At 72.7% G+C, this 56,407-nt stretch carries 50 protein-coding genes and 4 pseudogenes (2 of these 54 running past the window's edge); 29 read left to right on the top strand and 25 right to left on the bottom strand.

Going from position 1 to position 56,407, the window contains the following annotated elements:
- Both ABT154_RS21950 and ABT154_RS21945 read right to left on the bottom strand, forming a co-directional pair.
- A protein-coding gene (locus ABT154_RS21950) for an ABC transporter substrate-binding protein (protein ID WP_351858513.1) crosses the window boundary here: on the bottom strand, positions 1 to 1,116 show its 5' portion. The gene continues 168 nt to the left of window position 1, outside the view; 1,116 of the gene's 1,284 nt are visible here — the first part of the coding sequence; its start codon is at positions 1,114 to 1,116; the stop codon falls past the left edge of the window.
- A gap of 121 nt (positions 1,117 to 1,237) precedes the next feature.
- Positions 1,238 to 2,428, bottom strand: coding sequence for an ROK family protein (locus tag ABT154_RS21945; protein ID WP_351858512.1), 1,191 nt, complete (start codon positions 2,426 to 2,428; stop codon positions 1,238 to 1,240).
- A gap of 177 nt (positions 2,429 to 2,605) precedes the next feature.
- Here ABT154_RS21945 and ABT154_RS21940 point away from each other — a divergent pair, with 177 nt between their 5' ends.
- Together ABT154_RS21940 and ABT154_RS21935 are read left to right on the top strand one after the other, a co-directional pair.
- Positions 2,606 to 4,732 (top strand): alpha-galactosidase, encoded by a 2,127-nt coding sequence (locus tag ABT154_RS21940; RefSeq protein ID WP_351858511.1) that lies wholly within the window; start codon positions 2,606 to 2,608, stop codon positions 4,730 to 4,732.
- Positions 4,733 to 4,846: 114 nt separating this feature from the next.
- A complete protein-coding gene (locus ABT154_RS21935) occupies positions 4,847 to 5,701 on the top strand; it encodes an alkaline phosphatase family protein (protein WP_351858510.1) in 855 nt (284 codons plus the stop codon).
- A 257-nt stretch (positions 5,702 to 5,958) separates the two neighbouring features.
- Here ABT154_RS21935 and ABT154_RS21930 read toward each other — a convergent pair whose 3' ends face one another.
- Both ABT154_RS21930 and ABT154_RS21925 read right to left on the bottom strand, forming a co-directional pair.
- Positions 5,959 to 6,723 (bottom strand): alpha/beta fold hydrolase, encoded by a 765-nt coding sequence (locus tag ABT154_RS21930; RefSeq protein ID WP_351858509.1) that lies wholly within the window; start codon positions 6,721 to 6,723, stop codon positions 5,959 to 5,961.
- Between the two features lie 92 nt (positions 6,724 to 6,815).
- On the bottom strand, positions 6,816 to 8,549 hold the full coding sequence (locus ABT154_RS21925; protein WP_351858544.1) for a GAF domain-containing sensor histidine kinase: 1,734 nt from the start codon (positions 8,547 to 8,549) through the stop codon (positions 6,816 to 6,818).
- Positions 8,550 to 8,770: 221 nt separating this feature from the next.
- Here ABT154_RS21925 and ABT154_RS21920 point away from each other — a divergent pair, with 221 nt between their 5' ends.
- Positions 8,771 to 9,076: a hypothetical protein gene (locus ABT154_RS21920; protein WP_502969559.1), complete on the top strand. Its 306-nt coding sequence runs from the start codon at positions 8,771 to 8,773 to the stop codon at positions 9,074 to 9,076.
- A 136-nt stretch (positions 9,077 to 9,212) separates the two neighbouring features.
- On the opposite strand, the gene ABT154_RS21915 is transcribed toward ABT154_RS21920, so the two are convergent.
- Complete coding sequence (locus ABT154_RS21915; protein WP_351858508.1) at positions 9,213 to 9,782, bottom strand: HutD/Ves family protein; 570 nt, start codon at positions 9,780 to 9,782, stop codon at positions 9,213 to 9,215.
- A gap of 133 nt (positions 9,783 to 9,915) precedes the next feature.
- Positions 9,916 to 10,462, bottom strand: a pseudogene (locus ABT154_RS21910) (GNAT family N-acetyltransferase).
- 88 nt (positions 10,463 to 10,550) lie between these two features.
- Between ABT154_RS21910 and ABT154_RS21905 the strand changes: the two are divergent.
- A complete protein-coding gene (locus ABT154_RS21905) occupies positions 10,551 to 11,009 on the top strand; it encodes a GNAT family N-acetyltransferase (RefSeq protein ID WP_351858543.1) in 459 nt (152 codons plus the stop codon).
- 9 nt (positions 11,010 to 11,018) lie between these two features.
- Here the strand turns inward: ABT154_RS21905 and ABT154_RS21900 are convergent.
- A pseudogene (locus ABT154_RS21900) lies at positions 11,019 to 11,254 on the bottom strand (IS5 family transposase); the annotation flags it as partial.
- Between the two features lie 812 nt (positions 11,255 to 12,066).
- Here ABT154_RS21900 and ABT154_RS21895 point away from each other — a divergent pair.
- From ABT154_RS21895 to ABT154_RS21850, 10 genes are all read left to right on the top strand, one after another.
- Positions 12,067 to 13,413 (top strand): esterase/lipase family protein, encoded by a 1,347-nt coding sequence (locus tag ABT154_RS21895; protein WP_351858507.1) that lies wholly within the window; start codon positions 12,067 to 12,069, stop codon positions 13,411 to 13,413.
- Between the two features lie 10 nt (positions 13,414 to 13,423).
- Positions 13,424 to 14,449, top strand: coding sequence for an alpha/beta fold hydrolase (locus ABT154_RS21890; RefSeq protein ID WP_351858506.1), 1,026 nt, complete (start codon positions 13,424 to 13,426; stop codon positions 14,447 to 14,449).
- On the top strand, positions 14,446 to 15,900 hold the full coding sequence (locus tag ABT154_RS21885) for a carboxylesterase/lipase family protein (RefSeq protein WP_351858505.1): 1,455 nt from the start codon (positions 14,446 to 14,448) through the stop codon (positions 15,898 to 15,900). The genes ABT154_RS21890 and ABT154_RS21885 overlap by 4 nt, the downstream gene beginning before the upstream one ends.
- A 180-nt stretch (positions 15,901 to 16,080) precedes the next feature.
- Positions 16,081 to 18,819: a class IV lanthionine synthetase LanL gene (gene lanL / locus ABT154_RS21880; protein WP_351858504.1), complete on the top strand. Its 2,739-nt coding sequence runs from the start codon at positions 16,081 to 16,083 to the stop codon at positions 18,817 to 18,819.
- A 49-nt stretch (positions 18,820 to 18,868) separates the two neighbouring features.
- Complete coding sequence (locus ABT154_RS21875; RefSeq protein ID WP_165962041.1) at positions 18,869 to 19,024, top strand: VenA family class IV lanthipeptide; 156 nt, start codon at positions 18,869 to 18,871, stop codon at positions 19,022 to 19,024.
- 115 nt (positions 19,025 to 19,139) lie between these two features.
- Positions 19,140 to 20,228 carry an ABC transporter ATP-binding protein gene (locus tag ABT154_RS21870; RefSeq protein ID WP_351858503.1) on the top strand — a complete coding sequence of 363 codons (1,089 nt, stop codon included), beginning with the start codon at positions 19,140 to 19,142 and terminating at the stop codon, positions 20,226 to 20,228.
- Positions 20,225 to 21,079 (top strand): ABC transporter permease, encoded by an 855-nt coding sequence (locus tag ABT154_RS21865; RefSeq protein ID WP_351858502.1) that lies wholly within the window; start codon positions 20,225 to 20,227, stop codon positions 21,077 to 21,079. Before ABT154_RS21870 ends, ABT154_RS21865 begins: the two co-directional genes overlap by 4 nt.
- 332 nt (positions 21,080 to 21,411) lie before the next feature.
- On the top strand, positions 21,412 to 22,809 hold the full coding sequence (locus tag ABT154_RS21860; RefSeq protein WP_351858501.1) for an APC family permease: 1,398 nt from the start codon (positions 21,412 to 21,414) through the stop codon (positions 22,807 to 22,809).
- Between the two features lie 49 nt (positions 22,810 to 22,858).
- Positions 22,859 to 23,098, top strand: coding sequence for an AraC family ligand binding domain-containing protein (locus tag ABT154_RS21855; RefSeq protein WP_351858500.1), 240 nt, complete (start codon positions 22,859 to 22,861; stop codon positions 23,096 to 23,098).
- A gap of 126 nt (positions 23,099 to 23,224) precedes the next feature.
- On the top strand, positions 23,225 to 24,079 hold the full coding sequence (locus ABT154_RS21850) for a S1 family peptidase (RefSeq protein ID WP_351858499.1): 855 nt from the start codon (positions 23,225 to 23,227) through the stop codon (positions 24,077 to 24,079).
- Positions 24,080 to 24,269: 190 nt separating this feature from the next.
- On the opposite strand, the gene ABT154_RS21845 is transcribed toward ABT154_RS21850, so the two are convergent.
- Positions 24,270 to 25,235 (bottom strand): pirin family protein, encoded by a 966-nt coding sequence (locus ABT154_RS21845; RefSeq protein ID WP_351858498.1) that lies wholly within the window; start codon positions 25,233 to 25,235, stop codon positions 24,270 to 24,272.
- 76 nt (positions 25,236 to 25,311) lie between these two features.
- On the opposite strand from ABT154_RS21845, the gene ABT154_RS21840 reads away from it, so the two are divergent.
- From ABT154_RS21840 to ABT154_RS21825, 4 genes are all read left to right on the top strand, one after another.
- Positions 25,312 to 25,686, top strand: coding sequence for a tetratricopeptide repeat protein (locus ABT154_RS21840; protein ID WP_502969558.1), 375 nt, complete (start codon positions 25,312 to 25,314; stop codon positions 25,684 to 25,686).
- 51 nt (positions 25,687 to 25,737) lie between these two features.
- Positions 25,738 to 26,262 (top strand): hypothetical protein, encoded by a 525-nt coding sequence (locus ABT154_RS21835; protein WP_351858496.1) that lies wholly within the window; start codon positions 25,738 to 25,740, stop codon positions 26,260 to 26,262.
- 93 nt (positions 26,263 to 26,355) lie between these two features.
- Positions 26,356 to 27,012, top strand: coding sequence for a DUF305 domain-containing protein (locus ABT154_RS21830; RefSeq protein WP_351858495.1), 657 nt, complete (start codon positions 26,356 to 26,358; stop codon positions 27,010 to 27,012).
- Between the two features lie 108 nt (positions 27,013 to 27,120).
- A complete protein-coding gene (locus ABT154_RS21825) occupies positions 27,121 to 28,014 on the top strand; it encodes a F510_1955 family glycosylhydrolase (RefSeq protein WP_351858494.1) in 894 nt (297 codons plus the stop codon).
- A gap of 9 nt (positions 28,015 to 28,023) precedes the next feature.
- Here ABT154_RS21825 and ABT154_RS21820 read toward each other — a convergent pair.
- Positions 28,024 to 29,235, bottom strand: a pseudogene (locus ABT154_RS21820) (amidohydrolase).
- Here ABT154_RS21820 and ABT154_RS21815 point away from each other — a divergent pair.
- Complete coding sequence (locus ABT154_RS21815; protein ID WP_351858493.1) at positions 29,140 to 29,469, top strand: hypothetical protein; 330 nt, start codon at positions 29,140 to 29,142, stop codon at positions 29,467 to 29,469. The pseudogene ABT154_RS21820 and the gene ABT154_RS21815 sit on opposite strands and share 96 nt — an antisense overlap.
- A gap of 7 nt (positions 29,470 to 29,476) precedes the next feature.
- Here ABT154_RS21815 and ABT154_RS21810 read toward each other — a convergent pair whose 3' ends face one another.
- On the bottom strand, positions 29,477 to 30,925 hold the full coding sequence (locus ABT154_RS21810; RefSeq protein ID WP_351858492.1) for a dihydrolipoyl dehydrogenase family protein: 1,449 nt from the start codon (positions 30,923 to 30,925) through the stop codon (positions 29,477 to 29,479).
- A 115-nt stretch (positions 30,926 to 31,040) separates the two neighbouring features.
- On the opposite strand from ABT154_RS21810, the gene trxA reads away from it, so the two are divergent.
- Positions 31,041 to 31,412 (top strand): thioredoxin, encoded by a 372-nt coding sequence (gene trxA, locus ABT154_RS21805; protein WP_317875066.1) that lies wholly within the window; start codon positions 31,041 to 31,043, stop codon positions 31,410 to 31,412.
- A 60-nt stretch (positions 31,413 to 31,472) separates the two neighbouring features.
- Here trxA and ABT154_RS21800 read toward each other — a convergent pair whose 3' ends face one another.
- The 3 genes from ABT154_RS21800 to ABT154_RS21790 all read right to left on the bottom strand — a co-directional run bounded on the left by ABT154_RS21800 (position 31,473) and on the right by ABT154_RS21790 (position 34,157).
- Positions 31,473 to 32,660 carry a thiolase family protein gene (locus ABT154_RS21800; RefSeq protein ID WP_351858491.1) on the bottom strand — a complete coding sequence of 396 codons (1,188 nt, stop codon included), beginning with the start codon at positions 32,658 to 32,660 and terminating at the stop codon, positions 31,473 to 31,475.
- Between the two features lie 175 nt (positions 32,661 to 32,835).
- Complete coding sequence (locus ABT154_RS21795; protein ID WP_351858490.1) at positions 32,836 to 33,105, bottom strand: hypothetical protein; 270 nt, start codon at positions 33,103 to 33,105, stop codon at positions 32,836 to 32,838.
- 17 nt (positions 33,106 to 33,122) lie between these two features.
- The gene (locus ABT154_RS21790) at positions 33,123 to 34,157 is read right to left on the bottom strand and encodes a LacI family DNA-binding transcriptional regulator (protein ID WP_351858489.1); all 1,035 of its coding nucleotides are present in this window, start codon (positions 34,155 to 34,157) and stop codon (positions 33,123 to 33,125) included.
- A gap of 156 nt (positions 34,158 to 34,313) precedes the next feature.
- On the opposite strand from ABT154_RS21790, the gene ABT154_RS21785 reads away from it, so the two are divergent.
- From ABT154_RS21785 to ABT154_RS21770, 4 genes are all read left to right on the top strand, one after another.
- Positions 34,314 to 35,552 (top strand): MFS transporter, encoded by a 1,239-nt coding sequence (locus ABT154_RS21785; RefSeq protein WP_351858488.1) that lies wholly within the window; start codon positions 34,314 to 34,316, stop codon positions 35,550 to 35,552.
- Positions 35,553 to 35,594: 42 nt separating this feature from the next.
- Positions 35,595 to 36,290 carry an alpha/beta fold hydrolase gene (locus ABT154_RS21780; RefSeq protein WP_351858487.1) on the top strand — a complete coding sequence of 232 codons (696 nt, stop codon included), beginning with the start codon at positions 35,595 to 35,597 and terminating at the stop codon, positions 36,288 to 36,290.
- A 14-nt stretch (positions 36,291 to 36,304) separates the two neighbouring features.
- Positions 36,305 to 36,535 (top strand): NfeD C-terminal domain-containing protein, encoded by a 231-nt coding sequence (locus ABT154_RS21775; protein WP_056561854.1) that lies wholly within the window; start codon positions 36,305 to 36,307, stop codon positions 36,533 to 36,535.
- A gap of 83 nt (positions 36,536 to 36,618) precedes the next feature.
- On the top strand, positions 36,619 to 38,034 hold the full coding sequence (locus ABT154_RS21770) for a flotillin family protein (protein ID WP_351858486.1): 1,416 nt from the start codon (positions 36,619 to 36,621) through the stop codon (positions 38,032 to 38,034).
- Between the two features lie 269 nt (positions 38,035 to 38,303).
- Here ABT154_RS21770 and ABT154_RS21765 read toward each other — a convergent pair whose 3' ends face one another.
- Together ABT154_RS21765 and ABT154_RS21760 are read right to left on the bottom strand one after the other, a co-directional pair.
- A complete protein-coding gene (locus tag ABT154_RS21765) occupies positions 38,304 to 38,474 on the bottom strand; it encodes a hypothetical protein (RefSeq protein WP_199863556.1) in 171 nt (56 codons plus the stop codon).
- Between the two features lie 77 nt (positions 38,475 to 38,551).
- Entirely contained in the window at positions 38,552 to 39,382 is an 831-nt protein-coding gene (locus ABT154_RS21760; RefSeq protein WP_351858485.1) for a TIGR02452 family protein, read from the bottom strand.
- A gap of 216 nt (positions 39,383 to 39,598) precedes the next feature.
- On the opposite strand from ABT154_RS21760, the gene egtA reads away from it, so the two are divergent.
- Genes egtA through egtD form a run of 4 tightly spaced genes read left to right on the top strand, consistent with a single transcriptional unit; the run spans position 39,599 to position 43,894 of the window.
- Complete coding sequence (egtA, locus tag ABT154_RS21755) at positions 39,599 to 40,858, top strand: ergothioneine biosynthesis glutamate--cysteine ligase EgtA (RefSeq protein WP_351858484.1); 1,260 nt, start codon at positions 39,599 to 39,601, stop codon at positions 40,856 to 40,858.
- Complete coding sequence (gene egtB / locus ABT154_RS21750; RefSeq protein WP_351858483.1) at positions 40,855 to 42,180, top strand: ergothioneine biosynthesis protein EgtB; 1,326 nt, start codon at positions 40,855 to 40,857, stop codon at positions 42,178 to 42,180. The genes egtA and egtB overlap by 4 nt, the downstream gene beginning before the upstream one ends.
- Entirely contained in the window at positions 42,180 to 42,932 is a 753-nt protein-coding gene (egtC, locus tag ABT154_RS21745; protein ID WP_351858482.1) for an ergothioneine biosynthesis protein EgtC, read from the top strand. Before egtB ends, egtC begins: the two co-directional genes overlap by 1 nt.
- Positions 42,929 to 43,894, top strand: coding sequence for an L-histidine N(alpha)-methyltransferase (egtD, locus tag ABT154_RS21740; RefSeq protein WP_351858481.1), 966 nt, complete (start codon positions 42,929 to 42,931; stop codon positions 43,892 to 43,894). Before egtC ends, egtD begins: the two co-directional genes overlap by 4 nt.
- Here egtD and ABT154_RS21735 read toward each other — a convergent pair.
- The 3 genes from ABT154_RS21735 to ABT154_RS21725 form a co-directional block, all read right to left on the bottom strand.
- Positions 43,789 to 44,712, bottom strand: a complete 924-nt coding sequence (locus tag ABT154_RS21735) for a lysophospholipid acyltransferase family protein (protein ID WP_351858480.1) — start codon at positions 44,710 to 44,712, stop codon at positions 43,789 to 43,791. The genes egtD and ABT154_RS21735 overlap by 106 nt on opposite strands.
- A complete protein-coding gene (locus ABT154_RS21730; protein WP_351858479.1) occupies positions 44,709 to 45,605 on the bottom strand; it encodes a GNAT family N-acetyltransferase in 897 nt (298 codons plus the stop codon). Before ABT154_RS21730 ends, ABT154_RS21735 begins: the two co-directional genes overlap by 4 nt.
- 137 nt (positions 45,606 to 45,742) lie before the next feature.
- Entirely contained in the window at positions 45,743 to 46,993 is a 1,251-nt protein-coding gene (locus ABT154_RS21725; protein WP_351858478.1) for an extracellular solute-binding protein, read from the bottom strand.
- A gap of 304 nt (positions 46,994 to 47,297) precedes the next feature.
- Here ABT154_RS21725 and ABT154_RS21720 point away from each other — a divergent pair, with 304 nt between their 5' ends.
- On the top strand, positions 47,298 to 47,513 hold the full coding sequence (locus ABT154_RS21720; RefSeq protein ID WP_351858477.1) for a dodecin: 216 nt from the start codon (positions 47,298 to 47,300) through the stop codon (positions 47,511 to 47,513).
- A 196-nt stretch (positions 47,514 to 47,709) separates the two neighbouring features.
- Here ABT154_RS21720 and ABT154_RS21715 read toward each other — a convergent pair whose 3' ends face one another.
- The 7 genes and pseudogenes from ABT154_RS21715 to ABT154_RS21685 all read right to left on the bottom strand — a co-directional run.
- A complete protein-coding gene (locus tag ABT154_RS21715) occupies positions 47,710 to 48,198 on the bottom strand; it encodes a phosphatase domain-containing protein (protein WP_351858476.1) in 489 nt (162 codons plus the stop codon).
- 123 nt (positions 48,199 to 48,321) lie between these two features.
- Positions 48,322 to 50,391 carry a M48 family metalloprotease gene (locus ABT154_RS21710; RefSeq protein WP_351858475.1) on the bottom strand — a complete coding sequence of 690 codons (2,070 nt, stop codon included), beginning with the start codon at positions 50,389 to 50,391 and terminating at the stop codon, positions 48,322 to 48,324.
- Positions 50,392 to 50,459: 68 nt separating this feature from the next.
- The gene (locus tag ABT154_RS21705) at positions 50,460 to 51,098 is read right to left on the bottom strand and encodes a hypothetical protein (protein WP_351858474.1); all 639 of its coding nucleotides are present in this window, start codon (positions 51,096 to 51,098) and stop codon (positions 50,460 to 50,462) included.
- 93 nt (positions 51,099 to 51,191) lie between these two features.
- Positions 51,192 to 51,959 (bottom strand): ABC transporter ATP-binding protein, encoded by a 768-nt coding sequence (locus ABT154_RS21700; protein WP_351858473.1) that lies wholly within the window; start codon positions 51,957 to 51,959, stop codon positions 51,192 to 51,194.
- Positions 51,956 to 54,709, bottom strand: coding sequence for an ABC transporter permease subunit (locus tag ABT154_RS21695; RefSeq protein WP_351858472.1), 2,754 nt, complete (start codon positions 54,707 to 54,709; stop codon positions 51,956 to 51,958). Before ABT154_RS21695 ends, ABT154_RS21700 begins: the two co-directional genes overlap by 4 nt.
- Before the next feature lie 13 nt (positions 54,710 to 54,722).
- Positions 54,723 to 54,983: pseudogene (locus tag ABT154_RS21690) on the bottom strand (ABC transporter substrate-binding protein); the annotation flags it as partial.
- Between the two features lie 90 nt (positions 54,984 to 55,073).
- Positions 55,074 to 56,407: the 3' portion of a phage integrase SAM-like domain-containing protein gene (locus tag ABT154_RS21685; protein ID WP_351858471.1), read on the bottom strand. It continues 121 nt past the right edge of the window; 1,334 of the gene's 1,455 nt are visible here — the last part of the coding sequence; its start codon lies beyond the right edge, outside the window — the gene reads right to left on this strand; the stop codon is at positions 55,074 to 55,076.

The raw sequence follows: 56,407 nt of genomic DNA, 5'->3' as shown, positions 1-56,407 counted from the left end.
GAGCACCACGGACTCCTTGGCCGCGCCGGAGGAGAGCTTCTTCGCGGTGGCCGCCACGGAGGCGCGCGGCGGGACGTGGAAGCCGTAGCTCTCGGCGAAGTCCTTCTGCAGGTCGGACTGCTGGACCCAGAGCCACTGGACGAACTTCTTGGCCGCCTCCATGTTCTTGCCCTTGGCGTTGACGCAGCTGGTCCAGCCGCCGACGCGGACGACGGGGGACGCGCCGGTCTTGAAGGCGGGCCAGGGCACCACACCGAAGTCGTCGCCGAGGGCCTCGCTGATGGCGGGCATCGCCCAGAGGCCGCACCACTGCATCGGGACGACGCCCTGGGTGAAGGCGGAGGGGTCACCCCAGTCCGTGGTGAAGCCGAGCAGCAGCGACTTGTCGTCGTGCAGGCGCTTCAGGCCGGTCAGCGCTTCGAGCGCCTGGGCCGAGCCGAACGCGACCTTGCCGTCGGGGGTCACGAGGTCGCCGCCGTTGGAGAAGACGGCGAGGGTCCCGGTGTCGCCGAGGCCGTCGTTGCCGACGAAGAGGCCCTTGCTCTTCTTGGTGCTCAGGGCCTTCGCCGCGGCGACGAGCTCGTCGAAGGTGGTGGGCGGCTTGATCCCGGCCTTCGACAGGACGCTCTTGCGGTAGTAGAGCATCATGACGTCGTCGATCATCTTGACGCCGTAGAGCTTGCCGTTGACGCCGACCGATTCGACGGCGTTCTTGTTGAAGTCGCTCTTGGCGCTGCCGTACACGTCGTCGATCGCGGCGATCTGGCCCCGGCGGGCGAGGTTCTCGTTGAAGTCGCCGATCTCGAAGACGTCGGGGGCGGCCGCGGTGAGCAGGGTCGCGTTGAGCTTGCTCGAGTAGTCGCCGGGGACCCAGGTCACCTTGACGGCGATGTCGGGGTTGGCCTTGGTGAAGGCGGTGGCGTAGCGGAGCACGGCCTGCTGGGTGCCGGCCTCGCCGTAGGCGTGGTACCAGACGTTGAGGGTGGTCTTCGCCCCGGAGCCGGAGCCGCCGTTGGGGTCGGTGCTGCAGGCGGTGCTCAGGACGCTTCCGGCGGCGACGAGCAGAGATCCCGTGAGGAATCCTCGTCGGCTAAGCTCGGTTCTGCGTGCGCTCATGTCCCGTCCTTCTGTGAGGGTGTGTGCTGGGCGGATGTGCTACCTGGCCGGGCGCCTTCGTCAGTGCTTGCCGGCAGAGGAGGGCGACGGCCAGGGAGTCGTACGTGACGGCTGCGGGGATTCAGCCGGCGCCGACCGTGGGAGTGGCCGCGTACTGCGGGAAGAGTGCCTGGATGGCCACGGCCGCGCCGCCGCGGGCCCACTCCTCCCAGGGGAGCGGTCGGAGCGACAGCGGGCAGCGGGCCGCGGTGCCGAAGACCTGTGCGGCGTAAGCGTCCTGGATGTGACGGCCGACCAGGTCGTAGGCGTCGACCCCTTCACCGCTGACGACGACCCGTTCGGGGCCGACGACGTTGACCAGTGCGGCGATGCCGGCCCCGATCGCGTTCCCGGCTCGGGCGAAGGCCTCGCGCGCCGCCTCGTGGCCGTCGCGGGCCATCCGGACGACCTCGTCGAACGTGAGGTTCTCGTCCGCCGTGGCGCGGCGGACGGAGGCGAGGATCGCGTCGGTCGAGGCGATCGCCTCCACACAGCCGCGGGCCCCGCACCGGCAGCGAGGACCGGTCGGGTCGACGCAGATGTGCCCGACCTCGCCGGCGACTCCGTAGGCGCCCCTGAGCAGGCGCCCGTTGACGACGAGGGCGGATCCGATACCGGCGCCGATGGTGACCAGCGCGAAGTATCCGGTGCCGATGCCTTCGCCGAACCAGTGTTCGGCGACGGTGAGGGCCCGGACGTCGTTCTCGACGGTGACCGACAGACCGGTGGCGGTGGTGAGCAGTTCGGCGAGCGGTACGTCCCGCCAGCCGAGGAGTCCTGAGTGGCGGAGCCGTCCGCCGTCGCGGTCCACGTCCCCGTTGACCGCGACACCGAGGTGACGCGTACGGTCCCGGAAAGCCGGTCCGCTGTCAAGGAGTTCGTCGACGAGCTCGGCGACGAGGGCGGTGACGGCCTCGGGGGTGCACGCGCCGAGGGGGCGTACGGCCGTGGCCCGGACGCCTGCCCGCAGGTCGCACACGGCGCCGAAGAGCTGGTCGACGCTGATCTTCAGCCCGATGAAGTACTCCCGGTCGGGATCGACCGCGAGCGGGTTGACCGGCCGGCCCGCACCGGGTGCGGTGCGTTCCGGCGGCAGTTCGTACAGGTAGCCGTCGTCGATGAGGGGCCTGGCGGCCTTGGTGACGGCGGTCGATGAGAGTCCCGTGCGCCGCGCCAGTTCCACTCGGCTGAGCGGTCCTTCGGCGAGGAGCAGGGCGAGCACCGCGGTCTCGGCGGGTGCGGTGACCAAGGGCTGCGGGGGAGGTCGAAACACGCTAGAAACGTAGAGCAAATAAATAACTTCTTCCAGTATTGATTTCCGAGTTGGGCTCGCCCTACGCTCAAGGCCGCCTCCGTGCCCACTCCGGGACGCCTCCGTCACGGCGCCTTCTTCGCGTCATACGGCCCTGGAACCACGCCTGTTACTCCACCGCCGTCAGGGGACCCATCCGTGCTCGCCACGCTCCCGTCCGTCACCTTCGATCCCGAACTCGGCCTCGCGGTCCTGCGTACCCCGAACAGCCTGTACGCGCTGCGCGTCGGCTCCGACGGCAGCCCCCGGCACCTGTACTGGGGGGCGCCGCTCGACGCGCCCGCCCTCGCCGCGCTCCCCGAAGCGGTCTCCCCCGCCGACAGCAGCTTCGAGGCCGACGCCGCCCCGGACGAACTCGCGCCGCAGACCGGCGCGCGCTTCGGTCCCGCCGGACTCCAGATCCGCTTCGCCGACGGCACCCGCGGCGCCCAGTGGCGCTTCGCCGGCCACACCCTCGACGACGGCGAACTCCGGCTGGTCCTTGAGGACCGGCAACGCCCCCTGCGGGCCGAACTCCACTACCGCGTAAGGCCCGACTCGGACGTCGTGGAGCGCTGGACGGTACTGACCCACACCGGGGAGGCGGACGGCCCCGCGGACCCGGTCACCGTCGACCGGCTGGACTCGGCGTCCTGGACCGCTCCCCCGCTGGCCGACTACCGGCTCAGCCATCTGGTCGGCGGCTGGAACAGCGAGTTCCAGCTCCGGCGCGACCGACTGCCGGTCGCCGAGACCGTGTTGACGAGTCGGCGCGGGATCACCGGGCACCACGCGAACCCCTGGCTGGCGATCGACGACGGCACCGCGGCCGAGGACCGGGGCGAGGTGTGGAGCACCGCACTCGCCTGGAGCGGGAGTTGGCGCGTCACGGTCCACCGCGACCCGGTCGACCGTACCGTCTGGACCGGTGGCTTCGGCCACGAGGGGATCAGCTGGACGCTGGGACCCGGCCAGAGCCTGCGCACCCCGGTGTACGCGGGCCTGTACTCCCCCGACGGCTTCGGCGGGGCCAGTCGCACCTGGCACCGGTACGTACGCGGGCACGTGCTGCCGGAGCCCGAGCGGGACCGGCCGGTGCTCTACAACTCCTGGGAGGCAACCGGGTTCGACGTCGACGAGGCCGGGCAGATCCGGCTCGCGCACCTGGCCGCCCGCGTCGGCGCCGAACTCTTCGTCCTGGACGACGGCTGGTTCGGCACCCGCCGGGACGACCGCTCCGGACTCGGCGACTGGACCCCCCGCCCGGAGGCCTTCCCGAACGGGCTGCGTCCGCTCGCCGACGAGGTGCACCGCCTGGGCATGGACTTCGGGCTCTGGGTGGAGCCGGAGATGGTCAACCCCGACAGCGAGCTGTACCGGTCCCACCCGGACTGGGTCCTGAACTCCCCCCGGCTCGACGCGACAGAGCTGCGCAACCAGCTCGTGCTGAACTTCGCCCGGCCCGAGGTCGAGGAGTGGGCGCTGAAGACCCTGGACTGTCTGGTCGCCGACCATGACGTCGACTGGCTCAAGTGGGACGCCAACCGGGCCTTCACCGAGGCCGGCTGGGAGGGCCACCCCGACCCCGACCGCCTGTGGATCGACCACACCCGGGCCGTCCACCGCATCATGGACCGGCTCCGCGCCGCGCATCCCGGTCTGCGCATCGAGGCCTGCGCGGGGGGCGGCGGGCGCGTCGACCTCGGCATACTCGCCCGTACCGACCAGGCCTGGACCTCGGACAACACCGACCCGGTCGACCGGATCGGCATCCAGGACGGCTTCAGCCAGCTCTTCCCCGCACAGGCCATGGCCGCCTGGGTCACCGACAGCCCCAACATCGCCACCGGCCGCCGGACTCCGCTGCGCTTCCGCTTCCACGTCTCCATGGCCGGGGCGCTGGGACTCGGCGGGGACCTCACCTCCTGGTCCGACGAGGAGCTCGCGGAGACCGCCGAACTCGTCGCCCTCTACAAGCAGATCCGCCCGCTCGTCCAGCGCGGACACCAGTACCGTGTCACCCCGCCGGGACCGGTGACCGCCGTCCACTACGCGGCGCCCGACGACAGCGACCACGCGGTCCTCGTCTGGCGCCCCGCGACCCGCTTCGGCCACCGCCCCGCCCCGGTGCGGCTGCCGGCCCTCGACCCGGAGGCGCACTACCTCGACCTGGATCTCGACCGGGTGCACAGCGGAGCGGTCCTGGTCCGGCAGGGCATCGACCCGCGGCTTCCCTCCGGCGACTACGCCAGCAGCCTGATCCGGCTCCGCCGCGTCGCTCCCTGAGCGGGACGCCCGCCCACGGGTGTGCGGGGCCGGGCCACCGGCCGCCGCACACCTCGCGAACCCCTGCCCCCGTACCCCTCCCCATCCCCTCCCTACGACACTCTGGACCGGACCATGAACACCGCCACGGACACCACTCGCGTACTGGTGATCGGCATCGACGGCGTACGCCTCGACCTGCTCCCCGAACTGGACACCCCCCACCTCGACGGCATCGCCCGCGCGGGGTTCCTCGCACCGGTCGAGGTGGATGCCGTGACCCCCACGATGTCCGGCCCGTGCTGGACCACGATCGTCACCGGCGTCGGCGTGACCAAGCACGGTGTGTGGGCCAACCGCCTCGACGGCAACCGGCTCGACGTCTTCCCCGACTTCACGACCCGTCTCGCCGCCGAGTGCGGGCTGCGGACCTTCGCCGTCGGAGGCTGGGCGCCGCTCTTCATGGCGCAGCAGGGCGGACCGCTCTTCGTCGCCCCCACCCGGCTCGGCTACGTCGCTCCCAGCGAGGACACTCCCGAGGCCTGGGAGGAGGTCGACGAGCGGGTGACCGTCGAGGCGGAACACCTGCTCGGCCTGGACGAGCAGCTGCACGCCGGCTTCGTCTACCTCGGCGCCGTCGACGAGACCGCCCACTTCCTCGGCTGCGACGTGGCGTACCGCCGGTCGATCGAGGCGGCGGACCGCCGGCTGGGACGCATCCTCGACGCGGTCCGCGAGCGCCCCGGCCACGCGGACGAGCAGTGGACGGTCATCGTGGTGACGGACCACGGCCACCGCGACGAGGGCGGCCACGGCGGACGCAGCGACCTGGAACGCACGGCCTGGATCGCCGCGTCCGGCCCCGGCCTGACGCCCGAAGCGGCCCCGAAGACCCTCCACCACGCGGACGTCGCCGCGCACGTCTACACGGCACTCGGCATCGCACCGGACCCGCATTGGACGCTGGACGGCACGGCCTTCACGGGGTGACCCGACGGCGCGGCTTCACCGTTCGGCCCGGCGTGCGCATGTCACCAGCCCGGCCATGTCCGGTTCCTGACATGCCGGTTCCTGACATGCCGATTTCCGTCAGGGACGCGCACCGACGGAAGGGTCACCGCCACCCGGGACGACCGGACCCGCCACGGCTGCAACGGCTTTCACGCCGCAGCACGGCACAGCTGGTCTCAGCACAGCACAGCTGGTCTCAGCACGGCACAGCTGGTCTCAGCACAGCCCAGTTGGGCTCAGCAGAGCTCCGCCAGAAAGGCGGCGACCTCGGTGGCGAACCGCTCCGGAGCATCGTGATGTACGACATGACCGGCCGTCATCTCGACCAGGCGGGCCCCTCGGCCGCGGCGGGCGACCATGGTCCGGGCGTGGTCGCCCGTCAACTCGTCGCTCTCCGTTCCGTGGACCAGCAGGGTGGGGCAGGACACGGCTGTCCAGTCGTCCCAGTGATCGCCGTTGAGCGCCTGCTGGGACGACACGGTGTCCTCGATGCCGAAGGAGTAACCCCAGCCCGAATCCCGCTGCCGGAACGCGCATTCCAGGTAGGGCGCCGCCCCGCCCAGGGCGTCGACTAGGGCTTCTCGGGACGGGGAGGCGAGGGGAAGGCGCGTGGTGAACGACCAATCGCAGTGGACGACCGCGCCGATGTCCTCCACGATCAGCCCGCTGACCCTGTCCGGGTGCCTGGCGGCGAACTGGTAGGCGTTGACCCCGCCCAGCGAGTGCCCCAGCAACGGCACCGGCCCGGCTCCCACGTGCCGGTGGAAGTCGAGGACATCGGCGACGTAGCCGTCGCGACCGTAACCGTCGGCGGGGTCGGAATCCCCGTGCCCGCGCTGGTCGAGTGCCATCACCCGCCACCGCGGCGCCAGCGCCACCGCGAGCGCCGCGAACGCCGATGCCTCGTTGTAGTGCCCGTGCAGCGCGAGAAGCGGCTCCCCGGGACCGCCGAAGTCCAGATACGACAGCTTCCGCTCACCGGCGGTGAAGAACTCGCGCATGAGGCGGATCATAGGACTCGGCACTGACAGGCCGAGGGCTGCCCAGGGCGCCCGCGCTGCGGCCGGACATGGCCGTGCTCGACGTACGCAGTTCATTCCCGGTCAGCGGGGAGCGGGACCCGCCATTCGAGGACCGTGCCGCCGGGCGGCCGGGGGCGCGTACGGACCGTCAGGTCACCGCCGAGATGTCGGGCGCGTTCGGTCAGGTTGCGCAGGCCGCTGCGGGCGCCGCTCGGCGGCATGCCGACGCCGTCGTCGCTCACCGTGACCGTCAGGACGTCGCCCTCGACGACGACCGCGACCTCGGCCCGGCCGGCCCGGGCGTGGCGGGCCACGTTGGTGAGCGCCTCGCCGATGACCGCGACGACCTCCTGGGCCATGCCGGGCGGAACGTCCGTGTCGAGGAGGCCCTCCATGCGTACGGCGGGGGCGAAACCGAGTATCGACGCGGCCGATTCGGCCGCTTTGACGATGTGGTGCCTGAGCTTCGGTGTGCTTCCGGGGGTGTCGTGTGCCCGCAGGCCGAAGATGGTCGACCGGATGATCTTGATGGTGGTGTCCAGGTCTTCGATCGCCCGGTTCAGCCGGTCCACGGCCTCCGGGTGTTCGACGAACCGGCGAGCGCTCTGCAGCGTCATCCCCGTCGCGAACAGCCGCTGGATCGCCAGATCGTGCAGATCGCGCGCGATACGGTCGCGGTCCTCCAGAAGGCTCACCTGTTCGGCGTCCCGGCGCCGGTCGGCGAGTTCCAATGCGAGGGCGGCCTGCCCCGCGAAGCCTGGGAGGGCGATGGTCTCGGCGCCCGTGAAGCGCGGCCGGCCGCTGCGCCGAGCGAGGATGAGCACCCCGCTCAACCGTTCCTTCGTACCGACCGTGACGGCGACCGCCGGCCCGAAGCCCCGCCATCGCTCGGGCCGCACCGTGATGCGTTCGTCGCTCTCGACGTCGCTCACGGTGACCAGACCGTCCCGGGCCAGAGCCGCGGCGGCGAGGGTGCCCTCAGTGGTGGGCAACACGACACCCCGGTGGGCGTCGGCGCCTTCTCCGGCGGCCAGCGAACCCAGCAGTTCGCCCCGGGACCCGACCAGGTGGAAGACCCCGATGTCGGCGCCCGCGATGTCCACCGCCCGCTCCAGCATCCCGTCCAGGACGTCGGCCTCCGCCGCGCCCGACAGGAGGGCGCTGGTGAGGTCGGAGCTGGCCGCGAGCCAGCGCTGGCGCAGACGACCCTCCTCGTAGAGCCGGGCTTTCTCGATGGCGATGCCGGCGGCGACCGCGAGGCTCATGACGACGGCCTCGTCCTCGGCGTCGAAGTCCGCCCCGCCCCGCTTCTCCGTGAGGTAGAGGTTGCCGAACACCTCCTCGCGGACCCGGATGGGGACGCCGAGGAAGGAGTGCATCGGCGGGTGGTGCGGCGGGAAGCCGTACGAGGCGGGGTGCCGGGACAGCTCGGAGAGGCGCAGCGGCCGGGGATTGCGGATCAGTTCGCCGAGGATGCCGTGGCCGGAGGGCAGGTCCCCGATCCGTTCCCGCAGCTCGCCGTCGATGCCGATGGGCAGGAACTCGGCGAGGCTCCGGTCCTCGCCGATGACGCCCAGGGCCCCGTACTCGGCGTCCACGAGGGTCACGGCCGCCTCCACGATGCCGCGCAGCACCTGCGGCAGGTCCAGCTCCCGGCCCACGGACATCACGGCTTCCAGGAGGCCGTCGAGCCGGTCCCGCGTGCCCCGCACCTCGTCGATCCGCGCCTGCAGCTCGTCGAGCAGCTCGTCCAGTCTCAGCCGCGGAATCCTGCTCGCCGCCGGTCCGGGCTCGTCCCCGCCCATCGCGGCCTCCGTCCTCGCCCGGGTCTCGTCCACGTCGAACCGCCGCCCGCCGGGCGGCACCTTCACGGTAAGCCGGAGGGGGCCCGGTTTCCTGTCGGTCGGCGGGTGGCGGGCGGAACGGGGTCCCGTTCGGCCGGGCGAAGGGGCCGTTCGGCCCTCCCCCGGTCGGCGGACGGTGGTGGAGCGGGCGGCGCACCGCCGGGAGGACGGTACTCGGACAGGTGCGCCCGTCGCGGACCGGGCGTCCACCCTCCGCGCCCTTCGAGAAGCATCCCCGGATCGCGCTGCTAGGCACGGTCGAGGGCACCCCCGTGGAAGGGCTCGCGGCAGGCCAGGCGATGCAGCGGATGCTGCTGCGGGCCACGCTGGACGGGCTGTCCACGTCGCTGACGTCCCAGCCCCTCGAATGGACCGGACTCCGCACCCTCGCACGGGATCCGGCGTCTCCCACGGCCTACGTCCACATGGTGTTCCGCCTCGGATACGGCCCGGCCGGCCCACGCCTCGCCGCCCCGTCGCCGAGGTGATCACCTTCGCCTGACCGCGGTCACCGGAAGGGGGACGGAAGAGAAACGGAACCGCATTCACCCTCGAAGTCACCGCGATAGCGCTCCGTGACATCCGCCTCGGCAACGACAGGTGCGCCACACCCACTCCCGCCGCTCACCCCACGCGTGCGACATCCGCCCACAGCGCGGTGGCGTCGGGTGAGAGCGGTGTGACCGATCGGTCCGGCGCGTCGTCCTCCGCGTCCCACCACATGCCCTGGCCGGCGGCCATGACCCGTCCCTGGGCCCCCGTCCGCCAGTGCCCGCGCAGTACGTGGAACACCCCGGCGTGCCCGATGGGCGGGTCGACCGGTGCGGCGACCCGTTCCACCCGGGTCGTCCACCGGCCCCGCCGCGCCATGATGTTGAGCACCCGACAGGCACCGCCCGGCAGCTCGGCGGAGAGCGCGAGATCGCCGGAGAACTCGAAGGGCTGGCCCGGGCGTGCGAGCAGTCGGTCGAACACGCCGTCGGAGGTCAGCCGCACGCCGTCACCCGCCAGGAGGGTCAGCGTCCGGTCGACCCCGGGGAACGCCGAGAACGGCCCGCCCCGGTCGATGTCGGCGATGCTCGCCCGCCACTCGAACCCCTCGGCATCAAGGGGCCACGAGACGATCTCCCGGGTGGCGCCCCCGCCGTTGCGCCACCGGCCCACCGTCAGCGTCTCGACGTCGAAGTGGTTCATCCGGGGCTCCTGTGCTGCGTGCGATGGGGCGCGGACCCCACCCGGGCAGACCGGTTCAGGGGTGGGTCGCCCACGCCGGTGAGCGGCGGGCGAAGTCTATGCGGCCCCGTCGAGGGGCGCGTCCAGCCGGGTGTCACAGGCCATGCGCGTCCTCGCGGGAGATCCGGTACGGCACACACGGGCGGAGCCGCCCCTCGGGCACGCTCGGATCCTCGAAGTCGTCGGCCGGGTCGCGGGTCATGCCGATCCGGCGCATCACCGCCCGGGAGCGAAGTTTACGGACGGTCGTCGTCGCCAGCACATCCGGCAGTCCGAGGGCCTCGAAGCCGAAGGCCAGGCAGGCCGGGGCGGCCTCGGTGGCGTAACCGTGCCCCCACGCCGCACGCGTCAGTCGCCAGCCGACGTCCACCCCGGCGAACGGCATGTCCGTGCCCACCCGGTCGAGACCGGCGCGGTCGATGAACTCACCGGTCTCCCGCAGTTCCAGCGCCCACCACCCGAAACCCCGCGCCTCGAAGTCGGCCCGCATGGCGGCCACCACGGCATCGCTCCGCTCCCGTGTCAGCGGCGCTCCCCGGTGCTCCCGGACTTCGGGATCGGCGTTCATCGCCGCCCACGGGTTCGCGGTCGGCCTCCCGCCACCGACGGAGCAGAAGACGATCGGTTGGCAGCTCTGTCATGCCGCCTAGTGCGTGTATCGGAAGTAGATCAAAGACGCGAGTGATCGCATGCTTCGGCGCCGGGTCGACTGACATACTCCGCGCCGTGATGACTGACCACAGTTCCGGCCCGGCTCTGACTGTCAGCGAGCGTGACTCTGAGCTCCACGACCGATTGACCGAAGCGTTGATCGCCTTCAACAGTGCCGCCACAGGCGCGCCTGACCGCGGCACGTTCTCGATCAAGGTCACCGATGAAGCGGGTGAACTGGTTGGCGGGTTGACCGCGCGAACTTGGGGTGGCCTCTGCGGCATCGAGCTGTTGTGGGTGCGCGAGGACAGTCGCAAGGATGGTTGGGGTAGCAGGATCTTGCAGGCAGCCGAGGCTGAGGCACGGCGGCGTGGTTGCGACCGCCTCTCCACCTCCACCTTCACCTTCCAAGCTCCCGGCTTCTATCAGCGCCATGGCTTCGGCGAGACCGGTCGGACACCGGGTGTCCCTGGCGGGCACGCAGACGTGCACCTGTTCAAGTCTCTGACCGACTCGCCACACTTGTGTGAGTCGTAGACGCGCTGATCACAGCCACTCGTTGATGGCTGCCACCAGTACCGTCGCTTCGTAGCGGACGGCGGGCTTGTCATATCTCGTGGCCACTGCCCGGTTCCTCCTGAGGCGGTTGATCCCGCACTCGACCGCATGGCGCTCGCGGTAGTCGACCGGGTCGAAGGCCGGCCGCCGCGGGAGCCGAGCTTTCGGCGGTTGCGTGCCTGGTCGGCCTTGTCCGGGATGGTGCAGCGGATCCCGCGTCGGCGCGGGCCGCAGCAGCCGATCAGCGGCGCCCGGGCACTTGAGATCGGCCAGGAAGTCCTCGGCGACCTCTTCCCCGCACTCCGCAGCCAGTAGCCAGGCAGCGATGACACCCTCGCCCCAAGGGCAGCGCCGAACGTTGCGGGTCAACGCTTCGGGTCTGCCGATCATTCGGGCAATGACTTCTCCCACCTCCGCTTCCTCCAGCCCGAAGGGCGCCGGTACTCCGCGAAGTTCCCACGGCAGCGGTTCAACGAGGACGCCGTCCAGGCGCTGGGGGACCGCGTCCACAGTCGGATCCAGGAGGAGAGCGTCCCTCACGTCCGCCGCCTGGAAGAGGCCGACGGGATCGATCAGCGGATCGAGGAGATCCGCGCGGCCACGGCCGAGAAGGGTCCTCGCCGCCGAAGAGGCCCGCGAGGAGCTGATCGAGGCCCAGCGCAAGGACGAGCGGCTCCTCCTCGCCGACACCGCCTGGGAGGCGGAGCGTGAGCTCTGGCGCGCGATGACGGGGCGGCGGCCCGGATGGTGATGGCGGTGGTGAGTGTTCCCGGACGCCCGGACGGTCCGATCGCTCGATAGCCCGATGCGGGGGTAGCCGGCACCGGGACAGCCCGGCGCGGGGACAGCAGGGCAGCCCGGTGCTGGGACAGCGGGACAACCTGACATGGAGAAGGCAGCCATGCATGGGTCCCTCTTTGTGTGGGGCGGCTCCATGCCATGGGGTCGCCCCGCCCGCCTAGCGTGTGCTCACCCGGTGCCGGGACGGTGTCGGGCGGCCGCGCTCAGGGCGCACGAGTGGGGAAGAGGCCGGAACATGGCCGGAAGACGGAGCCGGGGGCGGGGCTGGCGGGTGCGGGCCGCTCGGATCATGGCGGTGGCGGGGGTCGTCACGGCGGCCCTCGTGGTGCCGCCCGCCACTGCCAGCGCGCAGGAGAGGGATGTCACCGCCGGTGCGCGGGCCGTGGGCGCCACCGTCGCGCCGCCCTCGTACCTCAGCCTGGAGGCGAGCTACGGAGCGGGGACCGTCACCAACGGCTGGACCAAGGTCGAGCGCTACGCCGACACGACCGCCGGATTCCGCACCGAGGGCTTCCCGGCGGACGGCCGCGGTGACCAGGACGGGGTGCGCGTCACCTACTTCGGCGGCGTCACCCGGCCCTCCTCCGGCAAGTTCCTGCTCTACTCCGCACCTGGCTGGGACACCGGCAGCCGCACCACGCCCGTGCTCCTCGTGCACGGCGCGAACGACACCGCGGACCGCGCCTGGGCCAACCCCGGCGAGTCCGGGGGCTACGGCTGCGGCGCCCTCACCTGCCCGTCCACCGGTCTCATGCAGTACCTGTCCGCGCGCGGCCACCGGGTCTTCGCCGTCGGCTTCGCGCACAAGCAGGGCGACAACCTCATGCAGGCGCAGGCCGTCGGCGACGCCATCGCCGTCATCAAGGCCCGGCTGGGCGTCGCCCAGGTGGACCTGGTCGGCTGGAGCAAGGGCCAGATGTCGACCCGGGCGTACGTGTCGTCCGTGAAGCCGAGCTGGGGACGCGCGTACGCCGGTGACGTACGCCGGCTCGTCACCGTCGGCGGTCCGAACGGCGGCTACGACTACCCCTACGCCCACGGCTGGGCCCACGACTTCTCCATCTGGCCCGAGTGCGGCGGCAAGATCAACGCACCCTCCCCGCACTCCCACATGACCTGCTACGGCCTGTACACCGCCCACCCGGAGTTCTCGTTCACCCCCTCCGGCGGCCAGGACAACTATCCCGGCCAGCGGCAGATGCTGGCCCGCTGGGACGGCGCGTACGGAGTCGACGGCGCCGCCCAGGACTGGTACACGACCTACTACGGCGGCGAGGGCTTCTCCACCGCGGGCGGCGGCATCCAGGCCGCCATCGACGCCGGGTCGCTCATCGCGCCGTTGCACAGCGCCGGCGTACCCGCCGCCGTCACCACGTACCTGCTGGCCGGCGGGTCCGCCGACATCGTCGGCATCTTCAACGAGAACCGCGGCCCAAGCGACGGTGTCGTCTTCACCGCAAGCGCGCTCGACACCACCGGCATCCCCACGGTCGGCGGCAAGGCCACCATCGTGAGCGCCAACCACCTCGAGCTGGGCTGGAACAGCACGGCCGCCGCCCAGATCGCCACCTGGCTGTCCTGAAGGACCCGACATGAACACGCTCCGCACCCGCCACGTCGCCACCGCCCGGCTGACCCAGCGGATCACCGACGTCCGCGACGAGGGCGAGGTCGTCCTCTTCGTCCACGGCAACGTCTCGTCCTCCGCGTTCTGGCACACCGCCCTCACCGCGCTGCCGGACCGCTACCGCCCCATCGCCGTCGACCTGCGCGGCTTCGGCGGCACCGACCCGCTGCCCGTCGACGCCACCCGGGGCGTACGGGACTACGCCGACGACCTCGCCGCGCTCATGGAGGCACTCGGTGTCGACCGGGCGCACCTGGTCGGCTGGTCCATGGGCGGCGGGGTGGTGATGCAGTTCCTCCGCGACCACCCGGCCGCGGTCCGCTCCCTGACCCTGGTCAACCCGGTCTCGCCGTACGGCTTCGGCGGCACGAGCGGCGTGGACGGCGTCCTCAACTCGGCCGACGGCGCCGGTTCGGGCGGCGGCACCGCCAACCCCGAGTTCGTGCGCCTGCTCGCCGAGGGCGACCGCGGCGAGGACTCCCCGCTCTCCCCGCGCTCCGTCCTCGCCACCTGCTACGTCAAGCCGCCGCTGCGCCCCGCGCACGAGGACGCGTACGTCGAGGCCATGCTCACCACCCGCACCGGCGACGACCACTATCCGGGTGACAGCAAGCCGTCCGAGGCCTGGCCCGGCATCGCGCCCGGCACCCGCGGGGTGCTCAACTGTCTCGCCCCGACCCACTTCCGCGTCGACGACCTGCACCTGATCGGCCCCAAGCCGCCGATCCTGTGGATCCGCGGTGAGGACGACGTCATCGTCACCGACGCCTCGGTGTTCGACCTGGCGCACCTCGGCGCGCTCGGCGCCGTACCGGGGTGGGACGGGACCCCGGCGCAGCCGATGGTCGCGCAGACGCGGCACGTCCTCGACCGGTACGCGGCGGCGGGCGGGAAGGTGCGGGAGGTCGCCGTCGCCGGTGCGGGGCACTCGGTCCACCTGGAACGTCCCGAGGAGTTCGGCGCGGCGCTGATCGAGGTCCTGACGGCATGACCGTACGCACCACCCGGCAGGGCGCGGTCCTCGGCCGCGCCCTGCCCGACGGAGTCACCTCGTTCCTCGGCGTCCCGTACGCGGCCCCGCCCTTCGGCGACCTGCGGTTCCGCGCGCCGGCCCCGCCCGAGCCCTGGACGGGCGTCCGCGACGCCACGGCGTACGGCCCGACGCCGCCGCACGCCCCCTATGCGCCGCCGTTCGACGCCCTCGTCCCGGACGAGGTCGCCGAGGGGGAGGAGTGCCTCAACCTCAACATCTGGACACCGGCCCCGGAGCGGGGCGCCGGGCTGCCCGTGATGGTGTGGCTGCACGGCGGGGCGTTCACCAACGGGGCGGGCTCGGTGTCCGCGTACGACGGCGGCGCCTTCGCCCGCGACGGCGTCGTCTGCGTCACCCTCAACTACCGGCTGGGCGCCGACGGCTTCCTGCGCCTGCCAGACCGCCCCGACAACCGCGGCCTGCTCGACCAGATCGCCGCCCTGCGCTGGATCCAGGAGAACATCGACGCGTTCGGCGGCGACCCCGGACGGGTGACCGTCTTCGGCGAGTCGGCCGGCGCCATGAGCATCGGCGTGCTCCTGACCGACCCGGCGGCCCGGGGGCTGTTCCGGCGGGCGATCCTGCAGTCCGGGGCCTGCCACCACTTCCTGCGCCCGGCCTCCGCCGAGCTGGTCACGGCCCGACTGGCGGCGAAGCTGGGCATCGACCCGGCCCCGGAGGCCTTCGCCGCCGTCCCGCTGCCCGACCTCCTGCCCGCACAGGCGGAGTTGCGCGGCGAACTGAACGCGCGCCCCGACCCGGCGCTCTGGGGCGAGGCCGCACTCAACATGATGCCGTTCGAGCCGGTGGCGCCCGGCCTCGCCCTCCCGGGACCCGACTGCGGGATCGACCTGCTCATCGGCAGCAACCGCGAGGAGTACCGCCTCTTCCTCGTCCCGACCGGGCGCCTGGACCTCGTCCCCGCCGCCACCCTCGACGCCCTCACCGCGGCCTACGGCCTCGACCCGGTCGAGGCCCTCCCCGTCTACGCCGGCGCCCGGCCCGGCGCCACGCCGGGCGAACTCCTCGACGCGGTGGCCACCGACTGGTTCTACCGCATGCCGGCCGTCCGGCTCGCCGAGGCGGTCCCGGGTTCGTACCTGTACGAGTTCTCCTGGCGCTCCCCCCGCTTCGACGGGGCACTCGGCGCCTGCCACGCCCTGGAACTCCCCTTCGTCTTCGACCGTCTCCAGGACCCGGCGTACACCCCCCTGCTCGGCGCCGACCCGCCGCAGGCCCTCGCGGACGCCCTGCACGGGGCGTGGGTCTCCTTCGCGAAGACGGGCGACCCCGGCTGGCCGTCGTACGAACCCGCGACCCGTACGGCGATGGACTTCACGATGCCGGGCCCCGCCCAGGTCAGCGATCCGCGCGCCCCTGAACGGAGGCTGTGGGACGGCGTGCGCTGACACGAATGCGCCCCGTAATGCGCGGGCCGCACGCCTTCTCTGCGCGGTCGCGCAACGAGGTGACACAACGGACCCGCGCGCTCGCCGAATCCAGTGAATCCGGCGGCGTGTGTGTTGATACGACTACGACGTCGGGGCACGCTCCCTCCCAGCGGTTCTCACCCGTTGAGAGGGATGGGCATGACGACCCAAGTCACCGAGTCCGAGCTGGAAACCCTGCTCCATGGCGCACTCCGCGCCAAGGGGGCGGGCGAGCGCTGGGCCACCGAGTCGAACGAGAGCTGGTGCCGGGTGGCGCCACGCTCCGGGACCGGACCGGCCCAGGGCTGGAAGCTGCACGTGTCGGCGACGGCCGGCTCCGCCCCGGCGGTGCTCGAGAAGGCCCTGGACGTCCTGCTCAAGGACGGCTCGGCGTTCAAGTTCGCCCGCTCGCTGGAGCAGGTGAGCGCCCTCAACACCCGTGCCACGCCGCGTGGAAGCTCGGGCAAGTTCATCACGGTCTACCCGGCCTCCGACGCCGACGCGGCCCGCCTCGCGCAGGACCTCCACACGGCGACCGAGGGGCTCGCGGGACCCCGCATCCTCTCCGACCAGCCGTACGCCCCCAACAGCCTGGTGCACTACCGCTACGGTGCCTTCGTCGGGCGGCGGCGCCTCTCGGACGAGGGGCTGATGGTCTGGTACATCGAGGACCCCGACGGCAACCCCGTGGAGGACAAGCGGACCGGCCGGTACGCGCCGCCGGCGTGGGCGGTCAGCCCCTTCCCCGACTCCGTGCCCGTCGCACCGCCGAAGACGGAGACACCGCGGCGCCCGGTCCTGCTCGGCGGCCGGTTCTCGGTGCGGGAGGCCATCCGGCACACCAACAAGGGCGGCGTCTACCGAGGCACCGACGTCGGGACCGGCGCCCCGGTCGTCATCAAGGAGACCCGGCCCCACGTGGAGGCCGACTCCTCCGGCAACGACGTCCGCGACTGGCTGCGCACCGAGGCCCGGACCCTGGAGAAGCTCAAGGGCACGGGGCTCGCACCGGAGCCGCTCGCGATGTTCGAGCACGGCGGACACCTGTTCCTGGCCCAGGAGGAGGTGCCGGGGATCCCCCTGCGCAACTGGGTCGCCGAGCACTTCCGCGACACCGGCGCGGCACGCTACCGCACCGACGCGCTGGCCCAGGCCGGACGCCTGGTGGACCTCGTAGAGGCGGCCCACGCCCGAGGCTGCGTGCTGCGCGACTTCACCCCCGCCAACGTGATGGTCCGCCCCGACGGCACACTGCGCCTCATCGACCTGGAGCTCGCCGTCCTCGCCGACGACGCCGCCCTCCCGACCCGCGTCGGCACGCCCGGCTTCAGTCCCCCCGAGCGCCTGGTGGACGCGCCCGTCTCCCCGACCGGCGACTACTACAGCCTCGGCGCGACGCTGTGCTTCGTCCTCACCGGCAAGGTTCCCGCCCTGCTGGAGGAGAAGCCAGCCTCCCGGCCCGCGGAGGACCGGCTCGCTGAGTGGCTGGACGCCTGCGCCGCCCCCCTGGAGCTGCCGGACGGCCTGCGCGCGATGATCCTCGGGCTGATGAAGGACGACCCCGCCGCGCGCTGGGACCCGGCCCGGGCGCGGGACGCGCTCCGGGAGAGCGGTACGGGGAGTGGCACCGAGACTGGACGCGGCGGGGCTGCTCCTACGGCCGCGGCCCGCACCGGCCCGACGGGCACCGAAGCCACCGACACGGACACCGGCACCGGCACCGGCACCGGCACCGACCCGATCGACGTCGCCGTGGCCGGCATCGTGGAGCACCTCGTCGACTCCATGACACCCGAGGACGACCTGCGGCTGTGGCCCGTGTCCGTCAAGGCCGGGGAGACCGACGCCTGCATCGTGCAGCAGGGCGCGGCCGGTGTGCTGTCCGTCCTGACACGCTACTTCGAGCGCACCGAAGACCCCCGCCTCCCGAAGCTGATCGCCACCGCGGGCCGATGGATCGCAGACCGCACGGACACCCGCTCCACACGGCCCGGCCTGCACTTCGGCGGCCGCGGCACGGCCTGGGCGCTGTACGAGGCCGGGCGCGCCGTCGACGACCGGGCGCTCATCGACCACGCGCTGGCACTGGCCCTCGCGCCGCAGGAGTCGACGCCCAGCCACGACATCACCCATGGCTCGGCGGGCAGCGGGATGGCCGCTGCCCACCTGTGGCACCGCACCGGCGATCCACGCTTCGCCGAGCGGGTCGCCGATGCCGCCGACCGGCTGGCCGCGGCGGCCCGGCGCGAGCCGTCCGGGGTGAGCTGGCCGGTGCCCGCCGAGGCCCTGGTCGAGGAGGCCGGCAAGCGCTACCTGGGCTTCGCCCACGGCACCGCCGGCATCGGCTGCTTCCTCCTGGAGGCCGCAGCCGTCACCGAGAACCCGGAGCACCGGGAACTGGCCCTGGCGGCGGGCGAGCTCCTCGTGACGCACGCCGTCAGCGTCGGCGACGCGGCCCAGTGGCCGGCCCAGGCCACGGACGTACCGACGGCACCGTACTGGTGCCACGGCTCCGCCGGCATCGGCTCGTTCCTCGTCCGGCTGTGGCGGGCGACCGGCGACGAACGGTTCCGTGACCTCGCCGTCGGTGGCACCCGAGCCGTGGTCGAGCGCGCCTCCCGCGCCGCCGTCACGCAATGCCACGGCCTCGCGGGCAACGGCGATTTCCTCCTCGACATGGCCGAGGCCACCGGCGACCCCGCCCACCGGGCGCGGGCCGAGGACTTGGCCCGCCTCATCGTCTCCGAACGGTCCCACCGCGGCAGCCACGTCGTCTTCCCCAACGAGTACGGGGACGTCTCGACGAGCTGGAGCGACGGATCGGCGGGAATCCTGGCGTTCCTCCTGAGGGTCCGCCACACAGAGCCCCGGCACTGGATGGTCCAGCAGCCGGTCTGAGCGGCAGGAGCCCCTGCCGCCACGTGTCACACAAGAGAAGGAGATTGTCATGGAGAACCAGGACCTCGAGCTGCTGGCCCACCTGCACGCCCTTCCGGAGACCGACCCGGTCGGCGTCGACGGCGACTCGTTCAGCGGAACGTGCGCGTGCGTCGGCCTGCTGACGCTCCTCAACACCATCTGTATCGGTATCAGCTGCGCGTAACACCGAAGCACCCCCCGGCCGGTGGTTGCCCCGAGGCAGCCGCCGGCCGGAGCGGGTTCCGGCTCCGTGCGGACGACGCGGAAGAGGACGAGGAAGAGGACGAGGACGAGACCCCATGCAGCCATCCGCAGGTGACGACGCACTCGCCGCAGCCGCCCTCCTGACCGCCGAGATCACCGGCCCCCGCGCGGAGGGGTCTCCGCACGACCCCGACCCCGACCCCGACCCCGGATACGCGATCCGCACGCGCGGTCTGGTGAAGAGCTACCCGGGCCCGGACGGCACCACCGTCGACGCGGTGCGCGGCCTCGACCTCGACGTACGCCGGGGCGAGACCTTCGCCTTCCTCGGCCCCAACGGCGCGGGCAAGTCCACCACCATCGCCCTCCTGTGCGCCCTCGCCCGCCCCACCTCCGGTCACGCCACCGTGGCCGGCTTCGACGTGGCCACCCGGCCGCACGACGTGCGGCGCCAGGTCGGCATCCTGTTCCAGCACAGTGCCCTCGACCCGGACCTGACCGTCGAGCAGAACCTGCGCGTCCACGCCCGCCTGTACGGGCTGCCCCGCCGCGACGTGCGCAGGCGGACCGCCGAGGTGCTCGAACCCGCCGGACTCACCGACCGTCGGCGGTTCCCCGTACGCGCCCTGTCGGGCGGCATGCGGCGACGCCTGGAAATCGCCCGCCAGTTGCTGCACTCCCCGAGCGTGCTGTTCCTGGACGAGCCGACGACCGGGCTGGACCCGCACGCGCGCGCCGAGATCTGGGAGCACCTGCGGGCCCTGCGCGACCGGCTCGGCAGCACCCTCTTCGTCACCACCCACTACCTGGAAGAGGCGGAGAACTGCGACCGGATCGCGATCATCGACGGGGGCCGTCTGGTCGCGCAGGGCACGCCGCACGGACTCAAGGCGGAGATCGGAGACGACCGGGTGGTGCTGCGCACCAGCGACGACGGGCGGGCGCGGAAGGTCGTCGCCCAGGCGGCGCCGCCGGACCGCCCCGTCACGGTGGACGCCGACGGCACGTGGCTGCGGGTGCCCGACGGCAGCACGTGGATCCCGCGCCTGTGCGCGGCGCTGGAGACGCACGGCATCGCGGTGCACGCCGCCTCCGCCACCCCGCCCACGCTCGACGACGTCTTCTTCCACCACACCGGCCGCAGCATCACCACCACCCCCGCCGCGGCGGGAGGCGTCCGATGACCGCCCTCACCCTCCAGGCGCCCGAGGCCACCGAGCGGGGCCGGGCGCCCCGGCTGCGCCACGAACTGCGGGCGATCCACGCCCTGGTCCACCGCGATCTGCTGCGCCTGGCCTGCCAGCGCTCCCACACCGCGCTGGTCCTGCTGCAGCCGGTGCTCTACCTCTTCGCGCTCGGCGGCGGGCTCGCCACCCTCATCCCCGCCGCCTCCCTGGGCACCGGCTACCAGACGTACCTCTTCCCCGGTGTGCTCATGATGACGGTGCAGACCCCGGCCATCATGGTCGGGATCCGGCTGATCACCGACCGGCAGAGCGGCTACCTGCGCGAGCTCCTGATGGCCCCCGTCAGCCGCTCCACCCTGCTCCTGGGCAGCTGCGCCGGCGGCACCCTCGTCGCCGCGGTGCAGGGCGCCGTCCTGCTCAGCCTGGCAGGCGCCGTCGGCCTGCCGTACGACCCGGTGCTCCTGCTGCTGCTCCTCGGCGGCATGCTCCTGGCCTCGTTCGCCCTCACCAGCATGACGCTGGCGCTGTCGGTGACGCTGCGCAGCCCCGAGCTGTTCCACACGCTCCTCAGCCTGCTGATGATGCCCCTGCTGTTCCTCTCCGGCGCCTTCTTCCCGCTGGAGTCCATGCCGGGCTGGGCGCGGGGCCTCGCGACCGTCAATCCCCTCGCGTACGGGGTGGACCTGCTGCGGCGCTGCATCGCCCTGCGGGTCCCGGACCAGGCGGCCGTCGGTGGCATCGAATGGGCGGGGCGGCAGCCCCCGCTGCTCCTGGAGGCCGGGCTGCTCCTCGCCGTCGGAGGCCTGGCCCTGCTGTGGGCCGCCCGCCGCTTCAGCCGTCCGGAGTGACCGGCACCCACGCCCCGCACCCCCGCTTGCCCGCGCGGCCCGCCCGACCGGCGGGCCGCGCGGGCGTGCGGGGGTAAAGCGCGGGAAAAGTCCTGGCCGGACCGCTGCGGTTCCCGCACGGAGTGTTTACGGCGTCTTATCGCGTTCCTTACGCCCTCAGGCCTCGTTCCAGCACCCTGGAACGACGGATTCCGCAGCGAGAGGGGCATTGACCTGCGGTTCCGCCCAAGCTTCCATTCAGGCCGGGAGCCACGGACCCCACTGACACCGGACGCCTCGGAGGCGATACCGCTCCCGTTCAGATACACGCTCGCACCGATCGGAACCGCCTGATGACGGACACCCTCAGCGCACCGCACGCGTTGGCCCCCCAGACCGGCCCCGTGCCGCAGAAACTCAAGCGCTCCATCGGTGTCGTGGGCGGCACCCTGCTCACGCTGTCGTGCGTGACACCCGCCTCGACCCTCTTCGTGGTCGTCCCGGACCTGTTCGACGGTGTCGGCACGTACGCGGCCCTGACCATCGCCATCGGCTCGCTGCTCTGTATCGGCGTGGCGTTCTGCTACTCCGAGCTCGGCACCCTGATCCCGAGCGCGGGCGGCGAGTACGCCATCGTCTCCACGCTCGCGGGCCGCCTGGCCGGCTGGCTGGTCTTCGTGCTGTCCCTGCTGGTCGTGATGATCGTGCCACCGGTGATCGCCATGGGGACCGCCGACTACCTCGCGCCGCTCGTGCACATCCCGGCCCCGCTGGCCGGTGCCGGCGTCATGGTCCTCGCCACCCTCGCCGGTCTGCTCGACCTGCGGGCCAACGCCTGGATCACCGGCATCTTCCTCGTCCTGGAGGTCGTCGCCGCCGGCATCGTCGCGATCCTCGGCTTCTCCCACTCCCAGCGGGGCGTCGGCGCCCTGGTCCACGGCCAGGTCGCGTCCGCCGGCGGCGGACACTCGCTCGTCACCGGCGTCATGGTCGTATCCGGCCTCGCCATCGCCCTCTTCGTCACCCAGGGCTTCTCGACGGCCGTCTACCTCTCCGAGGAGCTGGAGAACCCGCGCAGCACGGTGGCCCGCACCGTGCTCGCCACGCTCGCCATCTCCACCGCCGTGATCCTGGTGCCCGTCGTCGCGATCACCCTCGGTGCCGACGATCTGGGGACCCTCACCGGCGGAGACATCAGCGGCATGATCGCCGCGTGGTCCAACTCGGCCGTCGGTACCTTCATCAGCCTCTGCGTCGCCCTGGCGATCATCAACGCGGGCATCGTCATGGTCATCCAGAACTCCCGCGTCCTGTTCGCCTCCGCCCGCGACAAGGCCTGGCCGGAGCCCGTCAACAACGCCCTGTCCCGGCTCGGCCGCTTCGGCTCCCCGTGGGTGGCCACCCTGGCCGTCGGCGTTCCGGGCGCGGCCCTGTGCTTCGTGAACCTCGACACCCTGTACGGCGTCACCGGCGTCTCCGTCACCGGCATGTACCTGCTGGTCGCGGTGGCCGCCCTGTTCAGCCGCCGGGGCACGCACCGCGAGATCTCGGCCTGGCGCATGCCGCTGTGGCCGGCCGTGCCGCTCCTGCTCATCGGCGTCCTCGCGTACGTCCTGTACATGCAGGACACCGAGTACCTGGTGTGGACCGGCGGCATCACGGCCGCCGCCACCCTCTACTGGGCCCTGTACCTGCGCCCCCGGCGGGAGACCCGCTGGCTGGTCAGCATCCCGGAGGACGAGCAGCTCTGACCTCCCCGGAGTAAGGGACGTCGGGACCGGGCAACTCCGCGGGGGCGAGGTGGTCCGCGGCGCCGGAGAGCAGGAGGCCCACCGTGAATCCCGGCACCGCAGCGCTGGGTTGATGTACGTGGCGGACGGCGTGGTGAAGGTGGAGGCCGAGGGGCGGGTTCATCACCTCGGGTGCGGGAACTCACTGTTGCTGTCCGGCGGCGTCCGGCACCGCCGGCGCACGGCCGGGCCGGGGACGCGGGTGCTGGTGGTGGCGGTGGGGGGCCACGTGGAGGTACTGGGCGCCTGACGGACGAGATCCATGTGACGGTGACTCATTTCCGTACGCCCCCTTGTGGGTTGATGCCGAGGTTCCAAGAATGCACATGACAACCGGAGGATCTTCGGTTGCATGTCATCAGAGGGGAACCCCCACATGAAGAAGCCTCTCGTCGGCGCCCTGCTCGCGCTGCTCCTGACCGGAGCGGCCGCGGTGCCGGCCATGGCGGCCGCGCCGCCGCAGGCTCCCGCCACCAAGGACCGGGCCACGGCGGCCGTCGCCGTCGACTTCGCCGGCACGGTCGCGCTCAGCAACTGCTCCGGCTCGCTCGTCCGCATGCCGGGCTCCCAGCCGAACGACCCCGCACTCGTCCTCTCCAACGGGCACTGTCTGGAGACCGGCATGCCGGGGGCCGGCGAGGTCGTCAAGGACGTACCCTCCACCCGCTCGTTCTCGCTGCTCAACTCGGCCGGCACCAAGGTCGCGACGCTGCGCGCCAGCAAGATCGCGTACGGCACGATGACCGACACGGACATCTCGATCTACCAGGTGACCAAGACCTACGCGCAGATCCAGAGCCTGTACGGCATAGGCGCCCTCACCCTCAACGACGTCCGCCCGACGCAGGGTTCGTCGATCAAGGTGGTGTCCGGGTACTGGAAGCGGATCTACAGCTGCAACGTCGACGGCTTCGTCTACCGCATGAAGGAGGGCGACTGGACCTGGAAGGACTCGGTCCGCTACACCTCCTCCTGCAACACCATCGGTGGCACCTCCGGCTCGCCGGTCATCGACACGACCACCGGCAAGGTCGTCGCCGTCAACAACACGGGCAACGAGAGCGGTGGGAGCTGCACCGTGAACAACCCGTGCGAGATCGACGAGAACGGCGCCGTGACCGTCCGCCAGGGCATCAACTACGCCCAGCAGACGTACACGATCGTCCCGTGCGTCGGCGCGGGCAACGTGATCGACCTGAACCGCCCGGGCTGCACCCTGCCGAAGCCGTGACGCGGTGACGCCGTAGCACCGTGCCGCGCGTCACGGCACCGCCCGCCCGGTCACTCGAAGACCGGGCGGGCGGACGCGTCACCGCTGTCCGGCCTCAGCCGGACCTCCACATGTGGGTACCGGGGGTGCAGGCCATGCCTGCCGCATTGCCTGCCCCTTCGGGCATCGCCCACCGGCAGGAAACCCCAGTTCAGCGCGTGCGGCCCCGTGCCTTCAGCTGCGTCGGCGGGACCTCCGGGGCGTCCAGCCGGGCGCCGTCGTAGCCCTTCACCTCGCCGAAGCGGTCCCCCCGCATCCAGTCCTCGCGCGCCTCGCGGATCTCCTCGTCCGTGCGGCCGACGAAGTTCCACCACATGACGATCTCCTCCTCGAAGGGCTCTCCGCCGAGAAGCATCAGGCCCGCGTCCGAGGCCGCGCGCAGCGGGAGCTCCGTACGGCCGCAGCCCAGGTAGAGCATGGAGCCGGGCAGGACGGGCACGCCGTCGACGTGGACCTCTCCGGACATCGCGAGGACCGCGTACTCGAAGTCCGGGTCCAGCGGAAGGTCCGTCTCGGTGCCGGCGGTCAGCGCGAGGTCGGCGCCGACGAGCGGGGTGTACGTGGTGCCCGGCGAGGCGGCGCCGTCGAGGGCGCCCAGGATGACGGTGGCCGTGAGGCCGGGGGCGGTGACGCGGGGCAGCTCGGCATGGTGCTGGAAGTGCGGTTCGACGTGGCGGTGGGCCTCGGGGAGCGCGACCCAGAGCTGGGCGCCGTGCAGATAGCGGGCGTGCGGCCGGGGGCTCTCCTCGGAGTGGGAGATGGCACGGCCCGAGGTCATGAGGCCCAGCTCGCGCGGCCGGATGGTCTGGAGGCTGCCGGTGGAGTCGCGGTGCAGCACCTCGCCCTCGTGGAGCCAGCTGACGGTCTGGAGACCCATGTGCGGGTGCGGCGGGACCTGCATGCCGGGTTCGTCGGCGATGTCGTCGGGGCCGTAGTGGTCGACGAAGGCCCAGGCGCCCACCATCCGCCGGCCGAGGTTCGGGAGCAGCCGCCGGACCTCGGTCGACTCGCCGAGGCGGACGTGCCGGGGGCTGAGGAGTTCCCGTACCGGCTCGGCGACGACGAAGCCACGGCCACCGCACACGGTCAGGGCGGCCTGACGATCAAGATTGCTCATGACGCTCAACCCATCGTTATGGAATGTTCAACCATCCAGGCTTGTTGACCTGGTCGACCGCCACACAGGGTGGCAGATGCGGGCCGCTGGAGAGGAAGACCAAGTGAGCGACACGTACTACGAGTTCGGAACGGCCGCAGAACGCTGGGACCGCGCCCGGTTCTTCTTCGACGCGAAGGAGTACGGAACCGCCGTCCGTATCCTGCGCGGCCTGGTCGCCGAGCACCCGGAACAGACCGCCCAGCGCCTGCTCCTCGCCCGCGCCTACTACCACTCCGCCCAGCTCTCGCGGGCCGAGACCGAGCTGCGTGCCGTCCTGGAGCGCGACCCGGTCGAGCACTACGCCCGGCTGATGCTCGGGCGCGCCCTGGAGCGCCAGGGCCGCCCGGACGAGGCCGCGCCGCACCTGCGGATGGCCGCGGCCATGGCGGGCGAGACCCCGCCGTCCTGACGCGCACCCGATACCCCGACACGGTATATTCGGCAGCCAGGAGGCCTGGCTGTGCGTACACACCGAGCGGGACGCGGCAGACGAGCGGAAGGTGCCCTCGCGCATCTTCTGCTCGTCGTCGTGCTCGCGCTCGGCGTGTTCCTGATGCACGCCGTCGGACACCCGGAGGGCTCCGGCAGCGACACGTCGATCGCTCCCGGGTCGTCCCCATCGTCATCGTCGGTCGTGCCTCCGTCGACGGTCGCCGGCGAGTCGACTCATACGTCCTCGGCGACGGTCGCCGGTCAATCGGCTCATATGTCCTCGTCGGCGGCCTTGACCACCGCCCGCGCCGCCGTCCCCCATGGCGGTGACAGCTCCGACGCCGGGCACGAGCCGGGTTCCGGGATGGACATGACCACCCTCTGCGTGGCCGTCCTCGCCGGGTGGCTGTTCGCCGGGCTCGTCCGCGCCGCCCTGGCGCGCCGCCCCGACTGGCTCACCCTCCTCCTCACGCGGCTCACCCCCGCGCTCGGGCCGCACGCCCCTCCGGCCAGGCCCCCCGACCTCACTCGACTGTCCGTCCTGCGGATCTAGGCCGTACCGCCACCGCGGGCGCCTCACGCTGCCCGTGAACGCTTCGGCCTGCCCTTTTCCGTCTGTACGAACAGCACACGAGGTCTCACCCACATGCGTACCTTCACGAACCGCACCGCCCGGAAGCTCGCTCTCGCCGGTGCCGTCACCGCCACCGGTCTCCTGCTCGCCGCCTGCGGCACCGCCGACGGCATGAGCGGCATGGACCACGGCGGTACGTCCGCCTCCGCCACCACCGGCGCGCCCGCGTCCCCGCCCGCCGGAGGAACCGCCGCCCCCGCCCCGGGCGCCTTCAACGACGCGGACGTCATGTTCGCGCAGATGATGATCCCCCACCACCAGCAGGCCCTGGAGATGGCGGAGCTCGCCGACGGGAGGGCCGAGGACTCCGAGGTCAAGAAGCTGGTCGCCGCGATCGAGCGGGCGCAGGACCCGGAGATCCAGAAGATGAAGGCCTGGCTCATGGGCTGGGGCAGGCCCGAGTCCGCGAGCCACGGCTCCGGCGGCGGGCACAGCATGGCCGGGATGATGTCCGAGCAGGACATGAAGGACCTGGCCGCCGTCAAGGGCAAGGCCTTCGACCGCAAGTTCGCCGAGTTGATGATCGCCCACCACAACGGCGCCGTCGACATGGCGAAGGAGGAGCGGAAGAGCGGGAAGAACGCCACGGCGAAGGCGCTCGCCGACGACGTGGTGCGGACCCAGTCCGAAGAGGTCGCCGCGCTGCGGAAGATCCTCGACCGGCTCTGACCGGCCCGGATCCCCTTCCGCGCACCCGCACGCACGCGACACGCGGCCCGTCCCCTCGGGGGCGGGCCGCCCCGCTGCCGCACCCACGCTCCTCAGGCGAAAAGAACGATGACGAAGCACTTCTCCGGCCGCACGGCCGCCACCCTCGCCGCGCTGTCCCTCGCCGTGGCCCTCACCGCATGTTCGGCCGATGCCGACACCCGCGCCGAGGCCGACACCGGCGCCGCTACGGACCCCGGCGCCGCCCTCAGCCACATCCACGGGCTCGGCCTCCGCGGCGACACCCTCTACATCGCCACCCACCAAGGGCTCCACACCCCCGGCGCCGACGGCCGGCCCACACCGGTCGGCGACCGCCGGGACGACTTCATGGGCTTCACGGTCACCCCCGACGGCACCTTCCTGGCGAGCGGACACCCCGCGCCGAGCGCCGCCGGGCCCGCCGACCTCGGCCTCGTCGCGTCGACGGACGCCGGGATCAGCTGGCGCGAGAAGTCGCTCGGCGGCGAGGTCGACTTCCACGCCCTCGACACCGCCTCCGACTCCACCGTCTACGGATACGACAGCGCGAACGGGCTGCTGCGGGTCAGCCCCGACGGCGTCACCTGGGAGGACCGCGCCACCCTGCGCGCCCTCGACATCGCCGTCTCCCCCACCGCGCCCGGCACCGTTCTGGCCACCACCGAGTCCGGCGTGCTCCGCAGCACGGACGGCGGCAGGACGTTCGCCCCGGGCGCGGGCCGGGTCCTCGCATACGTCTCCTGGGGCGCCCCCGACGCTCTCTTCGGCGTCGATCAGGACGGCGTCCTCTTCCGGGGGACGGCAGGGGGCACCGTCTGGACCCGGGTGTCCACCGTCCCGGGCGGCGCCCCGCAGACGCTCACCGTCGTCGACGCGCGCCGGCTACTGGTCGCCACCCAGGACGGGGTGTACGAGTCCCGGGACGCGGGCATCCGCTTCGAGCGCCGCGCCGCGGTGACCACCGGGGAGGGCGGCCACTGACAGTGCGGGTCAGCGTTCCACGACGACCTCTCCGCCCACCACCACGGTCTCCGCGACCGTGCCGGGGATGTCCTCCGGCGCGATGCGGAGGATGTCGCGGGAGAGGACGACGAAGTCGGCGAGCTTGCCGACGGTGAGCGAACCCCGTTCTTCCTCAGGGAAGTTGGCGTACGCCGAGCCCATCGTTTAGCCCTCGACGGCGGTGGCGACGTCGATCGTCTCACCCGCCGTCCAGGCCTCCCCGCCGCCGGGCGGCCGGCGGGTGACGGCGGCGTGGATGCCGACCATGGGGTCCATCTCGGCGACGTTCCAGTCGCTGGAGAGGGCGAGGACGGCGCCGGCGGCGTGCAGGCTGCGCAGCGGCCAGGCCTCGTGCCAGCGGTCGGGGCCGACGTTCTCGGCCCAGTCCTGGCCCGGTCCCGCGATGTCCGGGGCGGCGTGCCGGGGCTGCATGCAGGCGACGACGCCGAGCGCGGCGAAGCACGGGGTGTCGGCCGGGTCGAGGCATTCGACGTGGACGACCTGGTGGCGGGCGTCGCGCGGGCCGTTGGCCGCGCGGGCCCGCTCGACTGCGTCGAGGACCGTACGGATACCCCGGTCGCCGGTGGCGTGGACGAAGCACTGGAAGCCGCGCGCGTCGAGGCGGGTGAGCAGTTCGGCGAACTCCCCGGGCGGGTAGAAGGTGTCGCCGCGGTGGCGGGAGCAGCCGCGTACGGTTCCAGGAGCGCGGCCGTCGAGGCTCTTGGCGAGCCGGCCGTACCGCCGGTCCGGCGCCGCCCAGGGCAGGCCGAGCTCGCGCAGGGCGCGGTGGCCCTCGCGGGAGAGCCCCTTGACGGCGAAGTCCTTGACGAATCCGGTGGGTTCGCCGGTGTTGGGGTCGGTGACGGCCCGCCCGAAGGGCAGGTCGGTGTGGTCGCGGTCGACGCCGAGGCGCCGCAGCGCGGCGGTGTTGAGCCAGGCGGTGTGGACGTCGTAGCTGAGGACGAGGGCGGGGGTGTCGCCGGTGGCCGGGTCGAGGTCGGCGGCGGTGGGCATGCGGCCTTCGGGGATCGCGGAGTAGTCGAAGGCCTCGGCCTCGATCCACTCGGCGTCGGGGTGCGCGGTGCGCCAGGCGCGGATCCGGGTGTGGATCGCGTCCAGGGAGCGGGCGCCGGCGAGTTGGACGCAGGCGTCGTCGGAGCCGAGGCGGACGTGGTTGTGGGCGTCGACGAAGCCGGGCAGGACGAGCTTGCCGTCGGCCCGGAGGACCCGGGTGCCGGGTCCGGTCCAGAGGCCGGCCTCGGTGTCGGAGCCGATCCAGACGATCCGTCCGGCACGGACGGCGAGGGCCTGGGCCTCGGGCAGCGCGGCGTCGACGGTGTGGATCCGGGCCCCGGTGAGGACGAGGTCGGCGTGGGCGACGGGGGCTTCGGTGGTGGTCGGGGTGGTGCCTCCCCTTCAACAACGAGCGCCTGACGAGCCCTCAGCCCCGGTACGCCTCCAGGAGCCGCAGCCACACCTCGCTCAGCGTGGGGTACGACGGGACCGCGTGCCACAGCCGGGCGATCGGGACCTCGGCGACGACCGCGACCGTCGCCGCGTGGACGAGTTCCCCGATGCCGGGACCGACGAAGGTCACGCCGAGGAGCACCTCGCGGTCGAGGTCGACGACCATCCGGGCGTGCCCCCGGTAGCCCTGGGCGTACAGTCCGGCGCCCGCGACCTGCCGCATGTCGAGGTCGACCGCCCGCACCCGGAACCCGGCCCGCTCGGCCTCCGCGAGCGACAGGCCGACGGCGCCCGCCTCGGGGTCGCTGAAAACCACCTGGGGAACGGCGGCGTGGTCGGCGGTGGCCGCGTGCGGGCCCCAGCCCGCCCCGTCGAAGGCCTTGCCGTCCTGGGCGCGGGCGGCGATGGCCGCGCCGGCGATCCGCGCCTGGTACTTGCCCTGGTGCGTGAGGAGCGCGCGGTGGTTGACGTCCCCGACGGCGTACAGCCAGTCGCTGCCGGTGACCCGGAGGCTGTCGTCGACGTCGAACCAGGAGCCGGGCTCCAGGCCCACCGTGTCCAGACCGATGTCCTCGGTGCGCGGCGACCGGCCGGTCGCGAACAGCACCTCGTCGGCCTCGACGTGGTCGCCGCCCTCCAGGACCACGGTGACCGGTCCCGTACCGCCGTCGCGTACGACCGCGCTGACCGAGACGCCGGTACGGATGTCGGCGCCGCGGGTGGTGAGCGCCTCGGCCACGTGCTCGCCGGCGAAGGGTTCCATCCGGGGGAGCAGGCCCCCGCCCCGTACGAGCATCGTCACCTGCGCGCCGAGGGCCTGCCAGGCGGTGGCCATCTCCACGCCGACCACTCCCCCGCCGACGACGGCCAGCCGCCGGGGCACCTCGCCGGAACTGGTGGCCTCGCGGCTCGTCCAGGGCCGCGCCCCGGCCAGTCCGGGCAGGTCGGGGAGGACGGCGCGGGTGCCGGTGCAGACGGCGACCGCGTGCCGGGCGGTGAGGACATGGCGCTCACCCTCGGGGCCCGTGACCTCGACCCGGCGGGGGCCGTGGAGGCGGCCGTGCCCCCGGAAGACCCGTACGCCGATCGAGTCCAGCCAGTCCACCTGGCCGTCGTCCTTCCAGTGCCCGACCACCTCGTCCCGGTGGGCGAAGACCTCCAGGGCGTCCAGCGGGCCGTAGACCGACTCGCGCAGCCCCGCGACCTTTCGGGCGTCGGAGCGGGCGAGCACCGGCCGGAGGAGCGCCTTGCTGGGCATGCAGGCCCAGTACGAGCACTCGCCGCCGAGCAGTTCGCTCTCGACGATCGCCGCGGTGAGGCCGGAGGCCCGCACTCGGTCGACGACGTTCTCCCCCACCGGGCCGCCGCCCAGTACCACCACGTCGTACGCGTACTCGTGTTCTGCTTCGACCGTTCGTGTCATGGGCCCCAGTCTGCTCCAGGCAGCCGGAATAGCACGGCTCGATACGCCGTTGTGCCGGTCGAGTCCCCAGGGGACCGTGAGGACACCGCCAGGAGACCCCCGAAAGGTAGGCAGCATGAGCACCGTAACGCTCACCAAGGACAACTTCGACGAGATCGTCAGCGGCAACGGATTCGTCCTGATCGACTTCTGGGCTTCGTGGTGCGGTCCCTGCCGTCAGTTCGCGCCGGTCTTCGAGGCGGCGTCGGAGCGTCACCAGGACCTCGTCTTCGCGAAGGTCGACACCGAGGCGCAGCAGGAGCTCGCGGCGGCGTTCGAGATCCGCTCGATCCCGACGCTGATGATCGTGCGGGACAACGTGGCGGTCTTCGCGCAGCCGGGCGCGCTGCCCGAAGCGGCGCTGGAGGACGTGATCGGCCAGGCGCGGAAGCTGGACATGGACGAGGTCCGCAAGTCCGTGGCGGCAGCGGCGGCCGAGCAGAAGTGACCCACGGCGAGGGGGGGACGGGAGAGGCCCCCCTCGCGCCGTGTGTGAGGCCCTGCGGGCTCAGCGCTCCAGGACCAGGGCGAGGCCCTGGCCGACTCCGATGCAGAGGGCGGCGAGGCCGGTGCCCGAGCCCGCCGCCGCCAGTTGGTGGGCCACCGATCCGGCGAGCCGGGCACCCGAGGCGCCGAGCGGATGGCCGAGGGCGACCGCCCCGCCGCGAGGATTCACGATCTCGGGGTCCAGTTCCGGCCATTCGGCGAGGCAGCCGAGCGCCTGGGCGGCGAAAGCCTCGTTGAGCTCGAAGGTCCTCAGGTCGGCGAAGGAGCGCCCGGACTTCTCCAGGGCCCGGCGGACCGCCGCGACGGGTCCGAGTCCGAAGAGCTGGGGCTCGATGCCGGTGACCGCGGAGGCGCGGATGCGGGCCAGCGGCTCCCGTCCGGTCTCGCGCAGTCCGTCCTCGTCGACCAGCAGCAGGGCCGCCGCGCCGTCGTTGAGCGGCGAGGAGTTGCCCGCGGTGACGGTGCCGCCCTCGGGGCGGAAGGCGGGCTTCAGCCTGGCGAGGGTCTCCATGGTGGAGCCCTCGCGGATGCACTCGTCGCGGGCGAGGTCCACGCCCGGGTAGGGCACGACCTCGTCGTCGTAGAGGCCCTTCGCCCAGGCCTCGGCGGCCTTGCGGTGGCTGTCGAGGGCGAAGGCGTCCTGCTGCTCGCGGGTGAGGCCGTGCCGGTCGGCGATCTGCTCGGCGCCCTCGCCGAGCGCCACCGTCCACTCGGCGGGCATGCGCGGATTGGTCATGCGCCAGCCGAGGGTGGTCGAGTGGAGCTGCTGGTGGCCAGCGGGGAAGGCCCGCTCGGGCTTCTGCAGCACCCAGGGGGCGCGGGACATCGACTCGACGCCGCCGGCGATGGCCACGGAGGCGTCTCCGAGGGCGATGGCGCGGGCCGCCTGGACGACGGCTTCGAGGCCGGAGCCGCAGAGCCGGTTGACGGTGACGCCGGGGACGGAGACCGGCAGTCCGGTGAGGAGGACCGCCATCCGTGCCACGTCGCGGTTGTCCTCGCCCGCGCCGTTGGCGTCACCGAAGTAGACGTCGTCGACGAGCGCGGGGTCGAGCGCCGGCGAGCGGTCGACGAGCGCCCGCACGACGTGTGCCGCGAGGTCGTCGGGACGGACGGAGGCGAGGGCGCCGCCGAACTTCCCGATCGGGGTGCGGACGGCGTCGACGATGTAGACGTCGCGGATGCTCATCGGTTCTCTCCCACGTGGCCTTCGGAACGACTCTGTTCGCCTGGTGAAAGGATTTTCGCCCCGGCGCGCGCAGAGTCTCTGCCCGGAGGCCCGCCGTGTCAACGGGCCCTTTCCCGACACTGCGGCGCGCCGCGCCCGGCGGCACGGCGGGCCGAGACGCGGAGAAGCCTCCAGGTCAGGCGCGTGCGGTCGGCCGCACCAGGACCGTCAGGCCGTAGTCGAGCTCGCGCCCGTCGACGAGCAGGGCCTCCACCGTCCGCGTCTCGGGGTCGATGTCGGCCCTGATGCCGTGCCCCTCGTAGATCGGGTAACCCGACTCGCCGTGCCGCCCGGTGGCCTCGACGACGGCGGAGCGAACGGCGCTGTCCGTCACGGACGCGTCGCCCCGGTCCTCGACGTGCGCGGGCACCAGCAGAATCTCGAAACGCTTCGGAACAGTGCTCATGCACCGACGCTAAGCGTTCAGCTGGACTCCCGCCGGATGACCCGCGAGTCCGGCATCGCGCGGGTGCGCGGCGGCACCTCCGGCTCCCGTACGGCCCGGTCGACCAGCTCCGCCAGCTCGCGGCCGAGCACCATGTCGAACCGTACGGTGCTGAGCCGGGGCCGCAGGAGACGGCCGAGGAGGAGGTCGTCGGCGCCGATGACGGCGGTGTCCTCGGGCACGGCGACGCCCGCGTCCTGGAGCGACCTCATCAGGAGCATCGCGTACTCGTCGTTGTAGGCGAAGACGGCGTCGAGGCCGAGCTCGCGCCAGCGCCCGGCGAGCGCGTCGGCCGACTCCTCGTCGTACCGCAATGTCAGGGGTACGACGGTGGCGTCGGTGCCCTCGGCGGCCCGCCGGGCGCCTTCGAGGCGGGGGCCTGAGAACATCGCGAGCCCCGGCTCCTCGGGCACGACGACCCCGATGCGGCGCCGGCCGCCCTCGATCAGATGGGCGGCGGCCACCTCGCCGACGCGTGTCTGGTCCGACACCAGGGCGTGGGCGCCCTCGACGCTGCCGGTGCCGAGGGTGATCACAGCCCTCGCGCCGGACCGCTTGAGGATCTCGACGCCCTGCGGGGTCAGCTGGATCTCGCCGAGCGAGACCACGGCCACCGGCCGCAGCTCCGCCCAGGCGCGGGCGGCCTCGTCGGCTTCGAGACCGACGCTGCCGTACTGGACCACGGTGTAGTCGAGGCGCCGCAGAGCCCACTGGAACTCGTTGAAGAGCTCGCTGTACAGCGGTCCGACCGGGACGTGCGAGCTGGGCATCAGCACCATGCGGCTGTGGCCGGCGCGCAGGCTGCGGGCGGCGGCGTGCGGCACGTACCCCAGCGCCTCGGCCGCCTCGCGCACCCGTTGGCGGGTGGGCTCGCTGATGCGGACGGAAGAGGTGTTGTTCAGGACGTACGAGACGGTGGCCCGGGACACGCCCGCGAGGCGGGCGACATCGGCGCTGGTCGGGACCGGCCGTCCGGCGGGACGTTCGGGGGAATGTTCGCTTGGCTTGCTCATCGCTCCGGCATCTTTCCAGAACGATCCGGCTCAGGGACTGGCGGATGGCCGGAAACGAGTGCTACACAGTGTTTACACGTGTCAGTGACACGAGTAATTCCCTCGCTCGATCCGCTTCTCGCCCCTTCCTCGGGGCGATCTCCCCAGGAGGGCAACGTGGCCCTTTCTACGACCCAAGGCCCCGACTCCCCCTCGGCCACCGCACGGCCGACGCGGGGCCTGCTGCCCCTGCTCCTCGCCGGGAACACGGCCATGTACGCCCTGTACATCGGCGTCCCCGGCCTGCTCCTCGCCCTCCAGATCGAGGAGATCGACCCCGTCGACAAGGTGGCGAACTTCGGCCTCGTCTCCGGCATCTCCGCGATCTTCGCCACCGTGTTCAACCCGGTGGCGGGCGCCCTCTCGGACCGCTCCGGCCGCCGCAACCCGTGGATCCTCGCCGGCGGTCTGCTCGCCCTCCCGGTGATGTTCCTCCTCGGCAGCGTCCACACGATCCTGCTCGTGACCATCGTCTGGTGTCTCGGCCAGGCGGTCATGAACGTCTACCAGGCGGCCCTGACCTCCGTGGTGCCCGACCGGGTCCCGCTGGCCGCCCGGGGCAAGGCCTCCGCGGCCGTCGGCCTCGGCCTCCCCATCGGCTCGACGATCGGCGCCCTCGTCGGCGCGGCCTTCTCCGAGCACTACCGCACCGGCTACCTCGTCTTCGGCGCGATCATCGCGGCCACCGCCGTGCTCTTCACCACCTGCGCCCGCGAGGAGCGGATGCCCGCCAAGGCGCCGATGCCCGTCAAGGAGCAGCTCGCGGCCTTCGGCAGCGCCCTGAAGAACCATGACTTCCGCTGGGCCTTCATCGGCCGCGCCCTGCTCATCCTGGGCTACTTCTCGGTCGCCGGGTTCCAGCTGTACATCCTCAAGGACCACACCGAGCTGCCCGCCGGGCTGAGCGCCGAGGAGGCGGTGGCGATCCTCATGCCGCTCAACGCGGTCGCCATGATGGTCTCCACCGTGCTCGGCGGCTGGCTCTCGGACCGGTTCGACCGGCGCAAGCTCTTCGTCGGCGCCTCCGCCGCGCTCGCCGCCGTCGCCCTGCTCATCCCGGCCCTGTCGGCGAGCTGGACCGCGATGCTCGCCTTCTCCGTCGTCAACGGGCTCGGCTTCGGCTGCTACATGGCCGTCGACACCGCCCTGGTGACCATGGTGCTGCCCAAGGCCGAGGACGCCGCCCGGGACATGGGCGTCCTCAACGTCGCCAACGCCGGCCCGCAGATCGTCGCCCCGTTCGTGGCCTCGCTCATCGTCTCGCTCAGTGGCGGGTACACGGCGCTGTTCCTGATCGCCGCCGTACTGTCGGTGCTCGGCGCACTCGCCGTGCGCCCCATCCGCAGCGTGCGCTGATCCGCGTCGGCGCCCGCAGAACACCGTCAGAGAGGCGGCACCGTGCGCCTGCACACCACCACCTGGGGATCCGGTGACCGGATCGCCCTGCTCGTCCACGGCCTCATGGCCGACCACCGCACCTGGCGGCGGGTCGGACCGGCGCTCGCGGAGCGCGGCTACCGGGTGGTCGCGGTGGACCTGCGGGGGCACGGGGCCAGCCCGCGGGCCGCGGGCCCGGAGGCGTACCGGCCGGAGGACCACGTCGAGGACCTCGTCGAAACCCTTCCGGCCGGCGCCGAGTTGGCCCTCGGTCATTCGCTCGGCGGACTCGTTCTGGCCGGTGCGCTCGACCGGCTCGCACCGGCCCGCGCGGTCTTCTCCGACCCGGCCTGGCACCTCGGCGGCTACCGGGCCGACCTCTTCGTCCGGGGCAAGACGATGACCCGGGCGCAGATCAAGGGCTTCAACCCGCACTGGCCGGACGAGGACGTCGAGACCGAGATGGCGTCCGTACGCGACTGGGACGAGCGGTCGGCCCACGGTCTGACGGGATGCATGGGCGCCGATCTGTGGCCGTCCCGCGCGAGCGTCCCCTCCCTGGTCACCCTCGCCGATCCGAGCCTGCTGGTCTCCCCCGCGGCGGCCCGGATGCTGGAGGGCCGCGGCTTCACCGTCCGTACGGTGGCGAAGGCGGGCCACACGATCCACCGGGACGACTTCGACGGGTTCATGTCCGCCCTGGACGACTGGATCTGACGTACCGTTCAGTCATGGACGACGCGTCGATGGACTCCGCGATGGTGGGACTGCTCGGCCGGGTGACCGGCACCGTCGGGCCCGGCCTCGTCGGCGAGGTGATCGTCCGGATCCGGGGCGGCGCCGAGCACTTCCTCGCCCATCCGGCCTCGGCCAAGGAGCGGATCGAGGTCGGGACGGTGGTGATGGTCATGGAGCATCTCCCTCCGCGCACCGTCTATGTCACAGCCGCGTACGACAGTTGACCGAACCGTTGAGCCGCGGCCGTCACGGGCGCACACTCCCTTCACCGGATCCATGTCGGCTCCGGTGAAGGGGGACCTTGCCCATGAGTTTCGGCATTCTGGCGGGCGTCGTCGTCGGCGCCCTCGCCGTTCTCATCATCGTGTTCAAAATGATGTGGCGCGTCGCGGAACCCAACGAGGCGCTGATCATCTCCGGTTCCAACCACAAGAACGAAGGCCTCGGCGCGGGGATGGGCTTCCGCATCGTCACCGGTCGCGGCACCCTGGTGCTGCCCGGGGTGCAGGCGGTGCGCAAGCTCTCGCTCGACCTGAACGAAACCCAGCTCTCGGTGGAGTGCGTCACCCACCAGGGCATCCCGCTCAAGGTCCGCGGTGTGGTGATCTTCAAGGTCGGTGACGACTTCGTGTCGATCGCCAACGCCGCCCGCCGTTTCCTCGACCAGCAGAAGCTGATGTCGGAGCGTGTGCACATCGTCTTCGCCGGTCATCTCCGCGCCATCGTCGGCGGGTTGACCGTGGAGGACATGATCCGTGACCGGGAGAAGCTGACCGGACAGGCGCGTTCGGCCTGTGGCACGGAGATGGAGAAGCTCGGTCTGATCGTCGACTCGCTCCAGATCCACGAGATCGAGGACCCGACCGGGTACATCAAGAACCTCGCCGCCCCGCACGCGGCGGCCGTCACGCGCGACGCCCGGATCGCTCAGGCCGAGGCGAACCGGCGGGCGACCGAGGCCGAGCAGCAGGCCGCGGCCCGGATGTCGGAGGCGACCCGCGACAGCGAGATCCTCCAGGCGGGCTACCAGGCCGAGCGGGACCAGGCGTCCGCGCGGGCCCGGCAGGCCGGTCCGCTGGCCGACGCGGCCTCCCGCCAGGAGGTCGTCGTCCAGGAGACCCGGGTCGCCGAGCTGGAGGGACACCGCAAGGAGCAGCAGCTCCAGGCGGAGGTCCGCAAGCCGGCCGACGCGATGGCGTACGAGACCCGGACGCTGGCCGCGGCCGAGCGTGACGCCCGGATCTCGGCGGCCGAGGCCGAGGCGAAGGAGACCGAGCTGGCGAGCGCCGCCGCGGCGACGGCGACCCGGCTCACGGGTGAGGCCGAGGCCGCGGCGCAGCACGCCAGGGGGCTCGCGGTCGCCGAGGCGACCCGGGCGAAGGGTCTGGCGGAGGCCGAGGCGATCAAGGCGCGGGCGGCGGCCCTCGCGGAGAACCAGGAGGCCGTGGTCGCGCAGCAGCTGGCGGAGAAGTGGCCCGAGATCGTCCAGGCGGGCGCTTCCGCGTTCGGGAACGTCGACCAGATGGTGCTGCTGAACGGCGCCGACGGCATGGCGGACGTGTTCGCCAAGGCGCTGACCATGGGCGGGACCGGGCTCGGTCTGGCCCGGCAGCTGCTCGCCACGATGAACCCGGGCGCCCCGGAGCGGCTGGGCGTCGCGGTGCCGCCGGCGCCCCGGGCGTCGGGGGAGAGCGTGGAGATCACGGTCGGCGACGGGGAGTAGCCGACACCGGTGGTGGCCCTCCGGAACCGTGCGGTTTCGGAAGCCGTGACGTCGGCTCCGGAGACCGGAGCTGGTGACGGAGCCGGTGACGGAGCCGGAGCCGGTGACGGAGCCGGTGACGGAGCCGGTGCCGGAGCCGGTGCCGGAGCCGGTGACAGTGACAGTGACAGTGACGGAGCCGGTGACGGAGCCGGTGAACACGCGGGGGCCCGGTGCCGTCATGGCGCCGGGCCCCTCTCGCGTACCCCCGTCGGGCTTCTCGTTCCGGCTCAGTTGTGGCCGAACTTCCGTTCCTTGCGGTGGGACGCGTGCTCGACGAGTGGCATCGAGGTCTCGCTCTTGGGAGCCGTCGAGGTCTGTTCCTTCGCGGCGGCCTCGGTGCGGTGCTCATGGCCGCCGGTACGGGCTCCCCGGTTCGTGCGGGTCTGTTTCTTGCCCACGATCGTGCCTCCCGTGACGGGTGTCGGACGATGGTCCGTATCCCCTCAGCCTGGCACGGAGCCCCTGGCGCCGCATGTCAGGAGGCCGGGGAGAGAACCCGGGCGAAGGCGGCAAGGGTGGGGGTGCCCTGGGCGCGGTCCAGGACGGCGAAGACGATCTCCTCGAAGTGGCCGGCGAAGCGGCCGTCACCGGTGAGCAGGGCCTTGAAGGCGCCGGCCACGTCCTCCGGGGCGTTCCGGAAGACGCCGCAGCCCCAGGCCCCGAGGACGAGCCGCCGGTAGCCGGAGGCCGCCGCCGTCTCCAGGACGCGTTCGGCGCGGGCGGCGAGCACGGCGGGCAGCAGGCCGGCGCGCTCGGGGGTGGTGCGGCGGACGACACCGGCGTTGGGCGCGGGTGAGGTGAGGAAGCCGACGGTGAAGGGGGCGTCGAGGAGGGCGCCCCGGTCGTCGCGGAAGACGGGGACCCCGGGCGAGTGGATGACCCGGTCGGTGTAGAGGACGTCCCTTTCCTCGCGGTGGTGGGCGTAGTAGGCGGGGGCGCGGAGCAGGGTGGCGTGGAGGGCGGAGGAGCGGCAGAGGGCCTCCTCCTGGGCCTGGGCACCGTTGAGGTAGCCGCCGCCGGGGTTGCGGGCGGAGGCGAAGTTCAGGACGGCGACCGGGCGGGCGGCGTCGGCGCCGGTCATCCGGCGGGCGGCCTGGAGGCTGCTCTCGGGGGTGACGTGGAGGGTGGGCACGCGGTCGGTGTCCGGGGTGACGGGGACGGGCCCGGGGCCGTGGAGTCGGGTTCCGGCCAGCGCGGCAGCCAGGTCCTCGGCGAGGGAGACGGTCCGGCCGTCCGGGGCGCGGTAGTGGCCCGCGGCGACGATCTCCTCGGTCTGACGCGCGAGGGCGCGCAGTCGTGCACTCATGGCCCCAGCTTGATCTTTCGCGCCCGTCGGGGACAACGGATTTTCCCCGGGGGCGGTGCCGCGTCCGGCCGGACCGCGGGCGTGGGGTTTCGGCCCGGTGGGGGCACAGGGGGCGCGTCCCGGGGGCTCGGGGCGCTCTTGCACGCCGGTCGGTGGTGGCTTTAGGTGGAAGCAGCAACTCCCCGGGACCCGTCCCGATGACCAGGAGGTGTACGGATGTCGTCCAGCGGCATACCGCGCGGCGGCCCCCCTCTCACCGAGGGGGAGGCGGAGGATCTGCTGCGATGTATCTGCTTCAAGACCGGACCGCCCCGCACCGTCGGGGTGGAGCTGGAGTGGTTCGTGCACGAGCTGCGCGACCCCAGGCTGCCGGTCCGTCCGCCGAGGCTCGCGGCGGCCCTCGACACCGTGCGGTCGCTGCCGCTGGTGTCGTCCCTGACCTTCGAACCCGGTGGGCAGCTGGAGCTCAGCTCGCGCCCGGCCGGATCGCTCATGGAGTGTCTCGACCCGCTCGCCGCCGACCTCGGCGCGGTGCGGGCGGCGCTCGGGCCTCTCGGCCTGACCCTCAGCGGCTACGGGGTGGACCCGTGGCACGCGCCGCGCGGCCGGGTGCTCCACGAGCCGCGTTACGACGCGATGGAGACGGCGCTCGACCGTACGGGTCCGGCGGGCCGGGCGATGATGTGCGACTCGGCCTCGGTGCAGATCTGTCTCGACGCCGGTGTGGAGGAGCCGGGCCCACTGGGCTATCACCGTCGGTGGCGGCTCGCGCATCTGCTGGGCGCGGTCCTCGTGGCGGCCTTCGCCAACTCCCCGGTGAACGGCGGCCGTCGTACGGGCTGGCGCTCGACGCGGCAGTCGCTGTGGACGGACCTTGACCCGCTGCGGGCGCTCGCGCCGTCCCCCGACGGGGAGCCGCGCGCGGAGTGGGCATCGCACGTCCTGGACACACCGGTGATGTGCGTGCGGGCCGACGAGGGGCCGTGGGCGGTGCCGGAGGGGCTGACCTTCCGCGACTGGCTGCGTTCGGGTCTGCCCCGGCCTGCCGACGTGGACGACCTGCGCTATCACATGACGACGCTGTTCCCGCCGGTCCGGCCGCGCGGCCATCTGGAACTGCGGATGGTCGACGCGCAGCCCGGCCCGGACGGCTGGATGGTGCCGGTGGCGGTGACGACGGCGGTGTTCGAGGACCCCGAGGCGGCGGAGGCGGTGTACCGGGCGGTGAAGCCGCTCGCGGAGCGGTCCGGCCCCGGCCGCGCGCCGCGCAATCCGCTCTGGCTGGCGGCGGCCCGTGACGGTCTCGCCGATCCGGAGCTGCACGCGGCGGCCCGCACGGTGTTCGCCGCGGCTCTGGAGGCGCTGCCCCGGATCGGGGCGGGCCCGGAGGTGCGACGGGCGGTCGCGGCCTTCCACGAGCGGTACGTGGTCCCCGGGCGCTGTCCGGCCGACGACCTGGAGGTGGTGACGTCATGACGGCGACCGAGGCGGAGCCGGACGCGGAGGCCCCGCGGCAGCGTGCTCTGGACGCCCTGACCGTGGCGCGGGCGCGTACGGCGCTGCTCACCTCCTGTGTCGAGGACGGTGAACTCACCACCCAGCACTCCCCCTTGATGTCGCCGCTGGTCTGGGACCTGGCGCACATCGGCAACCAGGAGGAGCAGTGGCTGTGGCGGGCGGTGGCCGGGCAGGAGGCGCTGCGGCCCGAGATCGACTCGCTGTACGACGCCTTCGAGCACCCGCGTGCCAGCCGTCCTTCGCTCCCGCTGCTCGCCCCCGGCGAGGCCCGCGCCTACGCGGCGGACGTCCGGCTCCGGGTCCTGGACGTGCTGGAGACGGCCCGGTTCGAGGGGCGTCCACTGCTCGACGCAGCCTTCGCCTTCGGGATGATCGCCCAGCACGAACAGCAGCACGACGAGACGATGCTGATTACCCATCAGCTGCGAAGGGGTCCGGCGGCGCTGACCGCTCCCCCGCCGCCTACGTTCCGGGGTGGGCCACTTCCCGCCGAAGTCCTGGTCCCCGGCGGCCCGTTCACCATGGGGACCTCGGACGAGGCGTGGGCGCTGGACAACGAGCGTCCGGCGCACGCCCGGATCGTGCCCGCCTTCCATCTCGACACCACGCCGGTCACGAACGGCGCCTATCTGGCCTTCATGGCGGACGGCGGCTACACGGACGCGCGCTGGTGGCGGCCGGCGGGCTGGGCGCAGATCAGGGAGCACCGCATCGCGGCGCCGCTCTTCTGGCGGCGGGACGGCGGGCAGTGGCTGCGCCGCCGTTTCGGGGTGACGGAGCCGGTGCCCGAGGAGGAACCGGTCCTGCACGTGAGCTGGTACGAGGCGGACGCCTACGCGCGCTGGGCGGGGCGCAGGCTGCCGACGGAGGCCGAGTGGGAGAAGGCCGCCCGGTACGACCCGGTGTCCGGGCGGTCGCGCCGCTTCCCATGGGGCGACGCCGACCCGGGGCCCGAACACGCCAACCTGGGGCAGCGGCATCTGCGGCCCGCCGCGGCCGGCAGCTACCCGGAGGGCGCGTCGCCGCTCGGCGTACGGCAGTTGATCGGTGATGTGTGGGAGTGGACGGCGAGTGACTTCATGCCGTATCCGGGGTTCCGGGCCTTCCCGTACAAGGAGTACTCGGAGGTGTTCTTCGGGCCTGAGCACAAGGTGCTGCGCGGCGGTTCGTTCGCGGTGGACCGGGTGGCCTGCCGGGGGACGTTCCGGAACTGGGACCTGCCGGTCCGGCGGCAGATCTTCTCCGGCTTCCGTACGGCCAGGAACGCGGAGCCTGACTGATGTGCCGTCATATCGCCTTCGTGGGCGATCCGGTGGCGCTCGGCGAGCTGCTGGTCGGGCCGCCTCATGCCCTGCTGCGCCAGTCCTGGGAACCCCGTTCGCAGACCAGCGGTGTGGTGAACGCCGACGGATTCGGCGTGGGCTGGTACGCGGAGGGCGATCCGGTGCCCGCGCGGTACCGGCGGGCTGCTCCGATCTGGGGCGACCTGTCCTTCGCGGACCTCGCCCGGGTGGTGCGCTCCGGGGCGCTGCTCGCGGCGGTCCGCGGCGCCACCCTGCCGGGCGCCGACGGGGAGGCCGCGGCGGCGCCGTTCGCGGCCGGACCCTGGCTGTTCAGCCACAACGGCGCCGTCCCGGGGTGGCCCGAATCGCTGGTGCCGCTCGCCGCGACGCTGCCGGCCGGTGAACTGCTCCGGGTCGAGGCCCGGACCGACTCGGCGCTGCTCTGGGCGCTCGTGCTGCACCGGCTGCGCGCCGGGGACGCGCCGGGTCCCGCGCTGGCCGACACGGTGCGGGAGGCCGCCGAGGCGGCTCCCGGTTCCGGTCTGAACCTGCTGCTCACCGACGGTGCGCGGATCGCCGCGACCGCCTGGGGGAACAGCCTCTGGTACGTGCGGGGTCCCGGCCGGGTGGTCGTGGCCTCCGAACCGTACGACGACGATCCCCGGTGGCGGGAGGTCCCCGAGCACACGCTCGTGACCGCCGACCGCGCCGATGTCACCCTCACCCCGCTCAAGGAGCCGTCCGCGTGAGCCCGTTCCAGCTGACCCGTACCCTCGCCCCGGACGCCGCGGGCGCCGATCTGCGCGCCGACGTCCGGCACGGCCTGTCCCGCTCCCCCAAGGAGCTGCCGCCGAAGTGGTTCTACGACGCCCGGGGCAGCGAGCTGTTCGAGGAGATCACCCGGCTGCCCGAGTACTACCCGACCCGGGCGGAGCGGGAGATCCTGAAGGAACGGGCGGCCGAGATCGCCGCCGCCACCGGGGCGAGGACCCTGGTGGAGCTGGGCTCCGGCTCGTCGGAGAAGACCCGGTTCCTGATCGACGCGCTGCTGCCGGGTCTCGACAGCTATGTGCCCGTGGACGTGAGCGAGACGGCCCTGACGGGGGCTGCGGAGTCGCTGCTCGCCGAGCGGCCGGAGCTGCGGGTGCACGCCCTCGTCGCGGACTTCACCCGGGGGCTCGGGCTGCCGGGGACACCGGGCCCGCGCCTGGTGGCCTTCCTCGGCGGCACCATCGGCAATCTGCTCCCCGAGGAGCGGCGGACCTTCCTGCGCTCGGTCCGGGCCATGCTCACGCCGGGTGACGCGCTGCTGCTCGGCACGGACCTGGTGAAGGACGAGGAGACCCTCGTCGCCGCGTACGACGACTCGGCGGGGGTGACGGCCGCCTTCAACAAGAACGTGCTGTCCGTGATCGACCGGGAGCTGGACGCCGACTTCGATCCCGCCGACTTCGACCACGTGGCGGTGTGGGACCGCGAGCGGGAGTGGATCGAGATGCGGCTGCGGGCCCGCCGCGCGCTGACCGTGAAGATCCCGGAGCTGGATCTCGTGGTGCCGTTCGCGGCGGGCGAGGAGATGCGGACGGAGGTGTCCGCGAAGTTCCGTCAGGCGGGTGTACGGGCGGAGCTGGCCGAGGCGGGCCTCGATCTGGACCGCTGGTGGACGGAGAGCGGGGGCAGGTTCGCACTGTCGCTGGCGACGGCCCGCTGAGCTGCCGCCGCCAGCGCCCGGCGGTCCGGGTGGCGGAGGGCGGGAAGCGGCTCCCCCGGCCGGACGACCGCGGTGAGCCGGCGAGTCGAGACGACCCGCCACAGCGAGGCCCCGAGGGGGTCGTCCGCGACGTAGGCGGCGGCGGCGGTCGGCCGGTAGTCGACCCGTACCGGCTGTACGGCGCAGCCGGCGTCCAGTGCGGCCTGGAAGGCGGCGGGCCGGAAGCGCCCCTGGGCCCGGCCGCACCAGGTCGAGCCCTCGGGGAAGACGATCACCCGGCCGCCGCAGGCGAGCACCTCCGCCATCGTCCGCACGGTGCCGGGCAGGGCCCTGAGCCGGTCGCGGTCGATGAAGAGGGTGCCGCCCATGGCGGCGAGGGTGCCGAGGACGGGCCAGCGGCGCACCTCGGCCTTGGCGACCATCCGGCCGGGCAGCACCGCCGCGAGCAGCGGTATGTCGAGCCAGGACACATGGTTGGCGACGACGAGGAGCGGGCCGGTGGCGACGCCCGTTCCCTCGTACCGGACGCGTATGCCGAAGGCGCGGACCACGGCGCGCGACCAGTGCCGGACGAGGGCGAGCCGGGTGGCGGCGGGGAGGAGACCGGTCGCCGGGGCGAGCAGGAGGCCGAGGAGGACGGTGCCGAGTCCGGCGGTCAGCCGGGCCACGGCCCGGACGGCCCCCGCCGGGTGCTCGGCGGGGTGCGGGCCGTCGTCCGGGTGGGCGGGGTGCCGGTCGCGTCCGGGGTGGGCTGCGCAGTGGCCCGGGGTGCAGGGCGCCGTGGGGAGCCACGGCGAGAGGGCCGTGGTCCGGTTCACCGTGCCGGGGCGAGCGACAGGAAGTGGTTGAGGTAGCGCGGGTTGGTGCGGCGCAGCGAGAGCAGGACGTAGAGGTCGGCGACGCCGAAGTCGGGGTCGTGCGCGGGGGCGCCGCAGACCCGGGCGCCGAGCCGGAGGTAGCCGCGCAGCAGCGGCGGGAGTTCGGTGCGGCCCTCGGGGCGGGTGATGCCGTCGGGGCTCCAGAGCTTGTGCGGGGTGACCCAGTACTCCTCGGGGGCGAGGTGCTTGGCCTTGACGGTGTCCCAGGTGGCGGCGGCGAGCGTGCCGCCGTCGGCGAGCGGGAGGGAGCAGCAGCCGGCGAGCCAGTTGTGGCCGGTGGTGGTCATGTAGCGGGCGAGCCCGGCCCAGATGAGGGCGATGACGGCGCCGTTGCGGTGGGCGGGGTGGACGCAGGAGCGGCCGACCTCGACCAGGTCGTGGCGGATGGGCGCGAGCCGGGTGAGGTCGAACTCGCTCTCGGAGTAGAGGCGTCCGGCGACGGCGGCGCGGTCGGGCGGCAGGATGCGGTAGGTGCCGACGACTTCGCCGGTGGTCTCCTCGCGTACGAGGAGGTGGTCGCAGTACGCGTCGAAGGCGTCCGAGTCGAGGCCGGGCTCGGGGCCGTCGAGGAGGGCGCCGAGCTCTCCGGCGAAGACCTGGTGGCGCAGTCGCTGCGCGGCCCGTACCTCTTCCTGGTCGCGGGCGAGGCCGACGACGTACCGGGGCGCGGGCGGCTCGTCGGGGGCCTGTGGCGCGGACTGCCCGGCGGGTGCCTGGGGCTGCGCGGGGACGGCGGATGCCAAGGCCGGGGCGGGGACGGCGGGGGCCTGGGGCTGCGCGGGGACGGCGAGCGGCTGCGCGGGGACGGCGAGCGTGGGGGTCGGTGCGGCCATGTCGGACTCCTCCGGCGTACGGAAGGGAAGGGGCGGAGCCGGGCCGTGTGAGCGGTGGCCCGGCTCCTTACTTCTTCCGTGACCGGCTGGATTCGACGTGACCGTCCGGGGGCTCGCGGGTGTGGAGGCGCTGAATGCTATTCGGCGAGGGTCTCCGTGATCGCGGCCGAGGCCAGCTTCGCGGCCCTCAGCGGGTCCTCGCCCTGGAGGACGGCCGTCATGTAGGGCTTGATGGGGTTGTCGGCCTCGACGTCGGCCCACTGCGGGGAGTTGGGGGTGGCACGGCCGCGCGCGGCGCCCTTGGCCATGGCGGCGGTGGCCTCCTGGCCGGCGACGACGGAGGCGAGGCCCTTCTTGTTGGGCACGTAGCCCATGGAGCGGGCGAGTTCGGACTGCCACTTCTCGCCGGCGAGGGCCTTGACGACGTCGAGGGCGGCGGCGCGCTGGGGTGCGTTCTCCGGGATGATCAGGTCGGAGCCGCCGGTGAAGACGGCGCAGGGCCGGCCCGCCTTGGTGCCGGGTATCGGGAAGTAGCCCAGCTTGTCCTTGAGGGCCGGGTTGGCCTTGAGGATCGCGGCGACGGCGCTGGGGGCGGCGATGAGCTGGGCCACGTCGCCCTTGGCGAAGACATCGGCCTGCGGCGGGTTCTGCTCGTCGGCGTCCTTGGGCCCGGTGCCGAGGGACTGGAGGTCCTTGTAGTAGGCCATGCCGCGCCGGGCCGCCTCGCTGTCGAGCGCGCCGGTCCACTCCCCGCCCTTGTCGACGGCGAGTTCACCGCCCTCGTCCCAGATGAAACCGGCCAGGGTGTACCAGTCCTGTCCGGCGAGGTAGATGCCCTGGGAGCCCTTGCTGTTGAGCTTCTCGGTGTCGGTGAGCCATTCGGCGCGGGTGGCCGGGGGCTTGTCGATGCCGGCGTCCTCGAAGAGGTCCTTGTTGTAGATGACGATGCGGTTGGCCGCGTACCAGGGGATGCCGTACTGCGATCCGCCGATGCTGCCGGGTTCGGCGAGACCGGGCAGCCAGTCCTCGCTGCCGAGGTCGCGGACCGACTCCAGGGTGAGGTCGAAGAGCTTCTCGGTGTCGGCGTACTGGGCGACCTGGGTGTTGCCGACCTCGATGACGTCGGGTCCGCCGGAGCCCTGGATGGCCTCGGTGACCTTCTTCCCGATGCCCGTCCACTCCTGGACGGTGACCTTGAGCTCGACGCCGTCGTGCTCCTCCTCGTACGCCTCGGTGAAGCGGTTGAGGAAGTCCTCGCTGACGCTGTCCCGCATGAGCCAGATGTTGACGGTCTTCGTCTGGCTTCCCCCGCCCGGCAGCATCCCGCAGCCGGCGAGGGCGAGCGCGGTGGCGGCTGCCAGGGGGCAGGCGAGATGGCGATTCTTCACGTAGGTCACCTTCTGCGGTTCAGCACAGGGTCGTGCGGCATGGGGGGCTGACCCGACATGGGGGGACCGAACGGGGTGTTCGCGCGGGTATGTGGCCTGGATTCTGGTCTGGACCAACGGGATGGTCAAGTCCTTGACCATCCCGTCCCGCGCGCCGGATACGTCCCCCGTTGCCTTACCTGCGGTAATTGCTCGTCGACCAGGGGGAATCGGCCGACCCGCGCCCGCGCCCCCCGTCCCGACTCGCGGCGGCACCCGCTTCCGGGCAGGGTGGGACGGAGTCGGAACGAAGGAGAGGCCCGCCATGGGAGACCACGTATACCGCGTCACGGAGATCGTCGGATCCTCCTCGGACGGCGTGGACACCGCCATCCGCAACGGGATCACGCGCGCCTGCGGCACCCTCCGGGCCGTGGACTGGTTCGAGGTCACGGAGATCCGCGGCCATGTCGAGAACGGCCAGATCGCGCACTACCAGGTGGGCATGAAGGTCGGATTCCGGCTGGAGGAACCGAGCTAGGTTCCGGCTGGGAGAGGACCGAGCCAGGTTCCGGCTGGAAGAGCCGGGCCAGGTTCCAGCTGGAGGACCGAGCCGGCGGGACGGCTCCGGCTCGGAGGAACCGAACCACAGGGACGGCTTCGACCCGGAGGACCCGAGCCGGACGGGCGCCTTCCGCCCGGCCGGGCGGACCACACCCGTCGGCCGGCGAACACCGTCAGGTCCGGCCCTCCTTCTCCTGGGCGTCCCTCAGTTCCTGCGAGGGGGTGGCCCACCCGGCCCGTACGACGGTGAAGCCGGCCTCCTCCGCCGCGTCGCAGACCAGCAGGTCGTCGTCGACGAGCATCCGCACCGGACGGTCGGCGCCAAGCCGGCGCAGGATCTCCACCTTGGTCACCCGGGCCGGCCGGAAGTCCCGGTCGCGCCGCATGTGGACCGGGCCGTCCGGCAGCCCCTGGGCGGCCAGCCAGGCGAGGGTGTCGCGGCGGCAGCGCTCCGGGCGGCCGGTGAGGTAGACGATGTCGCACTCCTCGGCCGCCTCGCGGCACAGCGCGACGCCCTCCGCCAGCGGCGGATCCTCGGGCGCCGCCGCGAAGAAACCGTCCCAGTCCTTGGGGCGGCTCTCCAGGAAGTGCTGGCGGTGGGCGGTCGAGGCGAGCGTGTTGTCGATGTCGAAGACGGCCAGGGGCCGGATGTCGGCGGTCACGGGCCCAGCCTAGGAGGCGGGGCGGGAGCGCGGGGCGGGTACAAGGGGCGGGGTGAGCCCGGCGGCCACGCCAGCGGGCCGGCGGACGGCCGACCCGGGCGACGCCGCCACTCGGCAGGAGCGCTACCACCGGCGCGGAGCCCGCCGGGCCCGGACGGCGAGCGCCTGGATGGCCCAGGCCGGCAACGTGCCCAGGGTGGCCACGATGAGGGCCAGCCTGAAGGAGACCACGCCGGGGAACGGGGTGCAGGAGTCCAGGCCTCCCGAGACGAGGCAGCCCACGAGCCTCACCAGCACGCCCCAGGCCCACATGCCGAGCAGGCCCGCGCCGAACGCGGCCAGGGCGCCTCTGAGGAGCGGGAGGGGTGCATGGCCTCTGCCCGCCCAGAAGGCCGCCGCCACCTGACCGACGATCAGCACCACCATCGCCATCAGCGCGGGGGCGGGGGCGCCGATCCACACGACCAGCAACGCCGTCACGGCGGAGGCCGGCGCCACCGGGACGCCGAAGGCGACGAGGAAGCCCGGAGGCGGCCCCGGCGGCCCGAATCCGGTGAAGGTGTGCCGGGCGCCGGGACGCCATGACACGTACTGCCCGACCAGCGGCACCAACGCGGCCGTCAGCACCGCCGGCGCCATCACCGTCGTGATCCGGCCGAACGCCAGAACGGCCGCGCTGCCGACGAAGACCACCGCTCCGGGCAGCGACGGCGCGATGAACGCCGCCGCGTACAGCGTCATCGCGGGAAGGGTGAAGAGGAAGCCGACCATCGGCAGCACGCCGGCCGTGGCCGACGCGAGAACCGTCCACAGCACCCGGCGCGGACGGCGGCTGCGGGCCAGGACCGGCCCCCACGCCCCCGCGACCAGCACCAGCCACCGCACGAGGGCCCAGCCGCACAGGCTTGTCAGCGCGAGGTACGGGAGGGCCAGCGACGCCCCTTGTCCGCCCACGTTCACCAGGATGAACGCGCCCGACGGGGACAGCAGCTGGAACACGCCAAGGCCGAGGCCCAGACCGAGCCCGGCCTGCCGGATCCGTGCCGGGGTGAGGGAGCCCGGTGCGTGCGCCACCGCTTGCCACAGCACCGTGCCCGCCGCGCCCACCACCAGGCTCCCGGACAGGACCGTGGCAGCGAGCGCCGCCGTCGGTCCGGCCTGGCTCCCGCCGCCGATCGGCCCCAGCCTCACCATCTCGTGGAGGAAGGCGCCCGCCGCCCCGACCGCGCACATGTCCCAGAAGCCGACCTCGTACAGGACCCCTCGGTCGGTCAGTGCCCGCGCCCGCCTGGCGAGCGGCGGGTGGACACGCAACAGACCGCGGTCCACCTTTCCGCCCTGCCGCGCGGGCGGTTCGCCGAACAGCCTGCGCAGGCCGTCGGCCGAGCCCTCCCACTCCGTCACTCTCGCGTCGGCGTACAGCTCCCGGCTGCGCAGCACCGCGTTCTTGAGCAGGGTCACCAGTACGGCGAGCAAGGGCACCTGGACGGCGAAGGCGAGGACGGAGCCCGCGAGCGAGGGGCCGAGGAGCAGGGCGGCCGGGGCCGCGACGGCGATCATGACCACCAGGGTCGGCACGCTCGCCCGCCACAGGATCAGTGTCAGGAAGGCGATGTCCAGGTCCCGGTTGCGGATGTGCGCCAGTTCATGGAGGACGATGCTCCGGAAGGCCCGCCGGTCGAGGGAGTACAGGGTGAGCAGCCCACCGCTCAGGACCACCCGGCGCCGCCCCAGCCGCCCGAAGGCCAGGGCATGGACCGTCGGGTTCAGTGGTTCGGCGAGGAAGCCGACCCGCGCCCGCACACCCGACTCGCCCAGCAGGCCCGCCAGATACTCCGACAGCTCGGGCATGTCGGTGAGCGGGCCGTAGCCGCGCCGCGCGATCCTGCGGCGCGGCAGGCCCAGGTAGGCGCCGAGCAGTGCCAGCAGCAGGGCGGCCGACGCACCTGCGGTGACCAGGGGGCTCGCGTCGGCGCGCGGGTCCTCGCAGTCGCCCGTGTCGAGCTCGGTCGGGACACGGATGTCCGAGTCGGCACCGCGTTCACGGAACGCCCGTTCCGTCGCCCGGGCGTAGCAGTCGTGGTACTCCTTCAGCTCCTCCCACCGCACCGAGGACAGGATGACGGACGAGGTGCCGTTCACCAGCAGGGCGGAGACGGCGGTCATCGCGGCGATCAGCAGCGCGAAGCGCACCGCCGTGCCGGAGGGAAGCGTGAACGGGCCCGGACGGCTGTGTGCGGCCGGTCCCGGTGTCCGCCGCCTCATCCGGCGGCCTCGGCCGGCCCTTCCCCGCCCGGCTCGTCGGCGCCCCGCTGCCGCTCCTGGTGCTCCTGGTGCTCCTGGTGCTCCCGGTGCTCCCGGTGCTCCTGGGACAAGGTGGCGAGTTCCGCGACGATCCCGTCCGCGATCGCCCTCGCCTGCGCCTCGGGTACCCGCCAGCGCAGTGCCGCCCGGGTGGCCACCTCGCGCAGCCGGGTCAGCTGCTCGGCGGTCAGCCGTTCCGCCTCGGCGGGCGCCGTGGCCGGCTCAGCGGCCTGTTCGAGGGCCTGTCGTGGGCGGCGGCGCAACAGCCGAGGGAGCAGCCGGCTCCGGGTGGTGTCCACGGCGTGCGCCGTGGACTGCTGCACGAGGTGGTCGAGTACCTGGACCGCGGCGGAGAGCGCCGCGGTGCTGATGAGCGCGGCGACCACGTCGAGGCCTATCCCCAGTGGCTCGTCACGGTGGACCGGCCACAACCGGTCCTTCGTGGAGGAACTGTGGAAGGCCTGGGCCGTCATCGGGAACTGGGGCAACTCGTGCGGTGCCGCCACGCCCACCGCGCGGCGGGCCAGCCGGGTCGCCGTCCCCCTGTCGTACTGTCCGACGCCGCCGTTCCCGCCCTGGTTCTCGTATCCGCGCATGTGATCAGACGCCTCCCCGCCATCCGAGACTGCCTTCAACTCACCATGATGACAGGCACGTTGGCGGCGCGCGACGAGGCCGACCTCCAGGTATCAGCGATCCGGGGCGTGATCGCCCTCCGTCCCGCCCGAACCGGCGCCGAGGTACGCCTCCCGCACCGCCGGGTCCGCGTGGACCTCGGCCGCGGTCCCCTCGGTGAGGACCCGGCCGAGGTCGAGCACCACGACGCGGGAACACAGCTCCATCACGAACGCCACGTTGTGCTCGACGAGCAGCACCGCGCAGTTCTCCTCATCGGCCACATGGCGTATGACGGAGGCGAGTCGGTGACGCTCCTCGGCGGTCGTCCCGGACGCGGGCTCGTCCAGGAGCAGGACCCGGGGCGGATCGGCGAGCGCGCGGGCCAGCTCGACCATGCGGGCCTGCCCGACGGGCAGGCCGCCCGCGTACGAGCCCGCGAGCGCGTCGAGCCCGCACTCGTGGAGCACGGCGGCGGCCCGCTCCCGGTGGCGGCGTGCCGCGGGCCGCACTCCGCCCCGCCAGTCCTGCGCCACGACGAGGTTGTCCGCCACGGTCAACTGGCCGAAGAGCTGCTGTCGTTGGAAAGTGCGGCGGATGCCGTGCCGGGCCCGCCAGACCGGGGAACGCCGGGTGATGTCCGTGCCGTCGTACGTGATCGCGCCCGCGTCCGGGCGCCGCATCCCCGACAGCACGTCGAAGAGCGTCGTCTTGCCCGCACCGTTCGGGCCGATGACGCCGCAGATCTCACCCGGGCGCACGGACAGGTGCACGCCCGTCAGAGCGTGGACGCCGCCGAACCGGACCTCGATCCCGCTCGCGTGGAGCAGAGGGTGGCTCATCGGCGGGCTCCCGTCCCCAGGTAGGCCTCGGCGAGCCGGTCCCGGTCCACCTCGGACCGCGGCCCGGACCAGACGATCTCGCCCTGCGCGAGGTACGCGACGGTGTCGGCGATGCCGAGTACCTCGGCCGCCTTCTCCTCGACCAGGACCAGGGCGGTGCCCCGGCCGCGGAGTTCGGTCAGGAGCTGGAAGACCTCGTCCACCACGCGCGGTGCGAGGCCGAGGGACGGCTCGTCGGCGACGAGGACGGCCGGCGGCCGCTGGAGGAGCGGGGCGAGGGCGAGGATCTGCTGCTCGCCGCCCGACAGGGAGCCGGCGAGGACGGTGCGGCGAGCGGCGAGCGCGGGGAACCGCGCGTACACGGCGTCGCGGTCCTCGGCCTCCGTCAGCTGGAGGGCCAGGTTCTCCTCGATGGAGAGCCCGGCGAAGATCCCCCGCCCCTCGGGAGCCAGCCGCACCCCGCGACGCGCCCGGGTGACCGCAGCGTCGTGGGTGGCGTCCTCGCCCCGTACGCGCACGAGGCCGTCGGCCGGCCGCAGCAGTCCCGCCGCCACCCGGCAGAGGGTGGACTTCCCGGCCCCGTTGGGCCCGAGCAGCACCAGCGCCTCGCCGCCGCGCACCACGAGATCCACACCGTGCAGCACGGGCGCACCGCCGTACCCGGCGTGCACGCCGCTCAGTTCGAGCGCGCTGGGCGCGTGGCCGGGGCCGCGTCCCGTCCCCGTGGGACCCGCGCTCGGTTTCCCCTTCCCGGGGCCCCGGGGGCTTGCTCCCGCGTCCGGCGAGCGAGGTGGAGGAACGGCCGTCGGCAGCGGTGCCCGCGTCGCCGCCGCCCGTCTCGCGGCGCGCCGGGCCGCTCGTCTCGCCGGCAGTGCCGCGCAGTACCCGTCCGGGTCGTTCGCCAGCGCGAGCCCCGCCAGACCGAACAGGATCACCGGCAGATGGGCGGACTCCGTCACGTACTCCGACATCAGATGCGGGACCACCGCGAAGACCAGCCCCGCCACCACCGCGAACTGCGGCCTGCGCACCCCCGCCGCGACCACGACCGCCAGCCACACCAGGCCCGTCATCGCCGTGAAGTCCGTGGCCGTGATGCGGGTGTTGTACGAGGCGTAGAGCACCCCGCCGAAGCCCGCGAGCCCCGCCGACACCGTGAACAGCAGGAGTTTCGTACGGACCACCGACACCCCCGACGCCGCGGCGGCCTCGGGGGCCGAGCGGACCGCAAGCACGGCCCGGCCCCAGCGGGAGCCGCGCAACCAGGTCAGCAGCGCGACGAGCACCCCGCTGAGCAGGACGAGCGCGAGGCCCATCGCCCGGTCGTCGCCCAGGTCCACCGGGCCGGCCACCGGGCGGGGGATCTCCCATCCGGTGTCGCCGTTGCGCAGCCAGCCGAGCTGGAAGAGCACCTGGTCCGCCAGGAAGGCGAGCGCGAGGGTGGCCAGGGCCAGTGATCTGCCCCCGAGCCGCAGGGCGGGCAGGGCGACCACGGCGCCGAGCAGGGCCGCCGCCACCGTGCCGACCGCCGCCGCCGCGACGAAGGGCCAGCCGTGGCTCATCAACAGCCCGGCGACCAGGGCCGCGCCGGTCACGAACGTCGCCTGGGCCAGTGACACCATCGCGCCGAGGCCGGTGACCACGGTGAACGACATGAACACGAGCCCGATCGCCAGCCCTTGGGCCAGGATCCCGCTCCAGAAGGGTGTGGTGACGGTGTAGAACGCCGTGCCGAGCAGCACGCCGGCCACCACCCACGCGCCCCAGCGGTGGCCCCACCTCTTCCCGGCGAGGTAGTCGACGGGCGGTGGGTCCTCCGCGGCCGCCGTGCCCGCCGCGCGTTGCCGCCGTACCAGGACGACGAGGCCGGCGAAGAGGATGAGGAACGGCACGGCCGTACGGAAGCCGGTGATGTCGTCGGTGAACGAGGCGTACCCCGCCACCAGGTTCTGCAGTACGCCGAGCCCGAGGCCGCCCGCGAAGGCGAGGGGCACGGACACGAAGCGTCCGAGGACCGCGGCGGTGGCCGAGACGAACAGGAACAGGGTGTAGTCGTGCGCGGAGAGCCCGAGGAGCGGGGTCGCGAGGACACCGGCGAGGCCCGCGAGACCGGACGACAGCATCCAGGCGATCGAGGACAGCCGGTCCGCGCCGATGCCCCGCAGCTCGGTCAGGGTACGGTCGTCGACCGCGGCCCGCAGCCGCAGGCCGAGCCGGGTGTGCCGCATCAGGACCCACAGTCCGGCCGCCGCGAGGGCCGTGGCGATCCAGGTGATCAGCTGGTCGGAGTCGATGCCCACGCCGTCGAAGGGCTGCCAGGACACCGCGGGGCTCGGTCCGACGCCCGGCAGTCCGAACTGGTTCTCGGCGGGCTGGACGGGGGCGCCCGCCCGCTCCAGGAGTTCGACCACCCAGCGTCCGGCGGCGGGCAGCGCGACGAGCAGACCGATGGTGGCCACGATCTGAGCCGTCTCGCCGGCCTTGGCCAGCTTTCTGAACATCAGCCGGTCCAGGCCCCGGCCGAGGCCGGGCGCCACCACGAACACCAGGAGCAGGGCGGTGGGGACGGCCGGCCAGCCGAAGCCGGAGTGGAGCTCGTAGAACGCCAGCGCGCACAGATAGGCGGTGGCGCCGTGCGCGAAGTTGAAGAGGCCGGAGGCGGAGTAGGAGAGTACGAGCCCGGTCGCGAGCAGCGCGTAGAGCGCACCCGAGACCAGCCCGCTCAGGACGAAGCCCAGCAGGTCACCCACGTGACGCGCCCCCTCAGCCGAAGGGGATCGGCGGATAGCACTTGAACGGCACCGCCACCTCGTACCGTCCGTTCTTCAGGCGTACGAGCGCCCCGCAGCCGAAGCTCTCCTGCTGCCCCTTCGGCTCGGCGCGGTCGCCCACGAGCGTGCCGGTGTCGGAGAAGCCGGCGGCGGCTTTCTGGAAGGACTCCACGGTGAGGTCCTTGCCGGCCTTCCCGGCGATCGAGAGGAAGAGGTCGGCGCTCATGTACCCCGTCATCATGTGCATGGCCAAGAAATCTGTAGTTCTCAGCCCTTCACATCACGCTGACCTGCTGAACATGCTTCCCGTCATCCTCAGATGGGAAACGACTGGGAAACCGGCCTACGCGTCAGCGAGCAGCCGGCGCCGTGCCTGCAGCACCGAGTTCCTGCGCGATCCAGGACGAACCGCCTCGACGCGAGCGACCACGGCGTCGGGCTCTGTCACTCCATCCGCAAGCGCCTGTCGAACCAACGCGCTGATGGAGGCGACGGAGTTCTGCAGCGCCACCCGCTCGTCGCGGACCGGTCGACTCCTCAACGCCGCTGGCAGAGCCTCCCATCGGGCCTGGAGGGCACGCGCGATCTGCTGCTCCATGGCGACGGTCAAGTTGCTGTACGTTCCCTCGACGCCGGCCAGCTCGTGTCCCATGCGGGCCTCGACGGCGAACCGCGGGTGACCATCCTCGTCGAGCCATTCCTTATGACCGTGCCGGACGAGGTACTGCCGCTTGCCCGCGAAGGGATTCACCGACACCATCGCCTCTCGCCACAGCTTCGGGCCAACGGAGGCCGGGGCGCCGTCCGCCACTGGGCGCCAGTACTCCTTGGTGAAGGAGGCCGCCCCCAGGCTCCCGCCCTCGATCGCCGGGAAGACCCACGGGGACTCGTGGGAGGCCAGCAACGCTTCGAGCAGCGCCGCCAGGAACGTCGGCACGACGAGAGTCCGGAAGGAGTCGTACTTCGGCGGGTAGAAGTCGAGGACACCCTCCTCGTACTGGACTTGACGCTCCACGCGGACCGCTGGCAGTAGTTCCTCACCCAGGCCATACCTCAGCAGGTCGTCGTCGTAGCGGTCCACTTCGGTCTCGTCCAGGCGCAGATCTGTCTTGGGCCAGTTCGGAAAGCAGTACTCGCGGGTGAGCCCGTACAGCTCGGCCGGCCGCATCCCGGTCATCGCCATCGTCCAGACATAGACGAAGCCCGTGAGCCCCCATCGGATGTCAGCGTTGTGCGCCAGCTTCGCCACGGACTCGACCGCCATGTCGCGCTTCCGCTCCCGCGGTTTCCGCCGGTACTTACCGCGGCGACCCTGGCGCTCCACGGGTGACTGCTTGATCAGCTTTGCCGCGACGGCGTCGTCCATGATGGTCGCGAAGGTGCTAAGGATCTGTGTCTGGCTCTTCTCCCCCACCGGGACGGCCGCCAGGTACTTCCTGAAGGCCCGGTGGTCGAGGATCGTCAGCTCACTGACGGGCCGCTCCTTGAAGAAGGCCTTGATGTGCTTGACCCGCCACCGGTAGTTCCGGATGGACAGGTGACGAAGGTCCAGGGACTGCAGCCAGCTGTCGGCCCACTCGGACGTCGGGGTGGCGCCGTCCCGGTTGGAGATGTTGGTGCCGTGACGGATCTCGTAGAGCTTGTCCTGGCCGTGCCGGTACGCCGCTTCCTCATCGG

Origin of the sequence: Streptomyces sp. NPDC001728 (assembly GCF_040297565.1) — a bacterium.
Classification (GTDB): domain Bacteria; phylum Actinomycetota; class Actinomycetes; order Streptomycetales; family Streptomycetaceae; genus Streptomyces.
The sequence above is the reverse complement of the archived record's forward strand: the minus strand, read 5'-3'. Positions and strand labels throughout refer to the sequence as shown.

Excerpts from the sequence above, each read along its gene's own strand:
- ABT154_RS21935 (WP_351858510.1), top strand. The coding sequence starts at position 4,847 with ATGAACACCGCCACGGACACCACTCGCGTACTGGTGATCGGCATCGAC.
- ABT154_RS21930 (WP_351858509.1), bottom strand. The coding sequence starts at position 6,723 with ATGCGCGAGTTCTTCACCGCCGGTGAGCGGAAGCTGTCGTATCTGGAC.
- ABT154_RS21925 (WP_351858544.1), bottom strand. The coding sequence starts at position 8,549 with ATGGGCGGGGACGAGCCCGGACCGGCGGCGAGCAGGATTCCGCGGCTG.
- ABT154_RS21915 (WP_351858508.1), bottom strand. The coding sequence starts at position 9,782 with ATGAACCACTTCGACGTCGAGACGCTGACGGTGGGCCGGTGGCGCAAC.
- ABT154_RS21905 (WP_351858543.1), top strand. The coding sequence starts at position 10,551 with ATGACTGACCACAGTTCCGGCCCGGCTCTGACTGTCAGCGAGCGTGAC.
- ABT154_RS21895 (WP_351858507.1), top strand. The coding sequence starts at position 12,067 with ATGGCCGGAAGACGGAGCCGGGGGCGGGGCTGGCGGGTGCGGGCCGCT.
- ABT154_RS21890 (WP_351858506.1), top strand. The coding sequence starts at position 13,424 with ATGAACACGCTCCGCACCCGCCACGTCGCCACCGCCCGGCTGACCCAG.
- ABT154_RS21885 (WP_351858505.1), top strand. The coding sequence starts at position 14,446 with ATGACCGTACGCACCACCCGGCAGGGCGCGGTCCTCGGCCGCGCCCTG.
- lanL (WP_351858504.1), top strand. The coding sequence starts at position 16,081 with ATGACGACCCAAGTCACCGAGTCCGAGCTGGAAACCCTGCTCCATGGC.
- ABT154_RS21875 (WP_165962041.1), top strand. The coding sequence starts at position 18,869 with ATGGAGAACCAGGACCTCGAGCTGCTGGCCCACCTGCACGCCCTTCCG.
- ABT154_RS21870 (WP_351858503.1), top strand. The coding sequence starts at position 19,140 with ATGCAGCCATCCGCAGGTGACGACGCACTCGCCGCAGCCGCCCTCCTG.
- ABT154_RS21865 (WP_351858502.1), top strand. The coding sequence starts at position 20,225 with ATGACCGCCCTCACCCTCCAGGCGCCCGAGGCCACCGAGCGGGGCCGG.
- ABT154_RS21860 (WP_351858501.1), top strand. The coding sequence starts at position 21,412 with ATGACGGACACCCTCAGCGCACCGCACGCGTTGGCCCCCCAGACCGGC.
- ABT154_RS21850 (WP_351858499.1), top strand. The coding sequence starts at position 23,225 with ATGAAGAAGCCTCTCGTCGGCGCCCTGCTCGCGCTGCTCCTGACCGGA.
- ABT154_RS21845 (WP_351858498.1), bottom strand. The coding sequence starts at position 25,235 with ATGAGCAATCTTGATCGTCAGGCCGCCCTGACCGTGTGCGGTGGCCGT.
- ABT154_RS21840 (WP_502969558.1), top strand. The coding sequence starts at position 25,312 with ATGCGGGCCGCTGGAGAGGAAGACCAAGTGAGCGACACGTACTACGAG.
- ABT154_RS21830 (WP_351858495.1), top strand. The coding sequence starts at position 26,356 with ATGCGTACCTTCACGAACCGCACCGCCCGGAAGCTCGCTCTCGCCGGT.
- ABT154_RS21825 (WP_351858494.1), top strand. The coding sequence starts at position 27,121 with ATGACGAAGCACTTCTCCGGCCGCACGGCCGCCACCCTCGCCGCGCTG.
- ABT154_RS21810 (WP_351858492.1), bottom strand. The coding sequence starts at position 30,925 with ATGACACGAACGGTCGAAGCAGAACACGAGTACGCGTACGACGTGGTG.
- trxA (WP_317875066.1), top strand. The coding sequence starts at position 31,041 with ATGAGCACCGTAACGCTCACCAAGGACAACTTCGACGAGATCGTCAGC.
- ABT154_RS21800 (WP_351858491.1), bottom strand. The coding sequence starts at position 32,660 with ATGAGCATCCGCGACGTCTACATCGTCGACGCCGTCCGCACCCCGATC.
- ABT154_RS21795 (WP_351858490.1), bottom strand. The coding sequence starts at position 33,105 with ATGAGCACTGTTCCGAAGCGTTTCGAGATTCTGCTGGTGCCCGCGCAC.
- ABT154_RS21790 (WP_351858489.1), bottom strand. The coding sequence starts at position 34,157 with ATGAGCAAGCCAAGCGAACATTCCCCCGAACGTCCCGCCGGACGGCCG.
- ABT154_RS21775 (WP_056561854.1), top strand. The coding sequence starts at position 36,305 with ATGGACGACGCGTCGATGGACTCCGCGATGGTGGGACTGCTCGGCCGG.
- ABT154_RS21770 (WP_351858486.1), top strand. The coding sequence starts at position 36,619 with ATGAGTTTCGGCATTCTGGCGGGCGTCGTCGTCGGCGCCCTCGCCGTT.
- ABT154_RS21760 (WP_351858485.1), bottom strand. The coding sequence starts at position 39,382 with ATGAGTGCACGACTGCGCGCCCTCGCGCGTCAGACCGAGGAGATCGTC.
- egtA (WP_351858484.1), top strand. The coding sequence starts at position 39,599 with ATGTCGTCCAGCGGCATACCGCGCGGCGGCCCCCCTCTCACCGAGGGG.
- egtB (WP_351858483.1), top strand. The coding sequence starts at position 40,855 with ATGACGGCGACCGAGGCGGAGCCGGACGCGGAGGCCCCGCGGCAGCGT.
- egtC (WP_351858482.1), top strand. The coding sequence starts at position 42,180 with ATGTGCCGTCATATCGCCTTCGTGGGCGATCCGGTGGCGCTCGGCGAG.
- ABT154_RS21730 (WP_351858479.1), bottom strand. The coding sequence starts at position 45,605 with ATGGCCGCACCGACCCCCACGCTCGCCGTCCCCGCGCAGCCGCTCGCC.
- ABT154_RS21720 (WP_351858477.1), top strand. The coding sequence starts at position 47,298 with ATGGGAGACCACGTATACCGCGTCACGGAGATCGTCGGATCCTCCTCG.
- ABT154_RS21705 (WP_351858474.1), bottom strand. The coding sequence starts at position 51,098 with ATGCGCGGATACGAGAACCAGGGCGGGAACGGCGGCGTCGGACAGTAC.
- ABT154_RS21700 (WP_351858473.1), bottom strand. The coding sequence starts at position 51,959 with ATGAGCCACCCTCTGCTCCACGCGAGCGGGATCGAGGTCCGGTTCGGC.